Annotated in this window: 31 protein-coding genes and 1 riboswitch; of the genes, 11 read left to right on the top strand and 20 right to left on the bottom strand. The window is 72.0% G+C overall.

Annotated features, from left to right (window positions below; translation table 11 throughout):
• Nucleotides 1-1,098: 1,098 nt before the first annotated feature.
• The 4 genes from SSP24_RS43415 to SSP24_RS35225 form a co-directional block, all read right to left on the bottom strand.
• A complete protein-coding gene (locus SSP24_RS43415; protein WP_174864776.1) occupies nucleotides 1,099-3,159 on the bottom strand; it encodes a hypothetical protein in 2,061 nt (686 codons plus the stop codon).
• 1,563 nt (nucleotides 3,160-4,722) lie between these two features.
• The gene (locus tag SSP24_RS35215; protein WP_174864777.1) at nucleotides 4,723-5,904 is read right to left on the bottom strand and encodes a VWA domain-containing protein; all 1,182 of its coding nucleotides are present in this window, start codon (nucleotides 5,902-5,904) and stop codon (nucleotides 4,723-4,725) included.
• Nucleotides 5,905-5,947: 43 nt separating this feature from the next.
• On the bottom strand, nucleotides 5,948-8,440 hold the full coding sequence (locus tag SSP24_RS35220; protein WP_141314079.1) for a DUF5682 family protein: 2,493 nt from the start codon (nucleotides 8,438-8,440) through the stop codon (nucleotides 5,948-5,950).
• Between the two features lie 90 nt (nucleotides 8,441-8,530).
• Nucleotides 8,531-9,673 (bottom strand): ATP-binding protein, encoded by a 1,143-nt coding sequence (locus tag SSP24_RS35225; protein WP_141314081.1) that lies wholly within the window; start codon nucleotides 9,671-9,673, stop codon nucleotides 8,531-8,533.
• Between the two features lie 134 nt (nucleotides 9,674-9,807).
• Between SSP24_RS35225 and SSP24_RS35230 the strand changes: the two genes are divergently transcribed.
• Nucleotides 9,808-11,163 (top strand): SWIM zinc finger family protein, encoded by a 1,356-nt coding sequence (locus SSP24_RS35230; RefSeq protein WP_141314083.1) that lies wholly within the window; start codon nucleotides 9,808-9,810, stop codon nucleotides 11,161-11,163.
• Between the two features lie 281 nt (nucleotides 11,164-11,444).
• The gene (locus tag SSP24_RS35235; protein WP_141314085.1) at nucleotides 11,445-13,103 is read left to right on the top strand and encodes a DUF5691 domain-containing protein; all 1,659 of its coding nucleotides are present in this window, start codon (nucleotides 11,445-11,447) and stop codon (nucleotides 13,101-13,103) included.
• 337 nt (nucleotides 13,104-13,440) lie between these two features.
• On the opposite strand, the gene icmB is transcribed toward SSP24_RS35235, so the two are convergent.
• Entirely contained in the window at nucleotides 13,441-13,857 is a 417-nt protein-coding gene (gene icmB, locus SSP24_RS35240) for a coenzyme B12-dependent isobutyryl CoA mutase small subunit (RefSeq protein ID WP_141314087.1), read from the bottom strand.
• Between the two features lie 698 nt (nucleotides 13,858-14,555).
• Here icmB and SSP24_RS35245 point away from each other — a divergent pair.
• Both SSP24_RS35245 and SSP24_RS35250 read left to right on the top strand, forming a co-directional pair.
• Entirely contained in the window at nucleotides 14,556-15,449 is an 894-nt protein-coding gene (locus SSP24_RS35245) for an esterase/lipase family protein (protein WP_141314089.1), read from the top strand.
• Nucleotides 15,450-15,749: 300 nt separating this feature from the next.
• Nucleotides 15,750-17,342, top strand: a complete 1,593-nt coding sequence (locus SSP24_RS35250) for a M23 family metallopeptidase (RefSeq protein ID WP_229865004.1) — start codon at nucleotides 15,750-15,752, stop codon at nucleotides 17,340-17,342.
• Nucleotides 17,343-17,400: 58 nt separating this feature from the next.
• Here SSP24_RS35250 and pcrA read toward each other — a convergent pair whose 3' ends face one another.
• On the bottom strand, nucleotides 17,401-19,875 hold the full coding sequence (gene pcrA, locus SSP24_RS35255) for a DNA helicase PcrA (RefSeq protein WP_141314093.1): 2,475 nt from the start codon (nucleotides 19,873-19,875) through the stop codon (nucleotides 17,401-17,403).
• 318 nt (nucleotides 19,876-20,193) lie between these two features.
• Nucleotides 20,194-20,363: riboswitch (cyclic di-AMP (ydaO/yuaA leader) on the top strand.
• An 8-nt stretch (nucleotides 20,364-20,371) separates the two neighbouring features.
• Between pcrA and SSP24_RS35260 the strand changes: the two genes are divergently transcribed.
• Nucleotides 20,372-21,553, top strand: a complete 1,182-nt coding sequence (locus tag SSP24_RS35260) for a C40 family peptidase (protein WP_141314095.1) — start codon at nucleotides 20,372-20,374, stop codon at nucleotides 21,551-21,553.
• 77 nt (nucleotides 21,554-21,630) lie between these two features.
• Here the strand turns inward: SSP24_RS35260 and SSP24_RS35265 are convergent, their stop codons facing one another.
• Nucleotides 21,631-21,984, bottom strand: coding sequence for a hypothetical protein (locus tag SSP24_RS35265; RefSeq protein ID WP_141314097.1), 354 nt, complete (start codon nucleotides 21,982-21,984; stop codon nucleotides 21,631-21,633).
• 455 nt (nucleotides 21,985-22,439) lie between these two features.
• On the opposite strand from SSP24_RS35265, the gene SSP24_RS35270 reads away from it, so the two are divergent.
• Nucleotides 22,440-23,507, top strand: coding sequence for a C40 family peptidase (locus SSP24_RS35270; protein WP_141314099.1), 1,068 nt, complete (start codon nucleotides 22,440-22,442; stop codon nucleotides 23,505-23,507).
• A 10-nt stretch (nucleotides 23,508-23,517) separates the two neighbouring features.
• Here the strand turns inward: SSP24_RS35270 and SSP24_RS35275 are convergent, their stop codons facing one another.
• Both SSP24_RS35275 and SSP24_RS35280 read right to left on the bottom strand, forming a co-directional pair.
• Nucleotides 23,518-24,264: a LuxR C-terminal-related transcriptional regulator gene (locus SSP24_RS35275; protein WP_141314101.1), complete on the bottom strand. Its 747-nt coding sequence runs from the start codon at nucleotides 24,262-24,264 to the stop codon at nucleotides 23,518-23,520.
• Complete coding sequence (locus tag SSP24_RS35280) at nucleotides 24,261-25,595, bottom strand: ATP-binding protein (protein ID WP_141314103.1); 1,335 nt, start codon at nucleotides 25,593-25,595, stop codon at nucleotides 24,261-24,263. The genes SSP24_RS35275 and SSP24_RS35280 overlap by 4 nt, the downstream gene beginning before the upstream one ends.
• A 143-nt stretch (nucleotides 25,596-25,738) precedes the next feature.
• Here SSP24_RS35280 and SSP24_RS35285 point away from each other — a divergent pair, with 143 nt between their 5' ends.
• Both SSP24_RS35285 and SSP24_RS35290 read left to right on the top strand, forming a co-directional pair.
• Nucleotides 25,739-27,277: a PspC domain-containing protein gene (locus SSP24_RS35285; protein WP_229865002.1), complete on the top strand. Its 1,539-nt coding sequence runs from the start codon at nucleotides 25,739-25,741 to the stop codon at nucleotides 27,275-27,277.
• Nucleotides 27,264-27,485 (top strand): hypothetical protein, encoded by a 222-nt coding sequence (locus SSP24_RS35290; protein WP_141314105.1) that lies wholly within the window; start codon nucleotides 27,264-27,266, stop codon nucleotides 27,483-27,485. The genes SSP24_RS35285 and SSP24_RS35290 overlap by 14 nt, the downstream gene beginning before the upstream one ends.
• A 702-nt stretch (nucleotides 27,486-28,187) precedes the next feature.
• Here SSP24_RS35290 and SSP24_RS35295 read toward each other — a convergent pair.
• The 3 genes from SSP24_RS35295 to SSP24_RS35305 all read right to left on the bottom strand — a co-directional run bounded on the left by SSP24_RS35295 (nucleotide 28,188) and on the right by SSP24_RS35305 (nucleotide 31,239).
• The gene (locus tag SSP24_RS35295) at nucleotides 28,188-28,715 is read right to left on the bottom strand and encodes a DoxX family protein (RefSeq protein WP_141314107.1); all 528 of its coding nucleotides are present in this window, start codon (nucleotides 28,713-28,715) and stop codon (nucleotides 28,188-28,190) included.
• A 217-nt stretch (nucleotides 28,716-28,932) separates the two neighbouring features.
• On the bottom strand, nucleotides 28,933-30,228 hold the full coding sequence (locus SSP24_RS35300) for a hypothetical protein (protein ID WP_141314109.1): 1,296 nt from the start codon (nucleotides 30,226-30,228) through the stop codon (nucleotides 28,933-28,935).
• A 216-nt stretch (nucleotides 30,229-30,444) separates the two neighbouring features.
• A complete protein-coding gene (locus SSP24_RS35305; RefSeq protein ID WP_141314111.1) occupies nucleotides 30,445-31,239 on the bottom strand; it encodes a class II aldolase/adducin family protein in 795 nt (264 codons plus the stop codon).
• A 163-nt stretch (nucleotides 31,240-31,402) separates the two neighbouring features.
• Here SSP24_RS35305 and SSP24_RS35310 point away from each other — a divergent pair, with 163 nt between their 5' ends.
• Nucleotides 31,403-31,876, top strand: coding sequence for a pyridoxamine 5'-phosphate oxidase family protein (locus tag SSP24_RS35310; RefSeq protein ID WP_141314113.1), 474 nt, complete (start codon nucleotides 31,403-31,405; stop codon nucleotides 31,874-31,876).
• Between the two features lie 17 nt (nucleotides 31,877-31,893).
• On the opposite strand, the gene guaA is transcribed toward SSP24_RS35310, so the two are convergent.
• Nucleotides 31,894-33,468 (bottom strand): glutamine-hydrolyzing GMP synthase, encoded by a 1,575-nt coding sequence (gene guaA, locus SSP24_RS35315; protein ID WP_141314115.1) that lies wholly within the window; start codon nucleotides 33,466-33,468, stop codon nucleotides 31,894-31,896.
• A gap of 306 nt (nucleotides 33,469-33,774) precedes the next feature.
• Between guaA and SSP24_RS35320 the strand changes: the two genes are divergently transcribed.
• Complete coding sequence (locus SSP24_RS35320) at nucleotides 33,775-34,101, top strand: chorismate mutase (RefSeq protein ID WP_141314117.1); 327 nt, start codon at nucleotides 33,775-33,777, stop codon at nucleotides 34,099-34,101.
• 533 nt (nucleotides 34,102-34,634) lie between these two features.
• Nucleotides 34,635-35,693, top strand: a complete 1,059-nt coding sequence (locus tag SSP24_RS35325) for an LAETG motif-containing sortase-dependent surface protein (RefSeq protein WP_141314119.1) — start codon at nucleotides 34,635-34,637, stop codon at nucleotides 35,691-35,693.
• Between the two features lie 104 nt (nucleotides 35,694-35,797).
• Here SSP24_RS35325 and SSP24_RS35330 read toward each other — a convergent pair whose 3' ends face one another.
• The 7 genes from SSP24_RS35330 to SSP24_RS35360 form a co-directional block, all read right to left on the bottom strand.
• On the bottom strand, nucleotides 35,798-37,576 hold the full coding sequence (locus SSP24_RS35330) for a GMC oxidoreductase (RefSeq protein ID WP_141314121.1): 1,779 nt from the start codon (nucleotides 37,574-37,576) through the stop codon (nucleotides 35,798-35,800).
• Nucleotides 37,577-37,651: 75 nt separating this feature from the next.
• Nucleotides 37,652-39,277: a succinic semialdehyde dehydrogenase gene (locus SSP24_RS35335; protein ID WP_141314123.1), complete on the bottom strand. Its 1,626-nt coding sequence runs from the start codon at nucleotides 39,275-39,277 to the stop codon at nucleotides 37,652-37,654.
• A 104-nt stretch (nucleotides 39,278-39,381) separates the two neighbouring features.
• On the bottom strand, nucleotides 39,382-41,007 hold the full coding sequence (locus SSP24_RS35340) for a serine/threonine-protein kinase (RefSeq protein ID WP_141314125.1): 1,626 nt from the start codon (nucleotides 41,005-41,007) through the stop codon (nucleotides 39,382-39,384).
• Between the two features lie 43 nt (nucleotides 41,008-41,050).
• Nucleotides 41,051-42,763 carry a serine/threonine-protein kinase gene (locus tag SSP24_RS35345; RefSeq protein WP_141314127.1) on the bottom strand — a complete coding sequence of 571 codons (1,713 nt, stop codon included), beginning with the start codon at nucleotides 42,761-42,763 and terminating at the stop codon, nucleotides 41,051-41,053.
• 88 nt (nucleotides 42,764-42,851) lie between these two features.
• Nucleotides 42,852-43,904, bottom strand: a complete 1,053-nt coding sequence (locus SSP24_RS35350) for a serine/threonine-protein kinase (RefSeq protein ID WP_141314129.1) — start codon at nucleotides 43,902-43,904, stop codon at nucleotides 42,852-42,854.
• Nucleotides 43,905-43,997: 93 nt separating this feature from the next.
• Complete coding sequence (locus SSP24_RS35355; RefSeq protein WP_141314135.1) at nucleotides 43,998-45,590, bottom strand: serine/threonine-protein kinase; 1,593 nt, start codon at nucleotides 45,588-45,590, stop codon at nucleotides 43,998-44,000.
• Nucleotides 45,591-45,742: 152 nt separating this feature from the next.
• Nucleotides 45,743-47,187 (bottom strand): serine/threonine kinase C-terminal domain-containing protein (locus tag SSP24_RS35360; protein ID WP_507772849.1); only part of this gene is annotated, 1,445 nt, incomplete at its 5' end.

Consider the following 47,187-nt stretch of genomic DNA (forward strand, 5'->3'; position numbering starts at 1 on the left):
AGGTGGGGGGCCGCGGGGCGGGAAGGGGGTGGGGCGGGATGGGGTGGCGCGGGCGCGGGGTGGGGGCCGATGTGGGGGGGCGCGGGCACGGGGTGGGGGCCGATGTGGGGTGGCGCGGGCACGGCGTGGGGGCCGATGTGGGGTGGCGCGGGCACGGCGTGGGGAGCGAGGTGGGATGGCGCGGGCACGGGGGCGGTGGCCGAGCCGGGCGGCACAGGCACGGGAGCGGTGGCCGAGCCGGGGCGGCGCGGGCGCGGGCACGGGCACGGGCGGGGAGCAAGGTTGGGCGGCGCGGGCACGAGGGCGGGCATGGGCGGGGAGCAAGGTTGGGCGGCGCGGGGGCGGTGGCCGAGCCGGGCGGCACAAGCACGGGAGCGGGGACCGAGCCGGGGCGGGACCGAGCCGGGCGGCACAGGCACAGGGGCGGTGGGGCAGGTCGGTGATGGCGAAGGGCAGGGGCGGAGCGGGGCAGGGACGGGCCGGGTGCGGTGCCCGCGAATGGGCGGGGAGCATGGCGCGACGGCGCGGGGCGGGGCGGCACGGGGTACGCGAGGCAGGGTGGGGGCGGCGCGAGGCGGCGTGGCAGCGGCGCGAGGCGGCGTGGCAGCGGCGCGAGGCGGCGGCGAGGACGGGGCGCGGGAGCGGGGCGGTGCAGGCAGCGCGGGGCGCGGGAATGGGCCGGGTGCGGTGCCGCAGGCAGCGCGGGGCGCGGGAATCGACCAGGCGCGGAGCCGCAAGCAACGCGGGCACCCGAATCGACCAGGCGCCGTGCCACAAGCAACACGGGCACCCCAATCGACCAGGCGCGGTGGCCGCGAATGAGCAGGGCGTACGTCGGGGACGGTGCAGGGCCTCACCGGGCTGGGGTTGACCCGGTGAGGCCCCTTGAGCTGCCCCGATGGGGTACCAACGGTCCTCCCCGTGGGGCTTCGGTCCGGCGATCCCCACCCCAATGGGGACCGCCGGACCCCGTCCGCAGGGTTCCGTCCGGACGAGCCGACGGTGTTCGGCCGCCCGTGCCGGGTGCCTGCGGGGCCGGGAAGCACGCCTTGAGGGCGTGCGGACGCTGGGTGCGCGCAGCGCGCGGCCAGCCCTGGGTCAGATGCGGTACGTGCCGCCCTCACGCACGTCCTGGACGTCCTGGACGTCCTGGACGTGACCCTGGGCGTAGCCCGGCGTGAGCGACTCGGCGACGTATTCCGCGCCGGTAACGGCGTGGCCGGTCAGCGAGCCGCCGGTGGACTGGACGGTGCCGGTCAGGTCCTGCGCGAAGGGCGCGACGCCGCCCGCGACGCCGTGCACGTACGGAGCGGCATCGCCGACCACGCCGCCCGCGAAGGGAGCGACCTCGCCCGTCACTCCGTACGCCAGCGTCGTCGCGCTGCCGCCCACGCCCTCGACGACCGGCCGCACGGTCTGGGTGACGGTGTCGACGAGCGGCTGGACCGCGCCGGTGACGCCGTCCACGAATGCCGGCACCTCGCCCGTCACGCCCTGGGCGAACCCACCGGCCTGCCCGCCCACGCCGTACGCCAGCGGCGGTACGCCCCCGGCAACCCCGCCCGCGAAGGCGTCGACGTCCCCGCCGACGCCGTACGCCAGCCCGCCCGCGTCCGCGACGGCCTGCCCGGCGACAGGGACGACACCCCGCACGGCGGTGTTCGCGACCGGCGGCAGTACGGCACCGGTCGCATCCGCGCTGACATCGCCGACGAACCCGGCGGCGTACGGCGGCACGTCCGCGACGACGCCCTGCGCGTACGGCGGCACGTCCGCCATAGCGCCCCCGGCCACCGTCCGCACGTCACCCACCGCACCTCCGGCCACGCCGTGCACATCCGTCACGGCCGCACCGGCCACCGGCCCCACACCGGCGACCGCACCGCCCGCGACACCCTGCACGTCCGCCACCGCCGCCCCGGCGACGGGCTGCACGCCCTGCACCACCCCGCCGACGACGGGCTGCACATCGGCGACCACCCCGTACGCCAGCGCGGCCGCAGCGCCCACCGCGTGCCCGGCGATCGGGGCGACCCCGGCCACGGCCCCGCCGACGACCGGCGTCACGCCGTACACCGCGTCGGTGGCCACGGGCGCAACCCCGTGCACGGCGCCCTCCGCAACCGGCGTCACCCCGGCCACGACCCCGGTGACGGCCGGCGTCACACCCTGCACGGCGTGGCCCGCGACCGGCGTCACCCCGGCCACCGCCGCCCCGGCGACGGGCACCGCCCCAGCCACGGCCCCCTCGGCAACCGGCCTCACTCCGCCCACGGCAGACCCGACCACCGGCGGCACCACAGCGGCTCCCGTCTCCGCGACAACCGACGCGACCGCCCCCGGCACCCCGGCAACCGTGCCCGCGACATGGCCCGACACCCCGTCAACGGTGCCCGTCACCTGCCCCGGCACCCCGGCAACGCTCCCCTGAGCGGCCCCGGCCACCGCACCGACCTCACCCCGGGCGGTGCTGACCAGACCCCCGGCCCGCCCGTCGACTCCGGCAACCGCACCCTGCGCCACCGCGTCCACACCCGCCGCCGTACGCCCCGCACCGGCGACCGCGTACTGCGCCTTCGTCCGTACGACCCCCTCGGCCCCCTGCGCCTGCAGCGCCTGCAGCGCCCGGTCCAACTCGGGCGCGAACGCGGAGAGCGGACCGAACAGGTAGTCGACAGCGTCCTGCGAGGCAACCGCACCGGCGTCGGAAACCGCAGCCTCCGCCGTGGTCCTGGCCTCGACCTGCGCAGCCGCCCGAGCGGCCTGCGCCCCCTGAATGGCCTGCGCACCCCGGACCGTCACCGCCTTCGGAACCGTCACGTCGGCCTCGACATACCGACGCGTCTGCTCCGCGACGCCACCCCCGGCCGACGCCACCGCGCCGACCGCCTTGTCGGTCTTCACGCCGGCCTTCGCGCCGCTGGTGTTCGCGACGGTGTTCTCGCCGGCCTTCTCGGAAACGGTCTCCCTCACCTCGGAGACACCCCCGTCAACCGCATCGGTGACCTCACCGAGCGAACCCTCGGCGTCCACGGTCGTATCCGAAACGGAGAGGGAGGAAGCGGGCAGTTCATCGGCGCTCGCGGCAGCGGAACCGAGCGCCCACGCGCCGGTGACCCCGGCGGCTATGACGATGGAACGACGGATGTTCTTGTTCATTGCGTGCGTCTGATCCTTCGGGAATGGACGTCCGGTTCCGGACGTCCGAGGCACAAGCCCACCAGCCGGATCACCGAGCAACGGCGACCTCTGACCGGGGCTCCCGCCAAGGGACTTGGGGACCTTCCGGCACCGCCTCCGACCGCGATCCCGGAACTCGGGACCAACAAGCGCTTCGGATACGACACCGGCGGCTTCCGTCCGTCGACCAGGAAAGGTCCGGACGGTCGGGCAGACCTGTTCCGCCCCCGCGCGACAGGTCTACGGCGGGGGAAAGGCCTGCCCTAGCCGGGGAAAACCGGGATGTCCCGGTGCCGGTCCCGCGTCCCGTCCGCCTCGACGCGCACGGCCGCACCCGGCATCAGCCACTGCGGCGCCCGCTGCCCCACCGTCACCGCGTGCGCGTCACCATGCCGCGACGAACCACTGTCCGCCGCCGACCGACTGCCCAACACCCCATCGCCACCACCGGCCGGCGCACGATGCCCGGGCACGTACTCCCCACCGGCGCCACCACGCTGCCGAACCCCATCTCGGTCCACCGCAGCACCCACGCCACCGAAGGCCACACCAAGCCCCGGCCCATGCACGCCAACCGCCCCCACCGCACGGCCCCGCTCCTCCGAACCCCCGTCATACGAGGCCGAGCCCCCGACCCCACCCGGCAACGACACCACCGTGTCAGGGAGCGGCAAGGTCCGAACCGGAAGCTCGCAAACCCCGGGAAGCTGAGGAACCCCGGGCACTACGGGGCCCCCCGGAAACACCGGAGCTTGGGGAAGCCCGGGGAAGCCGGGAAACGCGGGGAGGCCGGGAAGCGCAGGAACGCCGGAAACTCCAGGCAGACCAGGCGCCTCAGGCAGCCCGCCGGGCCGCTCCGAAGTGCCCGACAGATCAGGCGAACCAGACAGCCCGGAACCCCCGGCCGACGAAGGCGACTCCGGCCGCGAGGGCAACCCGGCCGACGCCGATCCTCGCCCCTCCGTCCCCGCCAACCGACCGGTCACCGTCTCCACGACATCCCCGACCGGCCGAACAACCCGCTCACCCACAGACCGCCCGACACCCTCAACGAGGGGCTGCTCAACGGCCGGTTCGGCCACCCCACGCGAGCCGAGCGCGCCACCCCGGGAGCCACCGACACGGCCCTCGCCGCCCGCGCCCTCACCCGGCACCACAACCACCGGCGCAGCCACCCGCGCCAACGCCTCTGGTCCCGGCGCCGCTTCAGCCGCGTCCGCCCGCTCCCCGCACAGCACCCCCAGCACGAACAACCCACCCACGAGCAGGCCCAGGTGCAGCGCACGCCGCCCCGCCGCCGCGCGCAACACACGCGCGGCGGCGCCGGACAGTGCGGCTGACCAGATCAAGAGGGGGAGGATCCTCCCGTGCGGCGGAACAAGTCACGTATCGACGACTACGCGGTACGGGCAAGCGGAGCGCACCGCCCCGCCGATGAGCAACGATCCTTGCACGTGACTCCCGAGGTTGCGCAAGCCCGGCGTTACCGATGGGTAGTCATATCCCCTTTCGGACAGGACTCACCCCTTCCTCCCCCGGTCGTCACGCGGTGTCCGGTATCGGCAGCGGACGCTTCTCGATCGCCGCCGCCATCACCTCCGGGAACAGATCCGGCGTACAGGCGAAGGCCGGCGCCCCGAGCGCCGCCAGCGCGGCCGCGTGCTCCCGGTCGTACGCCGGCGCGCCCTCGTCCGACAGCGCGAGTAGCGTCACGAACTGCACCCCCGCCCCCTTCATCGCCGCCACCCGCTTCAGCATCTCGTTCCGTATCCCCCCTTCGTAGAGATCGCTGATCAGCACGACCACCGTCTCCGTGGGCCGGGTGATCTGCGACTGGCAGTACGCCAGCGCCCGGTTGATGTCCGTACCGCCGCCGAGCTGCGTACCGAACAACACATCGACCGGGTCCTCAAGCTGGTCGGTGAGATCGACAACCGCCGTGTCGAACACCACGAGTCGCGTGTTGATCGTCCGCATGGACGCCAGCACCGCCCCGAACACCGATGCGTACACCACCGACGCCGCCATGGATCCCGACTGGTCGATACAGAGGATGACCTCCTTCTTCACTGACTGGGACGCCCGCCCGTAACCGATCAGCCGCTCCGGTACGACCGTTCGGTACTCCGGCAGATAGTGCTTGAGGTTGGCCGCGATCGTGCGGTTCCAGTCGATGTCGTGGTGGCGCGGCCGGTTGATGCGTGCGCTACGGTCGAGCGCCCCGCTGAGGGTGGCCCGGGTGCGGGTGGCGAGCCGCTTCTCCAGGTCCTCGACGACCTTGCGCACGACGGCCCGTGCCGTCTCCTTCGTCGTCTCCGGCATCGCCTTGTTCAGCGACAGCAGCGTGCCGACGAGATGCACGTCGGCCTCCACCGCCTCCAGCATCTCCGGCTCCAGCAACAGCGCGGACAGCCCCAGCCGGTCGATGGCGTCCCGCTGCATGACCTGCACGACGGACGACGGGAAGTACGTCCGGATGTCCCCGAGCCAGCGCGCCACGGACGGCGCCGACGCCCCCAGCCCCGCCGAACGCTCCCTCCCCGTGTGCGGCTTGTCCCCCTTCCCGTAGAGCGCGGCCAGGGCCCCGTCCATCGCGGCATCCCGCCCACCGAGCGCGCACCCGGTGCCGTCCGCGGCATCACCCCCCAGCACCAGGCGCCACCGCCGCAATCGCTCCCGCCCGGCGTCATCCAGCTCAGCCACGCCCATGGCTTCCGCAGTCATACGACCTCCTCCCCACGCATCCCATGAATCCCGCTCCCGCTCATCAGGCCACCCCCGCGAGCTCGGCGCTGTCCTCTTCTCCAGCCCCGTCCAGCCCCAGCAGCAACCGCACCACCGGCAGCACGGCATCGGCCCGCTCCACATCGAGCCCCGCCCCGAATCCCGGTATCCCCGAACCCACGGCCGCCGCGCTCCCCCGCTGCCCGGGCCCCCGCCGCGCCAGCTCCCCCAGCGTCCTGCGGACCCCCGGCTCGTACGCCGAGAAGGTGCGCCGCAGCAGCGGCAGTACGTCCGTGAACGCCTCCGCCGGCACCCCGGTCAGCCAGCCGTCGACCAGCCCCAGCAGCCGCTCGTCGTGCACCAGCAGCATTCCGCCACCACCCCCGCCGACGAACCCCTCGATCCACGCCGCCGCGTCCCGCGGCGGCGTCCCCGGCGAGAGCACCAGCCCCATCAACCGCGCCGCCTCGTCCTGCGCCAACTGCCCGTCGTCCAGCAGCAGCCGCACCGCACGCCCCCCAATCACGCCGGGCACGGTGTCCCGCGCGGAGAGCACTCGCAGCACCGCGTGCCAGCGGCCCCGCAGGTCACCGTGCCCCGCTGCCGGAGCCTCGCCGAGCAACCCCACCGCTGTGTGCACCGCGTCCACATGCCGCCGCATCTCCTCGGCGGCGTCGGTGTCGAGCGCGGCGCATGCGGGCGGCAGCCCGACGAAGATCCGCTCGGCCAGGCCCGCGGCGACCTCCGCGAGGGCGCCGGTGTCCGTGCCGCGCACGTCGCCGTAGCGCAGCGAGCGGACCAGAGCGGGCAGCGCCTGCGCGAGGTGACCGACGTCGGCGTCGAGGGCCGCCCGGTCGGCGAGGATCCGCATCACCGCCGGGAGCGCGTCCGGCAGTTCGGCCAGCAGGCAGCGCTCGGCGAGCGCGGTGACGTCGGCGAGGCCCTGCGCCGCCATGGCGTCGGCCTCCGCCTTGGCCGTCGCGGCGGCGAGCACAGTTGTCCCCCACACCCCTGCCTCGGCGACCCGCACCGACAGCTCGGGCTCCCAGCGCAGCCGCCAGGTCTCCCGGAACGTCCCCGTACTGCCCCGCGACACCACCTGCTCGCCCCACGCCACGCCCAGCAACCGCAGCCGATGCAGCAACCTGCTCCGCCCGGCATCAGCCTCCTTGCGCAGATCGAGCTCCAGCTCCCGCTCCAGCGCCTCCGGCTTCAGCCGCAGCCGCCGCTGCAGCCGGGCGAGGTCCCGCTGCAACGGCACCGCCGGTGCCGCTTCCGGCACCTCCCCCAGCACGTCCCCCACGATCAGCCGGTCGTGCACCAGCGCCAGCGGCACGTCCGACCCCTCGCACATCACCGCCCGCACGGCGTCGGTCGTCTCACCGAGCCCGGCCAGCGGACGCCCGCGCATCGCGGCGAGCGTCTCGGCCAGCCGCACCGCCTCGATGACATGCGCCGAGGAGACGGTCCGGTCCTCGGCCCGCAGGAGCCCCGCCACCTTGGTCATCCACCGCTCGACCGGCCGGTCCGGCGCCGAGAACAGGTGCCCGTACCACCCCGGCGAGTCGATCCCCGCGCCATACCCGCTCGCCCGCGCCAGCCTGCGATGCGTCCACGGCACCCAGGTCATGTCGACCTTGACCTTGGGCAGCCCCTTCACCAGCGCCCGGTCTGCCGCGACGGTCACCTTCTGCCGCAGCGCGGGCACATGCCACGCCCCGCACACCACGGCCACCCCGCCCCCGAACTCCCGCTGTGCCGCGCGCACTTGGAGCCGCATATACGCCTCCCGCACGAGGTCCCGGTCGTGTCCCCCGCTCCCGTACACCTCCCGCAGCGCGCCCATCGCCTCCTCGACCACCACGAACGGAGCGAACGCGTCCCCCTCACCGAGCCCCCGATGCTCGACGACGTCCTCCCACCAGCGCTCGGCGTCGTCGTAACCAGCGGCCTCGGCGAGCACACCGAGCGGATCGACCCGCACGTCGGAATGGGGGGCGGCGTCGGCGTCGGCGTCGGCGTCGGCGTCGGCGTCGGGGCCAGTGTCAGCGTTGGCATCGGTGCCGGTTGCAGCGCCGACCGGGACATCGGCGTCGCTGTCGGCGTCGGGCGCACCCGCACCACCCCCACCACGGCCGCCACCGTCCCCAGCCGACTCCCCCTCCGCCTCGCTCCCCCACACCAGAGTGTGCGTGGCAGGGAGGTCGATGAAACGGGCCGGAACCCTCTGCTCCAGCGCCCACCGAATCGCCACCCACTCCGGCGAGAACTCGGCCAGTGGCCAGAACGCCGAACGCCCGGGCTCGTCCACGGCATGGGCGAGCAGGGCGACCGGCGGCCGCATGTCCTCGTCGCCGGCCAGCGGAATCAGCGCGTCGGCCTCGGGCGGCCCCTCGATCAGCACCACCCGCGGTCGGGCCGCGTCCAACGCCGCCCGCACGGCCCGAGCCGACCCGGGCCCGTGATGCCGTACGCCGAGCAGCAGCGGCTCAGTGCCGGTCCAGCCGCTGCTCCCGGCGCGCTCAACGCCCGTCACACCGTCCCCCTCGCCTACAAGGCCACCCCAGGTCGTCGTCGTCCATCGCGCCGACGCACTCCACGACCGCTGTGTCCCACCCGTTGACGCTCATGCGCTCGCCTCCCGGCAGGCCCGGTAGAAGTCCTTCCAGCCGTCCCGCTCCCGTACGACCGCCTCCAGGTACTCCTGCCAGACGACGCGATCCGCCGCCGGATCCCGGACGACCGCGCCGAGAATGCCCGCGGCGACATCGCTCGGCCGCAGCACGCCGTCGCCGAAGTGGGCGGCCAGCGCAAGGCCGTTGGTGACGACGGAGATCGCCTCGGCGGTGGACAGCGTGCCGCTGGGCGACTTGACCTTCGTACGGCCGTCGGCCGTGATCCCGTCCCGCAGCTCACGGAACACGGTCACCACTCGCCGGATCTCGTCGACGCCGTCAGGCACGGCCGGCAGGTCGAGCGAGCGGCCGATCTGGTCGACTCGGCGCGAGACGATGTCGACCTCGGCCTCGACGCTGTCCGGCAGCGGCAGCACCACCGTGTTGAAGCGGCGGCGCAGTGCGCTGGACAGTTCGTTGACCCCGCGGTCACGGTCGTTGGCCGTGGCTATCAGGTTGAAGCCACGGACGGCCTGCACCTCCTGGCCCAACTCCGGTATCGGCAGCGTCTTCTCCGACAGGATCGTGATGAGTGTGTCCTGGACATCGGCCGGGATCCGGGTCAGTTCCTCGACCCGTGCGGTCATGCCCTCGGCCATGGCTCGCATGACGGGGCTGGGCACGAGGGCGTGCCGGCTGGGGCCGTGGGCGAGCAGCTGCGCGTAGTTCCAGCCGTACCGGATCGCCTCCTCCGGTGTGCCGGCGGTGCCCTGCACGAGCAGTGTCGAGTCGCCGCTGACCGCCGCGGCCAGGTGCTCGGACACCCATGTCTTGGCGGTGCCGGGCACGCCGAGCAGGAGCAGGGCGCGGTCGGTGGCCAGCGTGGTGACGGCGACCTCGACGATGCGGCGCGGTCCCACGTATTTGGGTGTGATCACTGTGCCGTCGGGCAGCGTGCCGCCGAGCAGGTAGGTGGCGACGGCCCACGGCGACATCTTCCAGCGGGCCGGGCGCGGCCGGTCGTCCTGCGCGGCCAGCGCGGCGAGTTCGTCCGCGAAGGCGTCCTCGGCGTGCGGCCGCAGCGCCTCCGCTTCTTCTTGCGCGGACGTGTTCTCGGTCTGATCGACAAACGTCGGTTCCACGGACACAGGCATGGCTGAGTCCCCCCTCCAGCTCGGCCGGTTCGGATCTGGCATCCACGTTGCACCACGCCACTGACAATGCGTGCTGACCTGCGAAAACGCGCTCGCCGGGCCGATTGTCAGTGGTGGGATCTACCTTCGATGGCATGACTCAGCAGGGGGTGCGCTGGACTGCGGAACAGGTGCTGGCACTGGCGCCTGACGCCGCGTCACGCAAGGCGGGAAGCAAACTCGGAGCGGCCGGGCCGTGGTCCGAGACGGGGAGTTCCGACGAGGGGACGGTATGGGGACTGTGCAAGGGCAGCGGCAGCAAGCCGTATCAGACGGTCATCGACATCGCGGACGCGTCCGGCCCCGCGTACAAATGCAGTTGTCCGAGCCGCAAGTTCCCGTGCAAGCACGCGCTCGGGCTGCTGCTGCTCTGGTCGGGCGACGACGGGGCGGTGCCGCCGGGCCAGGCACCGGACTGGGCCGAGCAGTGGATAGCGGGCAGACGGCAGCGCGCCGCGGAGAAACGAACGCCGGACACGGCAGGTTCGCCGCCCGCCGCCGCTGATCCCGAGGCGGCGCGGCGTCGTGCGGAGCGACGTGCCGAGCGGATCACGGCGGGCGCGACCGAGTTGGAGCAGCGCCTGGCGGACCTGCTGCGCGGTGGCCTGGCCGCGGCGGAGCAGGCGGGGTACGGGCTGTGGGAGGAGACGGCGGCCCGCATGATCGACGCCCAGGCGCCCGGACTGGCCGCGCGGGTGAGGGAGCTGGAGGCGATCCCGGCGTCCGGGCCGGGGTGGCCGGTGCGGCTGCTGGAGGAGTGCGCGCTGCTCCACCTCCTCGACCAGGGCTGGCTGCACCGCGACCGGCTGCCGGAGAGCCTGGCGGCGACGGTCCGTTCCCGTGTCGGCCTGCCCGCCTCGGCGGACGGCCCGCCGGTGCGCGACCGCTGGCTGGTCCTCGCCCAGTACGACACGGCGGACACCCGGCTGACCACGCGCCGAATCTGGCTGTACGGCGCGGACTCCGACCGCACCGCTCTTCTCCTCTCCTACGGCGCGGCCGGCCGGGCTCCGGAGCTCGCCCTGCCGGTCGGCCTGACCCTGGAGGCGGAGGTGTCCGCCTTCCCGGGCGCGGGCCAGGTGCGCGCGGCCCTCGGCGACCAGTTCGCGCCGCCCGCACCGACGCCGATCCGGCCTCCGGGCATGACAACGACCCAAGCCGCCGTCCACTACGGCGAGGCGCTCCGCGCCGACCCGTGGCTCGACTCGGTCCCGGTGACCCTGGACCGTGTCATACCGACCCCGGACGGCAACTCCTGGCAGCTGGCCGACGCCGACGAGGACGCAGCACTGCCCCTCACCCCGGCCGCCCGCTCCCGCCCGGGCCTCTGGCGGCTCGTCGCCCTCTCGGGCGGCGCCCCCGTCAAGGTCTTCGGCGAGTGCGGCCACCAGGGCTTCACCCCACTGACGGCCTGGCCGCAGGGCGCGGACACGGCGGTACCGCTGTGCTGACGCCACCCTTCACCGCCGTACGTCCCAGACGGCCACGGACCAGCGCGCCGAAGGAACCACCTGGCCGCAGGGAGCCGACACGGCCGTACCGCTGTGCTGACCCCGCCCATCACCGCCGTACGTCCCATACGGCCGCGGACCAGCGGACCGAGGGGACCGCCAGGCCACAGGGAGCAGCCACGGCGATACCGCCGTGCTGACCCCGCCCACCACCGCCATACGCCCCAGACGGCCGCGGACCAGCGCGCCGAAGGGACTCTCGTGACACCGAAAGGACTCTCGTGAACAGGACCGCAACTGCTGTGGAGCCGCCCGCACCGGGTGCCCTCGCCGGCCACGGTCACGCGGGCGCCGCCGCCTGGGAGGACCTGGTCACCACCGCCCTGCTCGGCACGGACCGGCGCACACCGCCACCCTCACTGTCCGCTCCGGGCCGGGAGGCACCGATGGCCTTGCTGGACGCCGCGGCCGCGGAGACGGTACGACGCCGGGCCGGCCTCCGCCCCGCACGCCCGGCGCCCCGCCCCGAACCGGCCGCCGAGGACCCGCGCCCGCCCCTCCCGGCCGCCGCGGCCCGCAGACTCGCCCTCCTGCTGGCCGACCACCCCGGCGCATCCGGCGGCGGCCGCAGAGGCGCGGCGCCGGACCTCATGGAGCTGCTCCCGCAATGGCTCGCGCTGGCCAACGCCCACCACTACGCGGCACCCCCTGAGGCACTGCCCGCCCTCCTGGACGCGGCCCGCGGCCGTACGGACCTCCGCCCCGCCGCCCTGACCTTCGCCGGCCCGCGCGCTCTGTGGCTGGCCCGCCTCAACCCGGACTGGCGCTTCGCCCTGCGTGCGACCCCGGGCGGAGGCACGGCTCTGCCGCACCTCCAGGACACGGAGAAGGTGCAAGGCCTCTGGCAGGAGGGTCTGTTCGCCGAACGGGTGTCCCTCCTGGCCGCACTCCGCGCCCAGGACGCCACCACCGCACGCGAACTGCTCGCATCGACCTGGACGACGGAACGGGCCGAGGACCGCCTGATGTTCCTCGATTCCCTCCGTACGAACCTCACCGCCGAGGACGAGCCATTCCTGGAGCAGGCCCTGGCCGACCGGAGCCGCAACGTACGGGCCACCGCGGCCGAGCTGCTCTCGGCACTTCCCGGCTCGGCACTGGCCGCACGGATGGCGGTCCGCGCCGGGGCGTGCGTGGCCCTGGACCACACCAGGGACACGCCCACGATCACCGTCGAGGCACCGCACGAATGCGACGCGAGCATGGAGCGGGACGGCGTGGTCGCCAAGGCCCCGGCCGGGCGCGGCGAACGGTCCTGGTGGTTCGGCCAGTTGGTGGAAGCAGCGCCCCTCGCGACCTGGCAGGCCCGGCTGGGCGGCAGAACCCCCCAAGAGATCGTGGCTCTCCCGGTGACCGACGACTGGCAGGCCGATCTGCACGCGGCCTGGTGCCGGGCGGCGGTCAGACAGCGGAACGCCGACTGGTCCCGCGCCCTGCTGGGCACGCCCTCGGCCCCGGAAGCGGGAGGGCCGGGCGCGGTGTCGCTGGCCGAGCGGGCCAAGCTGCTGGACACCCTCGGCGCCGACGAGCGAGCCGAGTGGGTCGCGGGGTTCATCGCCACGCACGGCCTGTCCGAGGCGTTCCAGCTGCTGGGGGTCTGTGCGGTGCCGTGGTCCGCGCCTCTCGGACGGGCGGTTGTCGACGCGCTCAACATCGCGCGGGACGCGGGAAGTTATCCATGGAGCTTCAGTGGAGTGATGGGCCTGGCGGAACGCTGCCTCGCCCCGTCCGAGGCCAACCGCCTCGACGGCCTCCTGGCGATACCCGAGGAACCGGAGAACGCATCACCAGGAGCAGGCGGCTACTGGGCCGAGGCCTTCCAGCGCCTGGTCACGACCCTGCGCCTACGAGCGGCGATGGCCGAGGAGCTGAACCCTTGACGAAAGCGGAACACGGCACCGACCCTCGCCTGTCACACCGCCGGGCGGCCACCGGACCAGGCCTCACCTGCCCCACCACCCCGGGAACGGGCATCGCACCAGGCCTCACCTGCGCCACGCCGGAACGGCCACCGCACCAGGCCTCACCTGCGCCACGCCGGAACGGCCACCGCACCGGGCCTCACGTGCTCCACCACAGCGGCGGAACGCTGCGACAAAACCGCTGCCATGCTCCGGCCCGGCGTTCTCACGGCTCCGAACCGGACGCCCTCAGCCCCGCCCGGGCGACGGAGCACCGCTCCAGAGGCACACCCACCCCGCCGCCAACACGCAAGGCTCACGCCCCCGCCGGCTGCCGCACGTTCTCCCGCACCCACTCCACGATCGACGCGGTCGTCGCCCCGGGCGTGAAGATCTCGGCGACACCCTTCTCCTTCAGCGGAGCGATGTCCCCCTCGGGAATGATGCCGCCCCCGAAAACCAGGATGTCCTCCGCATCGCGCTCCTTGAGGAGGTCGATCACGGCGGCGAAGAGCGTGTTGTGCGCCCCGGACAGGATCGACAGCCCGATGGCGTCGGCGTCCTCCTGAATCGCGGTGTCGACGATCTGCTCGGGCGTCTGGTGGAGCCCCGTGTAGATGACCTCCATACCGGCGTCCCGCAGCGCCCGTGCGATCACCTTGGCCCCGCGATCGTGGCCGTCGAGCCCCGGCTTGGCCACCACCACGCGGATCGGACCGGCTGCCACACCCATCACTGCCTCCATGAAGCGATTACATCCATCCGTACCGACAAGTACCGCACAGATCCCTCATGCCCGGACACGCGGCGCGCCACCCGCGCCGACGGCCACCGCACACTCGCCGGGCCGCACCCAGCCGTACCCACCGGGGAAGTGAACGAACGTTATCGCCAGCAGCCCGCAACCGGCAGTTTTACGGTGTGGACCGAGGGGGAAATCACATAGTGGGACACATTCGAACGCGCGGAGTTCCAGCGAACCCGCGCAACGGGAGCCGCAACGAGGCCGCCCCATCTCCGCGCCGCAGGCCAGCGCCGCGGCGGTGAGGCGTATCGACGCAGGCACGAAGGGCATCAACGACACGTAGCGCAGGGGACACATTCCGTAACCAACACCACACCAGCCTCAAAACACACACAAGGCCTCACACATCGCCACGAGGCCGAACAAGACCAGACAGGCGGCACAGACCCCGCACACAGCGCGACCCACACCACAACCAGCGCCACCTCACGCCACCAAACACCACGGCGCACACCCGCACCCAGCGCACACGGCGTACCACCCCGTACTACCCCCGCACTACCCAGCACCACTCCGCACCGCCCCGCACCACGCGCCACCCTTCGCGCCCCGTAGCCCCTCCACCGCGACTCCCACGGGCGCACACGGGACAGAGCCGTCCACCGTGTGCCGACGGGAGGTCGGCCATGAAGGTCACGCAGGTCACCAGGGCGCTGCTGCCCTTTCACCCGCTCTACCGGCATCTGCTCCCCATCCCGAGCAGCCTCGCGGGACTCTCACTGGCCCTCCTGAAAGCCACCGCCCTGGAGATCGCGATCCTGGCCGGGCACCTGATCCTCTACCCCTCCGGCATCATCCAGGAGCGCCGTACACCGGCTCCCCGCATGCCCACCCCGGAGGACGCCGCCCAGCTCCCCAGGGAGGGCAAGCCGCCGGTCGTCCTGCTGCACGGCTTTATCGACAACCGCTCTGTCTTCCTGCTCCTGCGCCGCTCCCTGGCCCAGCACGGCAGGCACCAGGTCGTGTCGCTGAACTACTCCCCACTGACCTGCGACATCCGTACGGCCGCCAAGCTGCTCGGCCGGCACATAGAGGAGATCTGCGAACGCACGGACAGCGATCAGGTCGACATCGTGGGCCACAGCCTCGGTGGGCTGATCGCGCGCTACTACGTGCAGCGACTCGCCGGTGACACGCGCGTCCGGACGCTTGTCACCCTCGGTACACCGCACTCCGGCACCCGGGTCGCGCCGCTGGCGAACGCCCACCCCATAGTGCGCCAGATGCGCCCCGGCTCCGCCGTCATCGAGGAGCTCGCGCTGCCCGCGCCCGGCTGCCGTACGCGGTTCGTGAGCTTCTGGAGCGACCTCGACCACCTGATGGACCCGTTGGAGACGGCCTGCCTGGAGCATCCCGACCTGCTGGCGCAGAACGTCCGGGTGAGCGGCATCGGCCACCTCGCTCTCCCAGTGCACCCCGCCGTCGCGTCCGGCATACGCCAGGCCCTCGAGGGCGGCTACCACAGCAACACGGAGGGTGCACAGTCCGCCACGCCCAACGGCGGCCTCACCGTGGCCTGACCATTCCCCGCCGGTCACTGTCCAGTTACCCGCTCGTCACCCACCAGCCCCGGCCGGTCATCCCCTGGCCACCTGCCCGCACCGCGGCCACACAGCCAACTCATCGCCCCTGAACAGCCGTCGACGTCGAACAGTCTTCGAACACAACCCCAAACCCGTGCCCGCAGTCCGCCGAAACACCGCCGAATGCCCGTTTCCTGCGCGCGCGAAACCTGTAGAAGATTGTCGTGCCCGCGTACCGCCGGGTACAGTCGCCGCACTGCTCTGCCAGCCCCTGTTGTCGAGGCGAAAGAGAAGTTGGTGAACGACCGTCACCCGTCGGGGACTATGACCACCCCGGCTCCGGCTTCCGAAGCCGCCTCGGCGCATTACGCGTCGTACGGCACCCAGGAAGCCCAGTACGGCGACTTCACCACATACGCCGGCTACTCCGCCAACGGATTTGACACCGGCAGCCACGCCACGACGACCGCCCCGACCGCCACCACGACCTTCGAGAGCGATCCGCTCTTCGGCGACCTCGCGGGCAGCGGTCACGGCACCGGCGCGTACGACGCCTCCCAGTGGTCCACCGGCAGCCATCAAACCGTCAACTACGACCCATACGCGGCCCAGCATCACGCCGCCTACGACACCGGCGCCTACGACACGACCACCTGGAACGCCGACCACCAGCAGCTCCCCCTGATCCCGCAGCAGGCGGGCGCGGTGGACGCCAGCGGCCAGTGGGACGCGAGCGCATGGCTCCAGCCCGAGCAGGGCGGCCCGGCCGACCAGACCCAGCACTGGGAATGGGGCACGCAGACCTTCGACACGGGCGCGTACGACGCCACGCAGTGGAACTCCGACGGCGGCGGCCACGGCACCGGCCAGGCCACCGAGGAGTACGAACAGCACACCCAGACTTACGACTTCGCCCAGCACGCCGAGCCATTCGACCACCAGGCGACCGCGCCATTCGACGAGCAGGCGAACGCGACATTCGACCAGCAGGCGACCGCGACCTTCGAGCAGGTCGACCTCGGCGAAGCCACCCACGGCGACGACGACCCGGACACCACCGGCGAGACGCCCGCCGCGGCCCCCCTCCTCCTCGACGACCAGGAGGAGGTCACCCCCGCCCCGACCGGCCGCGCGGCCGCGCGCAACGCCGCCCGCTCCCGTCGCCGTACGCCCGCCAAGCGCTCCGCGCTGCTGACCGTCGCTGTGCCGTCGGCCTGTGTGATGGGCGTGGCGGGTATCGCCGCCGCCTCCGTCGGCACCCTCTCCGGAGGAGACGACCAGGACACCTCGGCTTCGGCCGCGGACGCGCAGGCGGTGAAACCATCCGCCGCCAACCAGCAGCTGAACACGCAGCTCGAAAGCCTCAGCGCGGAGGCCCAGGACTTCGGCGACCGGGTCAGCCGTACGCAGGAGCGCATCGACCTCAAGGAGCAGCAGGCGGCCGAGAAGCGGAGGGCGGCGGAGGAGGCGGCTCGCAAGGAGCGGCTGCGCCCGAAGTTCGCGCTGCCGGTCGCGCAGCACGGGCTGAGCGCCTACTACGGCCAGGCCGGCATCAACTGGATGTCCGTGCACACCGGCATCGACTTCCCCGTCTCGTACGGCACGACGGTGATGGCCGCGACGGACGGCACGGTCCGTACGGAGTGGAACAGCGCGTACGGCAACATGATGATCGTGACGGCGATGGACGGTACGGAGACCTGGTACTGCCACCTCTCCAGCTACCAGGTCGCCTCCGGTACGACCGTCAAGGCCGGCGACCCGATCGCGTACTCCGGCAACTCCGGCAACTCGACCGGCCCGCACCTGCACTTCGAGGTGCGCCCAGGCGGCGGATCGTCGATCGACCCGCTGTCCTGGCTGCGCAGCCACGGGCTCGACCCGTCGTAACGAACACCCGGGTGAGCGGGGGCTCTGCGCGAGACCCCCGGCCCCCAGTGCCGTACCTCTAGAGCTTCTCCACCGGCGCGTACCGCAGCAGCAACCGCTTCGGTTTCGCGTCCCCGAAGTCGATCGTCGCCTCGGCGTTCGCACCCGTGCCCTTCACCGCGACGACGGTGCCGAGCCCGAACTGGTCGTGCGTCACCCGGTCCCCCACCGCCAACCCGACCACCGGCTGCTCGGCCGTCCGCCGCGTGGCGAACCCGGACGCGCCCGACGCCGAGGAGCGCGAGCGAGACGAGGACAAGGAGGCCGCCACGCCCGAGACCGGGCCGGCGGGGGCCGCGGAGGCGCCCGTGCGCTTCCAGTCCACGTGCGCCGCGGGGATCTCCTCCAGGAAGCGGGACGGCGGGTTGTACTGCGGCTGGCCCCAGGCGCTGCGCATCGCCGACCGCGTGAGGTACAGCCGCTCCCGCGCGCGTGTGATGCCGACGTACGCCAGGCGCCGCTCCTCCTCCAGCTCCTTGGTCTGGCCGAGCGCGCGCATGTGCGGGAAGACGCCGTCCTCCATGCCGGTGAGGAAGACGACCGGGAACTCCAGGCCCTTGGCGGTGTGCAGGGTCATCAGCGTGATGACGCCTTCGCCCTCCTCCTCGTCCGGGATCTGGTCGGAGTCGGCGACCAGCGCGACCTGCTCCAGGAAGTCGGCCAGCGTGCCCGCCTCGCCTTCGCCGCGCTCCTGCTCGAACTCCAGGGCGACGGCGGCGAGTTCCTGGAGGTTCTCGATCCGGGTCTCGTCCTGAGGGTCGGTGGAGGCCTGCAACTCGGCGAGGTAGCCGGTCCGTTCGAGCACGGCCTCCAGGATCGTCGCCGGCCCGGCGCCGGACTCGACGATCGTACGGAGGTCCTCCATCAGCGTGTTGAACCGCTTCACCGCGTTCGTCGACCGCGCGGCCATGCCGTAGGCCTCGTCGACCCGCTTGAGCGCCTGCGGGAAGCTGACCTTCTCGCGCTGGGCGAGGGCGTCGATCATCGCCTCGGCGCGGTCGCCGATGCCTCGCTTGGGCACGTTGAGGATCCGGCGCAGCGGGACCGAGTCCTCCGGGTTGGCCAGCACCCGCAGGTAGGCAAGGACGTCCCGGACCTCCTTGCGCTCGTAGAAGCGGACGCCGCCGACGACCTTGTAGGGCAGGCCGACGCGGATGAAGATCTCTTCGAAGACACGGGACTGGGCGTTCGTCCGGTAGAAGACGGCGACGTCCCCGGCTTTCGCCTCGCCCGCGTCCGTGAGGCGGTCTATCTCGTCGGCGACGAACTGCGCCTCGTCGTGCTCGGTGTCGGCGACATAGCCGGTGATGCGCGCGCCCGCGCCCGCGTTGGTCCACAGGTTCTTGGGGCGGCGGGACTCGTTGCGCTCGATGACCGCGTTGGCGGCGGAGAGGATCGTCTGCGTGGAGCGGTAGTTCTGCTCCAGCAGGATCGTCGTCGCGTCGGGGTAGTCCTCCTCGAACTGGAGGATGTTGCGGATGGTCGCGCCGCGGAAGGCGTAGATCGACTGGTCGGCGTCACCCACCACGCACAGCTCGGCGGGCGCCAGGTCGTCCTCGCTGGGCGGTACGTCATCATCGTGCTCGCCCGTGCCGACGAGCTCGCGGACGAGGGCGTACTGGGCGTGGTTGGTGTCCTGGTACTCGTCGACCAGGACGTGCCGGAAGCGGCGGCGGTAGTGCTCGGCGACGTCCGGGAAGGCTCGGAGCAGGTTGACCGTCGTCATGATCAGGTCGTCGAAGTCGAGGGCGTTCGCCTCGCGCAAGCGTGACTGGTACAGCGCGTACGCCTGGGCGAGGGTCTTTTCGAAGCCGTCGGCGGCCTGGGCGGCGAAGTCCTCCTCGTCGATCAGCTCGTTCTTGAGGTTGCTGATCTTGGCGCTGAAGGACTTGGGCGGGTAGCGCTTGGGGTCGAGGTCCAGGTCGCGGCAGACCAGGGCCATCAGGCGCTTGCTGTCGGCGGCGTCGTAGATCGAGAAGGACGAGGTGAAGCCGAGCTTCTTGGACTCCCGGCGCAGGATGCGCACGCACGCGCTGTGGAAGGTCATCACCCACATCGCGTTGGCGCGGGGGCCGACGAGCTGCTCGACGCGCTCCTTCATCTCGCCCGCCGCCTTGTTGGTGAAGGTGATCGCGAGGATCTGGCCCGGGTGCACCCCGCGCTCGGCGAGGAGGTAGGCGATGCGGTGGGTGAGGACGCGCGTCTTGCCGGAGCCGGCACCGGCCACGATGAGCAGGGGCGAGCCGGAGTGGACGACGGCGGCGCGCTGGTTGTCGTTCAGCCCCTGCAGGAGCGCGGCGGAGTCCACGGCGGGGCGCGGGGCGCCGTCGCGGTAGTAGGCGTCCCGGTCCGGGGGCACGTCGAACTTCCCGCCGAACAGATCGTCCGGAATCGACTCCGGAGCGTGATCGTCCTCGGGCGGCGGCGGAGGCTCCTCGTGGGCCCGTGGGGCCTGGAGGTCCGCCAGGAAGCTGTCGTCAAAGAGGCTGCTCATCGCTCTCCGAGTCTAGGGCGCCCCACTGACAACCCGCGGCCGCCCCGGAAATCCCGGCCGGGAAAGCGGGCGATCTTGTGGAGGGAGGCGGGAGTCACAGGTGTAACGATCTACGGGATCCCCCTCGCCGCATCACTCGGACCCCCGCACCGGCCAGGCGCTCACCGTCCGAACACGATCTCACGCGGGCCGTAACGGCTGACTAAAGGTCACGAAAATGTATCGGGCATATCACCCATCAACCTTCACACGGGCCACACGAGTTGGCTACCGTGCCGGTCAGGCCGCACGACCCCCACCGGCGAACGTCGCCGGGCCGCGCGGCCTCCGCCGAGTCCGGTGCGCCACGAGGCAGCCGGAGCCGGGGACCCACCGAACTTGGGGTGAATCGGTCAAACTCCCTTACCGGGAGCGGACCGTAGGGCAACCCTTCCGAACCACCCGCCCGAACCCGACAGCTAACCCGGTAGGCGGCACATGGAAGGAGTCGCCTCCTTTGGCGTCGCACCGCAAGTCGCGCCCCACGGGCGCGCGCGTCGCAGGCATACGGACCCCCGCCCTCGCCACCGCTGCCCTGACCTCCGTGGCCCTGCTCTCCCAGACCGCCAACGCGGCACCCTCGGCCGACGACAAGCCGAGTCTCGAAGAGGTCGAGAAGAAGGTCGACGACCTCTACCGCCAGGCGGAGTCGGCGACCGAGAAGTACAACGCGGCCAAGGAGAAGACCGCGAAGCAGCGCAAGCGCGTCGACACCCTCCTGGACGACGTCGCCCAGCGCACGCAGAAACTCAACGAGGCGCGCGAGGAGCTGGGAACGTACGCCGCCGCCCAGTACCGCACCGGCGCGTCCGTCCCCGACACCGCCACCTTCCTGCTCGCCGACTCCCCGCAGGACTACTTCGACCAGACCCAGCTGATGGGTCGGCTGACCAACCGTCAGAAGGACGCGGTCGACGAGTACTTCACCGAGCAGTCGGCGACGATGCAGAAGCGCCAGGAGGCCACCGAGAGCCTGGCGACGCTCACCGAGTCGCAGAGCGACCTGCAGACGGCCAAGACCACCGTCCAGAAGAAGCTCGCCGACGCGCGGGAACTGCTGTCGAAGCTGACCGCCGAGGAGAAGGCCCGCCTCGCGGCGATCGAGAAGCAGAAGCAGGAGGAGGCCGAGCGCAAGGCCGCCGAGCTCGCCCGCCAACAGGCGGAGGAGCAGCGACGCCAGGAGGCGGCGCAGCAGGAGCAGGAGTCGGCCGGCGGCGGTTCCTCAGCCGGCACGGGCACCGAGTCCGGCTCCGGCACCTCCGTGTCGGACTCCGCGTACGCCACCAAGGCCGAGAAGGCGCTCGCCTTCGCCCGCGCGCAGATCGGCAAGCCGTACGTCTGGGGCGCCACCGGCCCCGACTCCTACGACTGCTCCGGCCTCACCCAGGGCGCGTGGAAGGCGGCCGGCGTCAGCCTGCCCCGCACCACCTACGACCAGGTCAACGCGGGCACGACGGTCTCCATCGCCGCCGCCCAGCCGGGTGACCTGATCTTCTTCTACGACGACGTCACCCACGTCGGCCTCTACATCGGCAACGGCATGATGATCCACGCCCCGAAGCCGGGCGCGTACGTCCGCGAGGAGTCGGTCTACTACGACGGCGAGTCCTCCATCCACAGCGTCGTCCGCCCGGCCTGACAACCGGCGCCGAAAGGCGACTGCAGGGCACGCGCGCGTGCGGCGGTTTCCGCGGTATGCGCGCGTGCGGCAGGACGTCAGGTCCAGAGCACGGCGATGAAGATGTTCGCCGTGGTCAGCAGGCCCACCAGCCCGAACATGCCCTTGTCCACCTTCTCCTCGTCCCGCTTCACATAGACGAGGCCGAGGATCACGATCAGCAGGGCCAGCTTCACGCCGATCTTGATGTTGTTGACGGGCTGGTCGTCGGCCTGGTTGAGGCCGACCAGGATCACGCCGGTGACCAGCATGGTCAGCGCGCCGTGCAGCATCGCCGGGACGAATCGTGCGGTGCCCTGGCCCATCGCCTTCATCTGGGTGAGGAAACCACCGAGCAGGGAGGCGATACCGACGATGTGCAGGCCGACGAAGAGGTGGATGAGTACGTCCATGGGGCCGGAGCCTAATCAGGGGGTTCCGGACCACCGACACCGGGCCGCCAGCGGAACACACGGTGACTGCATATATGCGCGCCATAGCACCCCGGCCCTCGCACCCGCCCCCGGAATCGCCGCATCGGTCATCGCGCTGCGTGAAGACGACGACCCAGAATCGGGATCACGATCACATACGGTCACCCACCGATCCCCTGTCGTCACTTCCGCACAAGGCGTCACCCCGCCGAAACGCCCGGGTCTAGCGTCCTGCACCAGGTGACCGGCTCCCCACCGCCGCCCACGGCCAGGGGCGGCAGCCGGGCACCACCGCCGAGAAGGTCCGGCGGCGCCCCGTATCCCCTGTGCGGGGCGCCGCCGGACGCGTAAGCCGCCCCGGCGGTCGTACGTCCACCCGGTGGCCGTACGGACACGGCGGTCGCCCGAGTCGCAGGAAAGGACGTGCAGTCCACGTGGCAGCGCACCGCAAGGCCCGACAACGCTCGGCCCACGGCACCAAGGCCCGTACGGCGGCGACGATAGCCCTCGCGGGCGCGGCGACCGCCACGGGCCTCGACGGGACGGGCCACGCCGAGCCTCAGCTGACGCCGGGGCAGGTCAAGGCCAAGGTGGACAAGCTGTACCAGGAGGCGGAGGTCGCCACCGAGAAGTACAACGGCGCGAAGGAGCAGGCCGGCGCGGCGCGGAAACGGCTGAGCGCCCTGCAGGGCGAGGCGGCCCGCAAGGAGGACCGGCTCAACTCCGCCCGGGACGCGCTCGGTTCCTACGCCGCCGCCCAGTACCGGGACGGCGGCGTCGACCCCGCCCTGCGACTGGCCCTCTCCGACGACCCCGACCAGTACCTCGACGGCGCCGCCTTCGCCGAACGCGCGGGGGACCGGCAGGCGGCCGCCGTCGCACGCGTACGCCGGCAGCTGCGGGAGATCGAGCAGCTGCGCGGCGCCGCACGCATCGAACTGGCCTCGCTCCAGTCACGGCAGGCCGAACTGAACCGGCACAAGAAAACCGTCACCGGCAAGCTGGACGAGGCACGGCGGCTGCTGTCCCAGCTGACGGCCGAGGAACGGGCACGGCTCGCGCAGGGCGACGGCACCGACCGCGCCTCACGCGCCTCGACAGGCGGCCGCGACAGCCTCCAGGCGCCCGGGGCCGCCACGGCGACGGCGCCCAACTCCCGCGCCGCGGCCGCCGTCTCGTACGCCTACCAGAAGCTCGGCAGCCCCTACGTCTGGGGCGCCACCGGTCCCAACGCCTTCGACTGCTCGGGCCTGATCCAGGCGGCGTACCGCTCCGCCGGGGTCTCCCTGCCCCGCACCACCTACGCCCAGATCGACGCGGGCCGCCGCGTCTCACGCGCCGAACTGCTCCCCGGCGACCTGGTGTTCTTCTACTCCGGCATCAGCCACGTCGGCCTCTACGTCGGCAACGGCCAGATGATCCACGCGCCCAACCCCTCGGCTCCGGTCCGTCTGGCCCCGCTGGACGAGATGCCGTTCGCCGGGGCGACCCGGGTGGTCTGACGCGCGGCTGTCACACCAGCCGTCGGGCCGTCGCCCACCGGGTCAGCTCGTGCCGGTTGGAGAGCTGGAGCTTCCTGAGGACCGCCGAGACGTGGGACTCGACGGTCTTCACGGAGATGTACAGCTGCTTGGCGATCTCCTTGTACGCGTAGCCACGGGCGATGAGCCTCAGGACCTCCCGCTCACGCTGGGTGAGACGGTCCAGGTCCTCGTCGACCGGTGGGGCGTCGGTGGAGGCGAAGGCGTCGAGGACGAAGCCGGCCAGACGCGGTGAGAAGACCGCGTCGCCCTCCTGGACCCGGAAGATCGAGTCGACCAGGTCCGTGCCGGTGATCGTCTTCGTGACGTATCCCCGCGCGCCGCCGCGGATCACTCCGATCACATCCTCCGCCGCGTCCGAGACGGACAGGGCGAGGAAACGGACCGGCTGCTCGGCGTCGGCCATCAAGGCGGCGCAGCGGCGCAGCACTTCGACCCCGCCGCCACCCGGGAGGTGCACGTCGAGGAGGACCACCTCGGGACGGGTCGCGGTGATGACCGTGACCGCCTGGTCGACGTCCGCGGCCTCGCCGACGACCTCGACGCCCGTCTGCTCGGTCAGGCCGATCTCGGCCTGCACGCCCGTACGGAACATCCGGTGGTCGTCGACGAGGACCACGCGCACGTGCCGCTGTCCCGCGCCGCCGCCCGGCGTCTGTGCGGGCGCGGCCGCCTCCTCCGCTCCCGCCGTACCGTTCGCCTCGGTCGGGTCGCTCATGACGTCTTCTCCGCCCTCTCCATCTCCAGCTCGACCTCCGTGCCGCCGCCCGGCACCGCCCGCAGCCGGGCCGTACCGCCGTTGCGCTCCATGCGGCCGATGATCGATTCTCTGACGCCCATGCGGTCGGCGGGTATCGAATCGAGGTCGAAGCCGGGACCGCGGTCCCGGACGGACACGAAGACCGTCTTTCCCTCGACTTCGGCGTAGACCTGCACGGCGCCGCCCTCGCCACCGTACTTGGCGGCGTTCACCATCGCCTCGCGCGCGGCTTGCATCTGTGCGCCGATCTTCTCGTCGAGCGGGCAGTCGCCGACCACGACGACCTCTATGGGGACGCCGTGCTTGTCCTCCACCTCCGCGGCGTTGCGCCGTACCGCGTCGGCGAGGGTGGTCGGCTCGTCGGCCTCGTCCTTGCCGGTGCCCTCCGGTTTGTAGAGCCAGGTGCGCAGGTCGCGCTCCTGGGCGCGGGCGAGGCGGCGCACCTCGTTGGGGTTGTCCGCGTTGCGCTGTATCAGCGTCAGGGTGTGCAGCACCGAGTCGTGGACGTGGGCCGCGACCTCCGCGCGCTCCTGGGCACGGATGCGCATCAGGCGCTCCTCGGACAGGTCCTGGGTCATACGGACGAGGTACGGACCGGCGAGGAGCGTTATACCGACAAGCACCGCGAGGGCCGCCTGCAGGACAGAGCCGAGGTGGGCGGCGGAGCCCTGGAGCACGAAGACGCCGGTAACGCCGGTCGTGACCAGCAGGACGCCGGCCACCGCGCGCAGCAAGGTGAGGGTGCGCTTGCGGCGGCCCACCTCGACCCAGCGGGCCCGGCGGGCGTTGTCCGCCTGGCGCCACACCAGGGCGACACCGGCGCCGACCAGCACGGTCGGCAGGAGGTAGGCCTGGGCGCCGCGGCCCAGGTTCACATTGCCCACGAAGACCATGGCCACGACGACCATGAGGAGCAGGGCGACGATCTGGCCCTTGTCCGGTTTACGGGCCACGAGTCTCTTGCGGCCGTCGGCAGAGGTCTCGGTGGTGACCAGGGACGGCGGCTTCTGTGCCTCGACGCCGCCGACGCCGAGCGGCACGAAGAACCAGAAGGCGGCGTAGAGCAGCGCGCCGAGGCCGTCGGCCATGAACAGGCCCACGAACACCAGGCGCACCCAGATAACAGGCAGGCCGAGATGCCCGGCGAGCCCCCGCGCCACGCCACCGAGCCAGCGTCCGTCACTGCTGCGGTAGAGCTTGCGCGGCGGCCGCGGTTCGTCGAGTGGCGCTGCTGCGGTTGCGGCTTCCGGCATGCCACTGATGGTCACACGGCCGGCGGGCCGGAGCATCAGGGTCGACCCCCGAGACTCCCCTGATCTTCGACGGGCCGGTCCGTCGAACGCTTCCCCCGCCTCGGCTCAGGGGCGATATCAGGGTCCGGCCAGGGTCATTCCGACTCCCGCGGCGGCGGCTCGCCCGTCACCATGGACCCATGACTGATCACCAGCACGCCGCGGATGCCGTGCCCGACGCGGGCACCGCGTCCGACGCTGCGGCCGCGACCGCCGCAGGTGAGGAACCGCGCGCGCACGCGGGCGCGCACGGAAAGAGCAGCAGGAGCGCCGGGAGCGGAGCAGGTGTGCCCGGCGACCCTGGCGTGCCCGGTGATCCCGGCATGCCCGGCGGACCTGGAGCTGGAGTCCCCGGCGAGCCAGGAGCACCCGGCGAGCCCGGGGCACCCGATGGGCCCAGGCCGCTGGAGCCGCCGCACAAGTTCCGGCGGGATCGGGGGCACAAGATGTTCGCGGGGGTGTGTGCCGGCCTTGGGCGGCAGTGCGACATGGATCCGGTGATCTTCCGGATCACCCTCGCCGTGCTCTCCGCGACCGGCGGTATCGGTCTGATCTTCTACGGCTTCGCCTGGCTCTTCGTCCCGTACGACGACGAGGACGAGAACGAGGTCCGCAAGCTCCTGACCGGCCGTGTCGACGGACAGGCCCTCACCGCCGTGCTGTTCGCGCTGGTCGGCTGCGGTGTCTTCCTGACGCTGCTGAACAACGGCAGTGTGCTGACCTTCGCCGTCATCCTCTCCCTCCTCCTCGCGGGCGCCGGTTACTGGTCACAGCGCCGGGGTTCTCCCGACCCCGACCCTCTGGCGGCGCAGGCCGTCGCCGACGCCCCGCCGGAGGCCCAGGCGCCGCCGGTCCCCGCCGCCTATCCCTCCTGGTGGCGGGACCCGATCGTCAAGGACGGCACGCACGTCGGCGGCACCGGTTATCTGTGGGGCCCCCGCGAATCACGCGACAGGGACATCGCGGCCGCCGTGAACATCAGTCTCGGCACGGACACCGGCCCCCAGGCCGCCCTCGCCCAGCGCACCGCACCGCCGAAGCCGCGCGGCCCGCGCTGGATAGGCGGCTGGGTCTTCCTGCTCGCGCTCCTGGCGGGCGCCATCGGCACACGCGCGACGTGGCAGGAGCAACCGCTGGGCACCAGCCTGCAGACCGGCCTCGCCTGCGCGCTCGCCGTCATCGGCCTGGGCATCGCCGTGAGCGCGTTCCTGGGGCGTACGGGAGCGGGGTCGATCTTCCTGGCTGTCATCACGGCGGGGCTGCTCGCCGGGGCGGCGGCGCTGCCCAAGAACATCGGCACGGAGTGGATACGCACGACGTGGCGGCCGGCCGCGGTGGCCGACGTGGAGCGGAAGTACGACCTCGGCACCGGCGTCGGCACCCTGGACCTGACCCGGCTGAACCCGGCCAAGGGCCAGACGGTGTCCACGGACGCCGAGGTGGGCGTGGGCCAGCTGCGGGTGATCGTGCCGCCGGACGTGACCGTGAAGGCGAACATCGATGTGGGGGTGGGTGACATCCAGCTGCCGGGCGAACAGAAGCAGGACGTGGATGTGGAGCCGGGCAAGTACCGGGAGGTGACGCTGACTCCGGCGTCGGGTGTGAAGAGCGCCGGCACGGTCGATCTCGACCTCAAGGTGGGCGTCGGTCAGGTGGAGGTGAGCCGTGCTGCGTCATGAGTTCCAGCCGGGACGGCTGGTTGCCGGGGCCGTCATCACCGTGGTTGGCGTCACGTACGCCGGCGACGCGGGTGACGCCTGGGAGACACCGTGGTTCGCGGCGTTCCCCATGATGGTGGCCGGACTGTGTCTGGCCGCCGTTGCGGGAATGCTGAGCCGAGGCATACGCCGCCGTGGGGCACGCCGGGAGGGCCAGGGCGAGGGCTAGGGTCGCCCGGGTCGGCGTGGGGGCGGACGCGAAGGCGAGGGCCGGGGGCAGGACGTGTAAGGGCCGCCGTGGGGGGCGGCCGGGAGGGCAAGGCGGGGGCAGGGCCTGTCCGGGCCGCCGTCGGGCGCGGACGCGAGGGGCAGGGCCTGTCCTGGCCGCCGTCGAGCGCGGACGCAAAGGCCAGGGCCAAGGCCAGGACCTGCCCAGGCCACCATTGGGGGGCGCGAAAGGCGGGGACAGGGCCATTACCTGCTCGGGCCGCCGTACGGCGCGGACGCAAAGGCCAGAGCCAGGGGCAGTGCCTGTCCGGGCCGCCGTGGGGCGCGGCGCGAAGGCGACGGCGAAGGGCAGGACCTGTCCGGCGGATCATGCCGCAGGCGCGGGGGCCTCGCACGCACCTCCGCCGCGTTGCCGTCGGTCACCGACCCCGCACCTGACCTGTCGTCCGATGGACGCCGAGGCCGGGGCAGCAAGGCTCGATCGCCGAAGCGTCCAGCCGCCTCAGTGAGCACCCGCCCAGCCGCCAACGAGCCAGCCGCTGCGGTAGGCAAGCACCAGCCCCCAACCCCCAGCCACGCCAGCAGGGATCGGCACCCAGCCCCCAACCACCCCAACAGGCAACCGCACCCAGCGCCAACCGCCCAACCACCCCAACAGGCAACCGCACCCAACCGCCAGCCGCCCAGCCGCCCTCACCCCGCGCTAGCGATACGCCCGCCGTCGCCGTCGGGAGCGGAGGGTCGCGTCCAGGGAGAGGAGTGGGGCGCCGGCGAGGACGAGGGGGAGCCAGGCCATCAGGTAGGCGAGGTCGTTGCCGTAGTAGTACGGGTCGGAGGCCCAGCTGACGGTGAGCCAGAGGCTGAGGGAGATCAGCGCGCCGCCGAGGGCGGCGAGGCGGGAGAGGAGGCCGAGGAGGGTGCCGATGCCGACGGCGAGTTCGCCGCCGGCGATGGCGTAGCCGAAGGCGACGGGGTTCTCCAGGGCCAGGTCGACCAGGGCCGGGATGGCCGAGGAGTCCCGGACGGCGCGCATCGTGTCGCCGATGGAGCCGGCACCGGCTTCCTGCATGAACGCGCTGTCGGTGAGTTTGTCGAGCCCGGCGTAGATGAACGTGACGCCGAGGAAGACCCGGAGTGGAAGGAGGGCGTAACGGGTGGCGGTGTCCCGCCAGTCGGCGCGGCCGCCGTTGTAGTGGGCGCTGTGCATCTCTGTACGTACACCGTGAGTCATCGCTGCATAGCCGCCTCTCGCACGCCGTGCCGTAGCTAGCCCCTCAGAAGACCATACGTACGAAAGGGAGGACCCGCTCATTCACGTTCCGGACGGATTTGGAAAAGGTCGACGGTCCGCACGCGTCCGGTCCCTAACGGCAGGTCAGGCCGAAGGAGGCCAACCAGGCCAAGTAGGCCAACCACGCGAACGACACCCAATCAGCCCCACCCCAGCCTCACTCCGTCACCTCGATCGCATACGCGTTCGTCTCCACCCCCGCCGCCGTGACCACCCGCACCTCTACCCGCCCGGGCTCCACCTCCGCCGGTACCGGCACGGTCAGCAGGGTGTCCGTCGGGTTGCTGAAGCCGCCGGTGACCGGCACCAGGGGGACGTGGACGTGGACCGGGCCGATGCGGACGACCATGCGGGAGAGGCGGTCGGCGGTGCCGGCGCCCGGCGGGACGAAGCCCGCGCCGCGGATTTCGATGTCCTCGCCGGTGCGGATGGGCGCGTCCAGGTCACCGGCCTCGCGGGAGCGGACGACGGAGAGGACGACGGGGCGGCCGCCCTCCGCGTACTTGCCGGCGAGGTAGGTGGCCGCCGACACCAGGACCACCACCGCCAGCCCCCACGGCAGGTCGGGCAGCTGGTCGGGCCGCCGCGCCAGCCGCACGGACGCGAACACCAGGGCGACGGCGCTGATCACGACGTACTGGAGGTCGGCGAAGGTGCCCCGCCCCGAATCGTCCGTCAGCAGATCGGCCGCCCTCGGCCGGTCCGCGCGGACCTTCTGCAGCCGTTGCCCGAGGACGCGCAGGCCGACCACCCGCCGTACCAGCACGGCGATCCCGCAGGCCACGGCGAGGACGGTGACCACCCCGGCGCCACGGGCGAGTTCGAGACCGGCGATCAGCTCGTCGCGCCCGCCGGGTGCGGAGGCGGCCGCCAGCTGCCCCGCCAGCACCAGGACCGCATACGCCACGAACAGCACCCACATCGCCGCGACGGCACGGGACGTCGACAGGCGGTTGTCCTCGCCGATGACCGGGGCCAGTACGCCACCCCGCGCCCGGTGGAAGAAGGAGGCCGCCGTCAGGGCCGCGGCGACCAGCAGCGCCGCGAGCAGTCCGGCGGTACGGGCCGTCGTCCAGCCGGTGCCGATCGCCGTCAGCGACTGCACCAGCAGCAACAGCAGGACCAGCCCCCACACCGCGCACGCCGTGCGGCGCCACAGGCGGGACAGCCAGGCCTCGCCCTCGGCGCGGGCGCGTTCGGCGACCGCCGCCGCGGACTGGGTCAGTTCGTCGGAGACCCACTGGCGGGAGGCCGACGCCGAGTGGGCGACGGCCGCCGGCAGACCCTGCCCGGCCGCGAACTCGTCACGCTTCAGCAGGAATTCGGCCACCGCCCGCCGGTGCCCCGCACGCGCCCCGTGCGGACAGTTCCCGCAGGTGCAGCCACCGTCATGAGCGCTCCCGAACGCGCCCGCGCGCGCCTCCGCGCCCTGCCTCGCCTCCTGCACCGCCACGCCCGACGCCCGCCTTCCGCGCATCCCATGCCCCACTCGGCAGCCCGACTCGTCCGGGAGCCGCCGCGACGTTGTACAACTCCCCCGCGACGTCAGCGAATTGTGCCCTACGCCACCCGGTGCGCGTCCGGCAGGTCCGGGCAGCTCTGTCTGCGTGGGTGAACGGACGGTCGCCGTGTTGACCCGGCTGCGACTGGCAGACATACCGGCAACCCGCTAGCACAACAGGTCGGGTTCTCGACGCGTGATGTCCTGCCACAGCGGCTGGTAGTTGATCCACGCGACCAGATCCCCGCCCAGCTGCTCCCGCGTCGCGATCGCCTGCTTGTGGTCGATCAGGATCGGGCGGCCCGCCGCCTTCGCGGTCAGCTGCACCTGGCAGGAGCGCTCCATGGACAGAAACCACCAGGCCGCCGCGTCCACCGAGTCGCCGACGGTCAGCAGGCCGTGGTTGCGCAGCACAAGAGCCTTGCGGGAGCCGAGCGCGGCCGCGATACGGCGGCCCTCCTCGGCGTCGACGGCGACGCCGGAGTACGCGTCGTACAGCGCGTGGTCCTCGTAGAAGGCGCAGCTCTCCTGAGTGATCGGGTCGAGCAGGTCGCCGAGCGCGGACAGGGCGCGGCCGTGCACGGAGTGGCAGTGGGCGACGGCGACGACGTCGGGGCGGGCGGCGTGCACCTGGGCGTGCACGGTGAAGGCGGCCTGGTTGACGTGGTAGCGGCCCTCGACGACCTGCCCGTCCTGATTGACCAGCACCAGGTCGCTCACCGTGACGTGCTGGAACGGCATCCCGAACGGATTGACCCAGAAGCAGTTCGTGTACTCGGGGTCGCGGGCGGTGATGTGCCCGGAGACGCCGTCCTCGAAGCCGTACCGCCCGAAGATCCGCAGCGCCGCCGCGAGCCGTTCCTTGCGGTGCCGGCGATCGTCGTCGACCGATTCGTACATCGGCGGCATCGCGAACTGCAGCCGGTCGGTGGGCAGGGGCTGGGGCGGGGTGGGCGCGGGCATGGGTCCTCCGGCGCTGGGTTCCGGTACGGAGCGGAAGTTACCCCCGGTCAGCGCAGGAGAACAGGGCTACGCAGGAGAACAGGCCTCCGGTCACATACGCGACACACACCGGTACGGCGCATACCCGACAGAAGATGTCCGGTTTCGCCGCCACACTCGTCGTATGGCAGCAAACTGGGCAGCTTTCACCGCCGCCGAACCCGATCTGGCGAAGACCGTCGAGGAACGCTTCGGCGCCCACGCTCACCACGTCCTCGCGACGCTGCGCAAGGACGGCTCGCCGCGCACCACGGGGATCGAGGTGCGGTTTCTCAACGGCGAGCTGTGGCTCGGCATGATGCCGGACTCGCGCAAGGCGCTGGACCTGCGCCGCGACCCGCGCTTCGCGCTCCAGGCGAACCCCGGGGAGGGGACGTCGATGGGCGGCGGTGACGTACGGATCGCCGGGCGGGCGATCGAGGTCGAGGACGCGCGGACCAAGGCCGCGTACGGCGAAGAGGTGGAACCGCCGGAGCCGTTCCACCTCTTCCGCACCGAGCTGACGGAGGTCGTCAGGACCTACGTCGAGAACGACACGTATCTGGTCGTCCAACTCTGGAAGCCCGGCGAGTCCCTGCGCACGATCAAGCGCACCTGATCAAAAACGCGCGGGGTTCACTCCCACTCGATCGTCCCCGGCGGCTTCGACGTCACGTCGAGGACGACCCGGTTGACGTCCCGCACCTCGTTGGTGATCCGGGTGGAGATCCGGGAGAGGACGTCGTACGGCAGCCGCGACCAGTCGGCCGTCATGGCGTCCTCGGAGGAGACGGGGCGGAGCACGATCGGGTGGCCGTACGTCCGGCCGTCGCCCTGGACGCCGACGGACCGGACGTCCGCGAGCAGCACCACCGGGCACTGCCAGATGTCCCGGTCGAGGCCGGCCGCCGTCAGCTCCTCGCGGGCGATGGCGTCGGCCTCGCGGAGCAGGTCGAGCCGCTCCTTGGTCACTTCGCCGACGATGCGGATGCCCAGCCCCGGTCCCGGGAACGGCTGGCGCTGGACGATCTCCTCAGGCAGGCCCAGCTCCTGGCCGACCATCCGGACCTCGTCCTTGAACAGCTTGCGCAGCGGCTCGATCAGCTTGAACTCGAGGTCCTCGGGGAGGCCGCCGACGTTGTGGTGGGACTTGATGTTGGCGGTGCCGGTGCCGCCGCCGGACTCCACCACGTCCGGGTAGAGCGTGCCCTGGACCAGGAACTCCACGGCCGGACCCTCGTCCGCGATGATCTCGGCCTGCGCCTGCTCGAAGACGCGGATGAACTCCCGGCCGATGATCTTCCGCTTCTCCTCCGGGTCGGAGACCCCCTTCAGAGCGGACAGGAACCGCTCCTGAGCATCCACGACCTTCAGCTGCACGCCGGTCGCGGCCACGAAGTCCTTCTCGACCTGCTCGGTCTCGCCCTTGCGCATCAGGCCGTGGTCCACGTACACGCAGGTCAGCTGGGAGCCGATGGCCTTCTGGACGAGGGCGGCGGCGACGGCGGAGTCCACGCCGCCGGACAGACCGCAGATCGCGCGCTTGTCGCCGACCTGGGCGCGGATCGACTCGACCTGCTCCTCGATCACATTGCCGGTGGTCCAGGAGGGGCTCAGGCCCGCGCCGCGGTAGAGGAAGTGCTCCAGGACCTGCTGGCCGTGCGTGGAGTGCATGACCTCGGGGTGGTACTGGACGCCGTACAGCTTCTTCTCGTCGTTCTCGAACGCGGCGACCGGGACGACGTCCGTGGAGGCCGTGACGCTGAAGCCCGCGGGGGCGGCGGAGCAGGCGTCGCCGTGCGACATCCACACGGCCTGCTCGTCCGGGGTGCCCTCGAAGAGGGTGGAGGACGACTTGGAGACGTGCAGGTCCGTACGGCCGTACTCGCGGGCGCCGGTGTTGTCGACCGTGCCGCCGAGGGTCTGCGCCATCAGCTGGAAGCCGTAGCACATGCCGAAGACGGGGACGCCGGACTCGAAGATCTCGCGGTCCAGGCGGGGCGCGCCCTTCTCGTACACCGACGACGGGCCGCCGGACAGGATGATCGCCGCCGGGTTCTTGGCGAGCATCTCCTGGACGGGCATGGTGCTCGGCACGATCTCGCTGTAGACCCGGGCCTCGCGGACGCGTCGGGCGATGAGCTGGGCGTACTGCGCACCGAAGTCGACGACCAGGACGGTGTCGGGGGCGGCGGGGGTCGCTGATGACACGGGTTGCCTTCCGGCGGCTTGTAAAGGGCTGTACCACCGATTCTAGCGGGGCTGCCGCAGGTGACCGCCGTCTCAGGATGCGAACCGGCTTGGCCGTCACCGAAGGCCACGGCATACTGACCGCATGCTCACGCACCCGACCTTCCTCTTTACCTATGGCAACCGGCCCGCCGGCTGCCATGGTCGTGCTGCTTGAGCAACTGACAAGCGACTTCCCAGGCGCCCCGGGCCGACAAGGTCCGGGGCGTCTGGCGTCCTCCGGGCCTTGTCCGTTCCGGGGCCGCATCCGACGAGGAGCCCCCGATCATGACCACCGCCACCGACCAGACCCCCACCGCGACCGACACGACAGGCGCCGCCCCCGACAAGACCGGCGCCCGCACCGACGAGGCCGCCGAGTTGATCACCGGCGCACGGGAACGCATCGACGCGCTCGACGACAGGATCATCGGCCTGATCCAGGAACGGATGGCCGTGTCGACCGTGATCCAGGAGGCCCGCATCACATCCGGCGGCCGGCGCGTGAACCTCTCCCGGGAGATGGAGGTGCTCGGCCGCTACCGGCAGGAGCTCGGCAAGCCGGGCACCGCCCTCGCCATGACGCTTCTCGAACTGTGCAGGGGTCGCATCTGAGTTCGCACCCCCTCTCACCCGTACGGCACGTGACCGCCGCCCGCCGCGCTTCGTTGGTCCCGGTGTCCGTGCCAGCCAGGGGCGGGCCCGAAAGAACCACGCGTGGCTCGCTGGAGCGATGAGACGTACGGAGTGTGCCGTGCGTCGTGGGACCTCGCTCCAGGGAAGTGACCGGACGGCAGGGGACAGCAGCCCGGTCACCCAAGAGAACGGTCGGCTCCGGGGACGCCCGGGGCCGACCGGCGGAAATGTGGCCGAGACCATCCGGAGGCAAGCGGCGCAACCCCCCGACGCCGCTCCCCAGGCACCGGCGCTGCCCTGACGCCGGTGCTGACGAAAGAAGGGCCCCGCGGCTCCGCCCCGCGGGGCCCTTCTCATGCCCGCACGCCCGCCACATCAAGTGATCCAGGTCACATAAAAACTGTGTGAAGGGCGGACAACCATTACCGGCCTTCGTTGATCAAACCTGCAGAACCAAGGGCCACACCCGTACGCCGTACGCGGAGCCCTTCCGACTCAGCAGGTAGGTCTTCATGAAGCTTCGCCGCGCCCTGGCAGCCGCCGCCGTGTCGGCCGCGATAGCCCCGATGGCGCTGCTCGCGGCACCGGCCGCGTACGCGTCGGACCCGACTACGGACCCGACCGCGACGGAGTCCGCCCCCGAGACGGCGTCCGCCTCCCCGAGCGCGTCCGACACCCAGTCGGCCACCGCGACCGCCACGAGCGACCCGTCCGCGTCCGACAGCCAGTCCCCGACTACGGACCCGACCGCGACGGAGTCCGCCACCGAGACGGCCTCCGCCTCGCCGACCGCCTCCACCTCGCCCTCCGCCTCCGCCTCCGCGACCGCTCCTTCCGACGACGAGTCGTGGAACCCGTACGAGGACTGCAAGTCCTTCAACCTGGACGACAAGCTCACGGCCTCCATCTCCGGGCTGCCGAACCAGATCGTCGCGGGCTCCGGCTGGCACGAGTTCGAGTTCGTGGTCACCAACGACTCCGACAAGGACCTCGAGAAGGTCTGGGTCGAGGCGTTCACGGAGTACTCGGACGACACGAACGAGGACTCGTCGCTCGCCTTCGACCTGGCCGAGATCCAGTACAAGCTGGACGGCAAGTGGACCAGCAACTACCAGGACTACTACGAGGACGAGGACGGCAAGTTCCACTTCTCGGGCACCTTCGTCGCCCTCCTCGACTCCCTCGAGAAGCACTCCACGGCCACGATGGACCTCCGGGTGCGGGTGAACAAGGACGCTCCGGCGGGCTCCTCGTTCGCGCTGAGCCAGGCCGTGTACGCGGGCGAGGAGGCGGCGTGCTACGGCAACGGTGACAACTACGACTTCACCGTGCTCGCCGCGGGCAGCAAGCCGTCCGGCAACGTCGACGACGCCAAGCCGAGCGGCGAGAAGCCCGACGTCACCGACGGCACGAGGCCGCAGGGTGACGTCAAGGAGATCGCCGGCAACCTCGCCGAGACCGGTTCCAGCTCCGCGCTGCCCATGATCGGGCTGGTCGGCGGTGTCGCCGTCGCCGCCGGTGCGGGTGCGGTGTTCGTCGTGCGGCGCAAGAAGGCCGGTGCGCAGGCGTAAGCACGCCTGACAGAGCCTGACGCAAGACAAGAGAGAGGGAGCTGCGCTCGGAGGGGGGCGCAGGTCCCTCTCTCTTATTTCTTGTCGCCAGGACTTTCCTGTCGTCAGGACTTCGGCGGCACCCTCGGCATCCCCAGGAACGGCAGCCGCAGCGCGCCGAACGCGTCCGCCGGGACCGTCGGGGACTTCGGCTCGACCGGCTTCAGGCGTTCGTACGCCGCTCCCTGCGCCGGTCGGGGGTCGGCCTCGCCCTTGTTGGGCCAGTACGACATCGCCCGCTCGGCCTGCGCGGTGATGGTGAGGGACGGGTTGACGCCCAGGTTGGCGGTGACGGCCGCGCCGTCGACGACGGAGATGCCCGGGTGGCCGTACAGGCGGTGGTAGGGGTCGATCACGCCGGTCTCGCGGGAGTCGCCGATCGGGCAGCCGCCGAGGAAGTGCGCGGTGAGCGGGGTGCCCATCAGTTCGCCGATGTTGCTGCCGGCGAAGCCGTTGATCTCGTCGGCGATCGCCGACGCGCCCTCCGAAGCGGCCTTGATCTGCTTGGGGTTGGGCGCGCCATGGCCCTGCCGGGCGGTCAGCAGGCCCTTGCCGACGCCGTCCGGCTTCAGATACGTCGTCAGCGAGTTGTCCAGCGACTGCATCACCAGGCCGATGATGGTCCGCTCCGACCAGCGGTGGTTGTTGAGGGAGCGGAGCAGCACGAGGGGGTGGCGGGCGGCGTTGCGCAGGAAGGCCAGCAGGCGGGAGGAGCCCTCCGCGTAGGGGATCTGGAGGATCGCCATGCCGCCCATCGAGTTGGAGCCCTTGCCGTAACGGACCGGCTCGATGTGGGTGTTGGCGTCCGGGTGGATGGAGGACGTGATGGCGACGCCGCGCGTGAAGTCGACCTTCCGCTCGCCGGTGACCTTTCGGTAGCGGCGGTTGGTGGTCTGGGCGCCGACCAGGGCCTCGGAGTTGGTGCGGGTGAGTTCGCCGAGGCGGTCGGAGAGGTACGGCAGTCGGCCGGTGGCCTTCATGCGGTGCAGGAGGGTCTGGGTGCCGTAGGTGCCGGCCGCGAGGACGACGCGGTGGGCGCGGAAGGTGCGACCGCTGCCCTTCTTGCCCTGGTCGGTGGGCAGGGTGGTGACGGCGTACCCGCCCTGTGAGTCGTCGGTGATGGCGACGACCGTGGTCATGGGGTGGACGACCGCGCCTGCTTTCTCGGCGAGATAGAGGTAGTTCTCGTTGAGGGTGTTCTTGGCGCCGTGCCGGCAGCCGGTCATGCACTCGCCGCACTCGGCACAGGCACGGCGGGCCGGTCCGGCGCCACCGAAGTATGGGTCGGCCGCCTCCTCGCCGGGGCGGGCCCTGACCGTGCCGTCGGCGTCCTTGCCGTCGCCGAAGAAAACTCCGACCGGCGCCATGTGGAAGGTGTCGCCCACGCCCATCCGCTGCGCGGCGGCCTTCAGGTGCACGTCGGAGGGGGTCATCGTCGGGTTCAGCCGTACGCCGAGCATGCGCTGGGCCTGGTCGTAGTACGGCGCCAGCTCCTCCTGCCAGTCGGTGATGTGGCCCCACTGGGGGTCCTCGAAGAAGGGCTTCGGCGGTACGTAGAGGGTGTTGGCGTAGTTGAGCGAGCCGCCGCCCACGCCTGCGCCGGCCAGGACCATGACGTTGCCGAGCAGGTGGATGCGCTGGAGGCCGTACATGCCGAGCTTGGGGGCCCAGAGGTAGTTCTTCAGGTCCCAGGAGTTCTTGGGGAGGGATTCGCGGGTGAAGCGACGGCCCGCCTCCAGAACGCCGACTTTGTATCCCTTTTCGGTGAGGCGCAGGGCGGTGACCGAGCCGCCGAAGCCGGAGCCTACGACGATGACGTCGTAGTCATAAACGTCCTTGGGCACGTGCGTTCTCCCCTTGAGTGTGCAGTGCGGGCCGTATGTGGCTGGTCGCGCAGTTCCCCGCGCCCCTTAGGGACGTCAGCGGAACCTGAGTGCCTTCATCACCCTCAGGCTGCGGCTCATGAAAGCCGCGTACCTCTCGTCGTCCATCCCCAACGACGGGGCCATCGGCAGCAGCCGCTGGTGGGCGATCGTCTGGGCCTCCGTGTACTTGAGGATCCCCTCGGAGCCGTGGCGGCGGCCCAGGCCGGAGTCCTTCATGCCGCCCATCGGGGACTGCACGCTGCCGTACGCCGGCGCATAGCCCTCGTTGATGTTGACGGTGCCGGTGCGCAGGCGGGCGGCGACCTCGCGGCCGCGGCGGGCGTTCGTCGTCCAGACCGAGGAGTTCAGGCCGTACGGCGTGGAATTGGCGTGCTCGATCGCCTCGTCGTCGGTCTTGAAGCGGTAGATCGAGACGACCGGCCCGAAGGTCTCCTCCGTGCAGACGGCCATGGGCGGCTCGACGCCGTCGAGGATGGTCGGCTCGTAGAAGTACGGGCCGATGTCCGGGCGGGCGGTGCCCCCCGCCACGACCTTCGCACCCTTGGCCACCGCCTCCTCCACATGCCGCTTGACGGTCTCCAGCTGGCGTTCGCCCACCAGTGAGCCCATGTCGGCGCCGTACGCGAGGGACGTGCCGAGCCGCATGGCCTTCGTGCGGGCGGCGAAGCGCTCCACGAAGGCGTCCGCGACCGACTCGTGGACGTACAACCGCTCGATGGAGATGCACAGTTGACCGGCGGAGGAGAAGCACGCCCGGACGGCACCGGCGGCGGCCTTCTCCACGTCGGCGTCCTCAAGCACCACCATGGCGTTCTTGCCGCCCAGTTCGAGGGAGACGCCGACCAGCCGGGCGGCGGCGCCCTGCGCGACCTCGCGGCCGGTGCGGGTGGAGCCGGTGAAGGAGACGTAGTCGGCGTGCTTGACGACCTCGGGGCCGACGACCGGGCCCTCACCGAGGACGACCTGGAAGACGTCGGCGGGCAGCCCGGCCTCGATCAGCAGGTCGCGCGCCCAGAGCGCGGTGAGGCAGGTCTCCGTGTCCGGCTTCATCACCACCGCGTTGCCCGCGACGAAGGCCGGGAGCGCGTCGCCGACCGACAGCTCCAGCGGGTAGTTCCAGGGGGCGATCTGGCCGACCACACCCCGCGGGTGGCGCAGTTCGGTGACCTTCGTCAGGGTCGGGATGGCGCCGGTGTGCCGCTTCGGCTTCAGATAGGCGGGGGCCATACGGCCGTAGTGCCGGGCCGCGACGGCGACGGCCTGCACCTCCTCGTGGGCGTGCAGCCGGGCCTTGCCGGTCTCCAGCTGGATCAGGTCCAGCACCTCGGCCTGGCGTTCCAGCATCAGGTCGTGGAAGCGGAGCAGCACGGCCGCGCGCTGCCGTACGGGTGTCTGCGCCCACACGGCCTGTGCGGTACGGGCCGCCGCGAACGCCTTCTGTACGTCCTCCGGCGTGGACTCGGGCAGGTCGGCCAGCTTCTCGCCGGTGAACGGCGTGTGGTTGGCGGTCCGGCCGGAACCGGCCACGCCCCGGGTGAGCTGGGCGATCAGCTCGGGGGTGACCACGTCCGCGGCGGTGCGGGCGCCCTCGGGGGCGGGGGCGAGGGGATTGGTGCCGGTGCTGTGCGTGGCCTGCTCCAGGGCCTGCGAGTCCGTCATGAGCCGCAGGGTATGCCCCGTCGAAGGCTTTGTGTACCCGTCGGTAATCGGGATTCACGGAGTGCACACATACCGCCAGTGATCACTGGCAACGAACGTGCTGATCAGGGCGTTGGTGAGGCGCGGACGGCATCGATCTCGAGTCGGCCGCGGGCGCCCTTGAACACGTCGGTGCCCTTCTTCTCGTCGGGCGTGCCCTTGGGCATGTCGACGCGCAGCTCGTACATACGGCCGCCCTCGGTGAGGATCACCAACTGCATCACGCGGGTCGGGTCCTGCGCCATGTTGTAGGTGGTGTCGGCGAGGACGGCTTCCCGGCCGTCGAAGGACGTACGGGTGTACTGCGTGCGGGCGTCGCCGTTGTAGCCGTCCCAGGTGGCGTGCGCCTGACGGGCCCGGGTCATCGGGGAGCCGGGTGCCTTGTCCCACTGGGTGAGGCGGACCTGGATGGTGTTGCCGAGGTCGTAGACGACCAGGCGGGGTGGATCGTCGGCGCTGCCCTCGCGGGCGGCCTCCTTGTAGGTGCTGGGGAGGGAGAGGACGGCGGCCATGTCCTTCTCGCGGTGCACGATCCATGCAGGCCCGGGGGCCGAGCTGGAGGTGGCGGTGCGCTCCGTGCCCGAGGTGTCGTCGGGTTCGGGGCGGAAGGAGGAGGTGGCGAGCCAGACGCCGCCGGTGACGAGGATGCCGAGCAGGATGGCGGGGACGGGGTGGCGGAGGGGGTGACGTGTGGGCTTCAGGGGCTGTTCAGTGAGGTCCGGATCCGGTACGACCGTCCCCGGCTCCGGCGCAGCCGTGCCCTCCCCCCGCAGCCGTACCGTCCCGGCGTCGTCCGCGAACCCCTCCAGCTCCGCCGCCTCCTGAGCAGCCGTCGACGCACCGTCCGGCACCTCCGGCCAGCCCTCCGCCACCGCCTCCAACGCCACGGCGGCCTCCTCCGCCCCCGGCCGCCGCTCGGGATCCTTCGCCAGGAGCCGGACGAGCAGCGGCCCCAGCGGGCCGGCCTGCTTCGGCTCGGGCGGATCCGCGGCGAGGATGGCGGCGAGCGTGGACTCCAGCGTCGTACGGCGGAAAGGTGACCAGCCCTCGACTGCGGCGTACAGCAGAACCCCCAGAGACCACAGGTCGGAGGCGGGGCCCGCGCTGCGGCCGGACATGCGTTCGGGCGCGATGAACTCCAGTGAGCCGACGAACTCGCCGCTCATGGTGAGGGATTCCTCGCCCTGGACGTGGGCGATGCCGAAGTCGGTGAGGACGACACGGCCGTGCGGGCTCAGCAGGACGTTGGCGGGTTTGACGTCCCGGTGCACGATGCCGACCGCGTGCGCGGCGCGCAGGGCGCCGAGGACGGCGAGGCCGATACGGGCCGCCTCGGGGGCGTCGACCGGGCCGCGCTGAAGCAGCTCGTGGAGGGACTCGCCCCGGATCAACTCCATGACGATCCAGGGGATTCCGTCATCCTCCACCACGTCGTGGATGGTGACGGCGGACGGATGGTCGACGCGGGCGGCGGCCCGGGCCTCGCGGTACAGGCGGTGGGCGGCCCGGCGGTGGGTCTCGTCCTCCGGGTCGCCCGGCAACCGGGGCTGTTTGACGGCGACGTCGCGCTCGACCAGTTCGTCCCTCGCCCGCCAGACGGTGCCCATGCCGCCGGAGCCGATGCGCTCGATCAACCGGTAGCGCCCGCCGACCAGACGTCCGTCGCGCTGGTGTTCGCCGCCGTCACTCATGCCCCATGACTACCCTGCGGCACACGTCTTTGTCGACGTGAGGTCAGGGCTTGTCGATGTCCAGGTTCGCGATCGCGACCCGGGCCACCTCGCGGCCCCGTTCGGTGAAGTCGCCCTTGCCGGGATAGCTGACGGTGAGCTTGTACATGTTCCCGTCGGAGTTCTTGTAGTAGAAGATCTGCACCTCGCGCGGACGCGGATTCTGACTGTCGGTCGTCTCGTACGCGATGGTGTTCCGCGCGGCGTCCTTGCCCTGGTACTTGGCCTCGTCGTCCGGCTTGGTGTCCGGGTTCTCCGGCATGCCGAAGTCGTAGCTGCCGCTCTGCTCGAAGACGCCGTTGTCCTCGTACATCTCGGCGGCCGCGGACTCCTTGATGGAGTTGGTCGTGTCCTCGGACTTCTTGTCCAGGCGCAGGCCGAGCCAGATGCTGCCGCTGGGGTCGGTGTACGTCACCCAGTGGTCGTCGTCGGTGTCCTCGGGCACGGTGCGCGTGTAGCCGTCGGGATACGCGACGGTCGCGGCGACGTCCTGCTCGGCCTTCGTGTTCCAGCCCTCGGGCAGTGGGCCCGCGAACGGTTCGGCGATCACCAGGTACGCCGCCACCGCCGCCGCGACGACCGCCGCGCCCAGCCCGAGCAGCGTCCTGCGGCCGAGCCGGATCCCGCCGCCCCGCCCGCTGTCGCCGCCGCCCACGGTCACGACCTGCGTGGGCACCGGCGCGGGTGGGTTGGCGGCCGCCTCCAGCAGGGAGCGGACCTGGGCGGCGTTCGGGCGGCGCGCCGGGTCCTTCTGGAGCAGGCCGTTGAGGACCTCGGCGAGCGGACCGGACGCCGAGGCGGGCGGCGCGGGCGTGGCGTTGAGGACGGACTGGAGGGTGGCCGGGGTGTTGCTGCGGCGGAAGGGGGACACGCCCTCCGTGGCCGCGTACAGCACGACGCCCAGCGACCACAGGTCCGACGCCGGGCCGGGTCGCTGGCCCAGCACCCGCTCCGGGGCGATGTACTCGGGCGAGCCGACGAAGCCGCCGGTGTCGGTCAGGTTGGTCTCGCCCTCGATCTGCGCGATGCCGAAGTCGGTGAGTACGACGCGGTCATGACGGCCCAGCAGGACGTTGTCCGGTTTGACGTCCCGGTGCAGGATGCCGGCGGCGTGCGCGGCCTCCAGCGCGCCGAGCACCTCCAGGCCGACCCTGGCGGCCTCGCGGGCGGACAGGGTGCCCTCCTGGAGCGCGTCGCCTAGGGAACGTCCCTGCACCAGCTCCATCACGATCCACGGCCGGTCGTCCACCATGGCGACGTCGTGCACGTTCACCACCGCCGGGTGGTCGAGCCGGGCCGCGGCGCGGGCCTCGCGGCGCATCCGCTCGAAGGCGTTGGCGCGTTCGCGCTCGGGAAGGTGGTCCGGAACGCGGGGTTCCTTGACCGCGACCTCCCGGTCCACCGTCTCGTCCTTGGCGCGCCACACCGTGCCCATGCCGCCGTGCCCGAGCTTGGCGAGCAGCCGGTAGCGGCCTGCGATGAGGCGGCCGGTGCCGGGGTCCTGCGGGGGCTGGCGGGTGGGCTGCTGAGGTGCCTGCTGGGCGGGCTGAGGGGCCTGCTGGGCGGCATGCGGGGGCTGTTGCTGCGGCGGCACGACCTGGGTCGGCGATGCGTACGGGTTGTTCGGATGCGGTACGGCGGCGGGCTGAACCGGCGGTTGCAGACCGAAACTCGTTGGCTCGTCGGACCCGTGGCGGGCTCCCCCGTTGTTGCTCATGCGTTCATGCATATCGCGGCAAGCGCTTCTGCATCCACCGCGAAGGCTCACCGGTCACAGACCCGTGACTCAGGTCGCCGCTTATCTCCTACTTAGGTGGGCTCTCGGGGCCGCTGGGGGACGGCGACACCGACGTGCTCAAGGACGTGCTCGGCGTCGGACTCACCGGCGTACCCCCGCCCTCCCCACCACCGCCGGTCATGAACAGCGCCGCCGCCGACACCCCCGCCGCCACCATGGCGGCGACCAGCAGCGCGATCACCAGCCGGTCCCGCTGCGTGCGTTGCAGGCTCGTCGGCTCCGGCGTACTGCCCGTCGCCAGGAACTCCCGCAGCATCCGCTCGGCCTGCACTGCGTCCAGCCGCCGGTCCGGGTCGCGTTCCAGCAGCCCGCGTACGACGGGCAGGAGCGGCCCGACCTGCGCGGGCGGCCGGATCGGCGCGGCCACGACGGCGTGCAGGACACCGCCCAACGAGTCTCGGTGGAACGGCGATTCGCCGCTGACCGCCGCGCACAGCAGCACGCCGAGCGACCACAGGTCGGAGGCCGGGCCGGTACCGGACCCCGACATCCGCTCGGGCGCGGTGTACTCGGGCGAGCCGACGAACGTCCCCGACTCGGTGAGCGTGGTGGCGCCCTCGACCTGGGCGACGCCGAAGTCGGTGAGGACGACACGGCCGGTGCCGGACTCGATGAGGACGTTGGCCGGCTTGAGGTCGCGGTGCAGGACACCGTCCTCGTGCGCCGCGCGCAGCGCGCCGAGCAGGGCGACGCCGATCCGGGCGGCCTCGCGGGCGTCGACGGGGCCGTGCGCGGCGATCCGGTCGGCGAGGGAGCCGCCGTCGATCAACTCCATGACGATGTAGAGGCGTTCGTCGTGCTCGACGACGTCGTGGACGACGCTGATGTGCGGGTGCTGCAACTGGGCGAGCGCACGGGCCTCGCGCAGCGTGCGGTCGCGTGAGGAGCGGACGCGGGCCGCCGACGGGGAGTCGTCCGGGACGAGTTCCTTGACGGCCACCTGACGGCCGAGCAGTTGGTCGGTGGCCCGCCAGACGACGCCCATGCCGCCCCGCCCGAGCGCCGCCTGAAGCCGGTAACGGCCCGCGATGACCCGCTCGTCGGACCCCTCGCTCCCCATGAGCACATCATGCCCCAGCCGGAGCGGGACCCTCCGCGCCGAACGGGTGGCATGGCCGACAAACGACCATGCCGTGTCAGCCGGGTGCGCCGGTCAGGACGGCTTCCCCGGCCGCCACGCCTGCAGCAGCGTCTTGAACTGCTCCCGCGTGGTCGCCCAGTCCGCCGCGGGCCCCGACATGTAGATCGCGTACTCGACGCCGTCCCGAGCGATGTACATCTCCTCGATGGCCCGGCGCGGCCCCGCGTAGTCGCCGGGGTCGGACTCCAGCGCGGTCCACGTGTACTCCCACAGGGAGCCCTTGCGGTCCCGGTAGATGTTCTCCTCCATGGTCACGCGCTGGTACTGCGCCAGCCGCTGGACCTGCTCCTCCAGGTCCCGCTGGTGCTCGTAGGGGTCGTCGAAGTCCGGTGAGGTGTCGACGGCGATGCGGATGAAGTGCGTACCGCCGTCGGGCGTGTAGTCGATCTGCGTCAGGTCGCCCTGGATGCCGTACACCTTCCGCTGCCAGCGATCGCTGGGCACGGAGAGGCTGAAACCCGCCGGGTCGTCCTTGCGCACCCAGGTGGCCGGGATGGACTCCTCCGGGCTCGGTGAGGTCGAGGGGGAGACGGACGACGTGGCTGACGCGCCGTCCCGGGCACGGCTCTCGTCCCACTGCTGCACCAGTACCGCACTGGCCCCGCCGACGACCGCCGCAAAGGCGACAACGAGGGCCAGCATGCGCAGCCTGCGCCGCCGTGCGGTCGGCACGGTCGCCGCCGGGGCGGTGCCGAGCGAGTGCGGCCGGGAGTGCTCCCGCGTCTCCTGCGGCACCGGGCCCGCTTCCGGCTGCCGCGCGGGCGGCACGTACACCTCGGTCACCTGCGGCCGGCGCCCGTCCGCCACCTCGGCGAGCAGTCGCTCCGCCGCGTCGGAGGCGGGCCGCGTGGCCGGTTCCTTGCGCAGCAGAGCGTTGATCACGGGCCCGAGTGGACCGGCGTACCGGGGCTCGGCGGGCTGCTCCTCGACGACGGCCTGCATGGTGCCGAGCGGCGAGGTGCGGCGGAACGGCGAGGTGCCCTCCACCGCCGTGTACAGCGTCGCACCGAGCGCCCACAGGTCGGCGGCCGGTCCCGGGTCGTGCCCGCGGATCCGCTCGGGGGCGAGGTAGTCGACCGAGCCGACGACCTCTCCGGTCCGGGTGATCGTCGTGTCGCCGTCGATCTGCGCGATGCCGAAGTCGGTGAGCAGGACGCGGCCGTCGTCGGCGAGCAGCACGTTGCCGGGCTTGACGTCCCGGTGCAGCACACCGGCGGTGTGCGCGGCCCGCAGCGCGCGCAGCACCCACAGACCGATCCGGGCGGCCTCGACCGGCTCGACGCGGCCCTGCGCCTTGACGGCGTCGGCGAGCGAGCGGCCCTCGACCAGCTCCATCACGATCCACGGCCGGCCGTCGTGTTCGAGTACGTCGTGGACGGTGACGACGGCCGAGTGGTTGATCCGCGCGGCCGCGCGCGCCTCCGCCCGGGTGCGGGCCAGCAGGACGGCCTGGTCGCTCTCGGAGACGTAGAGCGCGGCGGTCAACTCCTTGATCGCGACGGCCCGGTGCAACACCTCGTCATGGGCACGCCACACCCGGCCCATGCCACCGCTGCCGATGGCATCGGTGAGCCGGTAGCGGCCCCCGATGAGCACGCCCTGCATCTGATTCACGTTTCCCCGCAATGTTCTTGACAGAGTCAGGGTAGGGACCGGCCCACGAACGGGGAACAACGGGGGCGCCACGGAGACCGCACTGTGACGGTTGTCGCTTTCTGTGACGAGAAGCAACCATCGGGCCAACTGCCCCGGCAGGGTCAGCCGGTGGCCTGGTAGGTCGCCGCCGCCTGCTCGTACAGCCGGGTTACCTCGTCCCGCTCGGCCTCCGGTCCACGCACCTGGAGCACGTGGTAGCGCCCGTCGAGGAGCATCGCGAGGTTGCGCACGAACAGGTCGCGGCCGTCGTCGTCACTCCAGGTGAACTGCCCCTCGGCCATGGTCCGCCCGCCCACCTCGATGGTCTTCAGACCGGTGGACGTGGCCCAGCTCGACTCCCGGTACGGCCGCAGCTCGGGTTCCCGCTCCTTCTGGTACGCCATTGGATCGCTGCCGTACTCGTCCGCGCCGTCCCGTCCCGGTACGACGATCAGCTCGAAGTCTCCCTGGGAGTAGACGACCTGCCCGCTGCCGTTCTTGGGCGCGCGCTGCCAGCCCTCGGCGACGGCGACTCGGAAGCCCTCCGGGTCGTCGTGCAGGGTGAAGCCGTCGGCGACCTCGGCCTGCGTCCCGGTCGGGTCGTCCTCCGGCGCGTTCTGGTCGGGGCGTGGCTCGCTGCTCGCTTCGGGTGTCGGGTCGGGCGCCTGGCTGACCTGGCCGGCGGCTCCGGTCCGGTCGGGGGTCGCGCCGCTGCCGCTGCCCTCGTCGGCCTTCGGCATGAACAGCATGGCGTACGCGATCGCACCCGCCAGCGCGAGCAGTATCAGCAGGAGCAGGGTGCGGCCGAGGCTGCGCGGCGAACGCGTCTTCTCCTTCCCCCGCTTGTGCCGCCCGTGCCGCGCGGGCAGCCCGGCCCGCCGCCTGCGCACCAGCTCGCCCTTGCGGCGCACGATCGGCAGCCGGCTCGCGTCGGGCGGCGGCGCGGCGACGACATGCACACCGGCCTCCGGCTCGGGCGCGGACCGCACCAGCGAACGCAGCCAGCCGCGCAGCTCCTCGAAGTCCAGCCGCTCGGTGGGGTCCTGGCGCAGCAACGACTCCACGACCGGCCGCAGCGGCCCGCACTCCTCGGCGAAGGCGGGCGGTTCGGCGCACACCAACTGCACCAGCTCGGCCGTCGACTCCTCCGGGTAGGGCGCATGCCCCTGTACGGCCCGGAAGAGCAGCGCGCCCAGCGCCCACAGGTCGGTCGCGGGGCCGATGGGCGGCGCGAGCTGCCAGTTCTCGTGCACCGGTCCGGCCTGCTCCGGCGCCCACCGCTCGGTCACCGGCCCCACCACAGCCATCCGCGCCTGTCGCGCCCGCTCCGCGGCCAAGGCGGTGGCGGGACCGCGACGGGTCACGGGAGTTCCGGCCACGAGGTCGTCCCAGCGGGCGCCGGTACGGGGTTGGGGGGTCGCCTCTTGAGCGGGGGCGGGTACGGCGGGGTGAGCGAGGCCGTTGCCGCGGGCGGGGGGCTGGATGCCCGGTCGGGTGAGACCGTCGGCTTGGGGCGGTAGGCCGGGCTGGGCGAGGCTGCTGCTGGGCGGGGGTACGCCGGGCTGGG

It is taken from the genome of Streptomyces spinoverrucosus, from assembly GCF_006539505.1.
GTDB lineage: Bacteria > Actinomycetota > Actinomycetes > Streptomycetales > Streptomycetaceae > Streptomyces > Streptomyces spinoverrucosus.

Excerpts from the sequence above, each read along its gene's own strand:
- SSP24_RS35310 (WP_141314113.1), top strand. The coding sequence starts at position 31,403 with ATGGCAGCAAACTGGGCAGCTTTCACCGCCGCCGAACCCGATCTGGCG.
- SSP24_RS35350 (WP_141314129.1), bottom strand. The coding sequence starts at position 43,904 with ATGGGGAGCGAGGGGTCCGACGAGCGGGTCATCGCGGGCCGTTACCGG.
- SSP24_RS35225 (WP_141314081.1), bottom strand. The coding sequence starts at position 9,673 with ATGCCTGTGTCCGTGGAACCGACGTTTGTCGATCAGACCGAGAACACG.
- icmB (WP_141314087.1), bottom strand. The coding sequence starts at position 13,857 with ATGGGTGTGGCAGCCGGTCCGATCCGCGTGGTGGTGGCCAAGCCGGGG.
- SSP24_RS35320 (WP_141314117.1), top strand. The coding sequence starts at position 33,775 with ATGACCACCGCCACCGACCAGACCCCCACCGCGACCGACACGACAGGC.
- SSP24_RS35355 (WP_141314135.1), bottom strand. The coding sequence starts at position 45,590 with ATGCAGGGCGTGCTCATCGGGGGCCGCTACCGGCTCACCGATGCCATC.
- SSP24_RS35285 (WP_229865002.1), top strand. The coding sequence starts at position 25,739 with ATGACTGATCACCAGCACGCCGCGGATGCCGTGCCCGACGCGGGCACC.
- SSP24_RS35325 (WP_141314119.1), top strand. The coding sequence starts at position 34,635 with ATGAAGCTTCGCCGCGCCCTGGCAGCCGCCGCCGTGTCGGCCGCGATA.
- SSP24_RS35295 (WP_141314107.1), bottom strand. The coding sequence starts at position 28,715 with ATGACTCACGGTGTACGTACAGAGATGCACAGCGCCCACTACAACGGC.
- SSP24_RS43415 (WP_174864776.1), bottom strand. The coding sequence starts at position 3,159 with ATGAACAAGAACATCCGTCGTTCCATCGTCATAGCCGCCGGGGTCACC.
- SSP24_RS35230 (WP_141314083.1), top strand. The coding sequence starts at position 9,808 with ATGACTCAGCAGGGGGTGCGCTGGACTGCGGAACAGGTGCTGGCACTG.
- SSP24_RS35305 (WP_141314111.1), bottom strand. The coding sequence starts at position 31,239 with ATGCCCGCGCCCACCCCGCCCCAGCCCCTGCCCACCGACCGGCTGCAG.
- pcrA (WP_141314093.1), bottom strand. The coding sequence starts at position 19,875 with ATGAGCAGCCTCTTTGACGACAGCTTCCTGGCGGACCTCCAGGCCCCA.
- SSP24_RS35335 (WP_141314123.1), bottom strand. The coding sequence starts at position 39,277 with ATGACGGACTCGCAGGCCCTGGAGCAGGCCACGCACAGCACCGGCACC.
- SSP24_RS35275 (WP_141314101.1), bottom strand. The coding sequence starts at position 24,264 with ATGAGCGACCCGACCGAGGCGAACGGTACGGCGGGAGCGGAGGAGGCG.
- SSP24_RS35265 (WP_141314097.1), bottom strand. The coding sequence starts at position 21,984 with ATGGACGTACTCATCCACCTCTTCGTCGGCCTGCACATCGTCGGTATC.
- SSP24_RS35280 (WP_141314103.1), bottom strand. The coding sequence starts at position 25,595 with ATGCTCCGGCCCGCCGGCCGTGTGACCATCAGTGGCATGCCGGAAGCC.
- SSP24_RS35345 (WP_141314127.1), bottom strand. The coding sequence starts at position 42,763 with ATGAGCAACAACGGGGGAGCCCGCCACGGGTCCGACGAGCCAACGAGT.
- SSP24_RS35340 (WP_141314125.1), bottom strand. The coding sequence starts at position 41,007 with ATGAGTGACGGCGGCGAACACCAGCGCGACGGACGTCTGGTCGGCGGG.
- SSP24_RS35245 (WP_141314089.1), top strand. The coding sequence starts at position 14,556 with ATGAAGGTCACGCAGGTCACCAGGGCGCTGCTGCCCTTTCACCCGCTC.
- SSP24_RS35215 (WP_174864777.1), bottom strand. The coding sequence starts at position 5,904 with ATGACTGCGGAAGCCATGGGCGTGGCTGAGCTGGATGACGCCGGGCGG.